27 protein-coding genes and 9 pseudogenes are annotated in these 40545 nt (G+C 68.8%); 17 read left to right on the top strand and 19 right to left on the bottom strand.

The annotated features are described in order from the left end of the window. A partial coding sequence (locus E1182_RS08395; protein WP_243706104.1) for a transposase occupies positions 1–410 on the top strand: 410 nt, incomplete at its 5' end. Positions 411–618: 208 nt separating this feature from the next. Here the strand turns inward: E1182_RS08395 and E1182_RS31615 are convergent. From E1182_RS31615 to E1182_RS08365, 6 genes and pseudogenes are all read right to left on the bottom strand, one after another. After that, positions 619–1078, bottom strand: a pseudogene (locus tag E1182_RS31615) (IS5 family transposase); the annotation flags it as partial. A gap of 229 nt (positions 1079–1307) precedes the next feature. Beyond that, entirely contained in the window at positions 1308–3578 is a 2271-nt protein-coding gene (locus E1182_RS08380; RefSeq protein ID WP_132262696.1) for a carbohydrate-binding protein, read from the bottom strand. 14 nt (positions 3579–3592) lie between these two features. Then, positions 3593–3727 (bottom strand): hypothetical protein, encoded by a 135-nt coding sequence (locus tag E1182_RS32700; RefSeq protein WP_256370822.1) that lies wholly within the window; start codon positions 3725–3727, stop codon positions 3593–3595. 416 nt (positions 3728–4143) lie between these two features. Next, positions 4144–4950 (bottom strand): carbohydrate ABC transporter permease, encoded by an 807-nt coding sequence (locus tag E1182_RS08375; RefSeq protein ID WP_207921316.1) that lies wholly within the window; start codon positions 4948–4950, stop codon positions 4144–4146. An 83-nt stretch (positions 4951–5033) separates the two neighbouring features. After that, entirely contained in the window at positions 5034–5978 is a 945-nt protein-coding gene (locus tag E1182_RS08370; RefSeq protein ID WP_132262692.1) for a carbohydrate ABC transporter permease, read from the bottom strand. An 8-nt stretch (positions 5979–5986) separates the two neighbouring features. Further along, positions 5987–7342 (bottom strand): sugar ABC transporter substrate-binding protein, encoded by a 1356-nt coding sequence (locus E1182_RS08365; protein WP_132262690.1) that lies wholly within the window; start codon positions 7340–7342, stop codon positions 5987–5989. Between the two features lie 118 nt (positions 7343–7460). On the opposite strand from E1182_RS08365, the gene E1182_RS32060 reads away from it, so the two are divergent. The 3 genes and pseudogenes from E1182_RS32060 (at position 7461) to E1182_RS32045 (ending at position 8929) form a co-directional block, all read left to right on the top strand. Next, a complete protein-coding gene (locus E1182_RS32060) occupies positions 7461–7913 on the top strand; it encodes a beta-galactosidase (protein WP_243706103.1) in 453 nt (150 codons plus the stop codon). Positions 7914–7982: 69 nt separating this feature from the next. Continuing rightward, positions 7983–8482 (top strand): annotated as a pseudogene (locus E1182_RS32055) (beta-galactosidase); the annotation flags it as partial. A gap of 48 nt (positions 8483–8530) precedes the next feature. Continuing rightward, complete coding sequence (locus E1182_RS32045) at positions 8531–8929, top strand: Beta-galactosidase C-terminal domain (RefSeq protein ID WP_165942551.1); 399 nt, start codon at positions 8531–8533, stop codon at positions 8927–8929. Between the two features lie 137 nt (positions 8930–9066). On the opposite strand, the gene E1182_RS08345 is transcribed toward E1182_RS32045, so the two are convergent. Next, the gene (locus E1182_RS08345) at positions 9067–11220 is read right to left on the bottom strand and encodes a carbohydrate-binding protein (protein WP_207921315.1); all 2154 of its coding nucleotides are present in this window, start codon (positions 11218–11220) and stop codon (positions 9067–9069) included. Between the two features lie 306 nt (positions 11221–11526). On the opposite strand from E1182_RS08345, the gene E1182_RS08340 reads away from it, so the two are divergent. Next, on the top strand, positions 11527–13446 hold the full coding sequence (locus tag E1182_RS08340) for a glycosyl hydrolase 53 family protein (RefSeq protein ID WP_132262684.1): 1920 nt from the start codon (positions 11527–11529) through the stop codon (positions 13444–13446). 132 nt (positions 13447–13578) lie between these two features. Here the strand turns inward: E1182_RS08340 and E1182_RS08335 are convergent, their stop codons facing one another. After that, a complete protein-coding gene (locus E1182_RS08335; protein WP_132262682.1) occupies positions 13579–14544 on the bottom strand; it encodes a PaaX family transcriptional regulator C-terminal domain-containing protein in 966 nt (321 codons plus the stop codon). Positions 14545–14882: 338 nt separating this feature from the next. Here E1182_RS08335 and E1182_RS08330 point away from each other — a divergent pair, with 338 nt between their 5' ends. Next, a complete protein-coding gene (locus tag E1182_RS08330; protein WP_207921314.1) occupies positions 14883–16484 on the top strand; it encodes a BNR repeat-containing protein in 1602 nt (533 codons plus the stop codon). Between the two features lie 100 nt (positions 16485–16584). Then, positions 16585–18141, top strand: a complete 1557-nt coding sequence (locus E1182_RS08325) for an RICIN domain-containing protein (RefSeq protein ID WP_132262678.1) — start codon at positions 16585–16587, stop codon at positions 18139–18141. A 688-nt stretch (positions 18142–18829) separates the two neighbouring features. Here E1182_RS08325 and E1182_RS08320 read toward each other — a convergent pair. Beyond that, positions 18830–19099, bottom strand: a pseudogene (locus E1182_RS08320) (MarR family winged helix-turn-helix transcriptional regulator); the annotation flags it as partial. 205 nt (positions 19100–19304) lie between these two features. On the opposite strand from E1182_RS08320, the gene E1182_RS08315 reads away from it, so the two are divergent. Both E1182_RS08315 and E1182_RS32930 read left to right on the top strand, forming a co-directional pair. After that, positions 19305–19685 carry a DoxX family protein gene (locus E1182_RS08315; protein WP_132262674.1) on the top strand — a complete coding sequence of 127 codons (381 nt, stop codon included), beginning with the start codon at positions 19305–19307 and terminating at the stop codon, positions 19683–19685. A gap of 251 nt (positions 19686–19936) precedes the next feature. Next, positions 19937–20167 carry a transposase gene (locus E1182_RS32930; RefSeq protein ID WP_371687525.1) on the top strand — a complete coding sequence of 77 codons (231 nt, stop codon included), beginning with the start codon at positions 19937–19939 and terminating at the stop codon, positions 20165–20167. A gap of 73 nt (positions 20168–20240) precedes the next feature. Here the strand turns inward: E1182_RS32930 and E1182_RS08310 are convergent, their stop codons facing one another. Then, positions 20241–21542, bottom strand: coding sequence for a cellulase-like family protein (locus tag E1182_RS08310; RefSeq protein ID WP_132262672.1), 1302 nt, complete (start codon positions 21540–21542; stop codon positions 20241–20243). Beyond that, the gene (locus tag E1182_RS08305) at positions 21539–24925 is read right to left on the bottom strand and encodes a DUF5107 domain-containing protein (protein WP_132262670.1); all 3387 of its coding nucleotides are present in this window, start codon (positions 24923–24925) and stop codon (positions 21539–21541) included. Before E1182_RS08305 ends, E1182_RS08310 begins: the two co-directional genes overlap by 4 nt. An 89-nt stretch (positions 24926–25014) precedes the next feature. Here E1182_RS08305 and E1182_RS08300 point away from each other — a divergent pair, with 89 nt between their 5' ends. Next, positions 25015–25905 carry an AraC family transcriptional regulator gene (locus E1182_RS08300; RefSeq protein ID WP_132262668.1) on the top strand — a complete coding sequence of 297 codons (891 nt, stop codon included), beginning with the start codon at positions 25015–25017 and terminating at the stop codon, positions 25903–25905. 590 nt (positions 25906–26495) lie between these two features. On the opposite strand, the pseudogene E1182_RS32040 reads toward E1182_RS08300, so the two are convergent. The 6 genes and pseudogenes from E1182_RS32040 to E1182_RS08265 form a co-directional block, all read right to left on the bottom strand. Further along, positions 26496–27309, bottom strand: a pseudogene (locus E1182_RS32040) (cytochrome c biogenesis CcdA family protein). Between the two features lies 1 nt (position 27310). Next, entirely contained in the window at positions 27311–27535 is a 225-nt protein-coding gene (locus tag E1182_RS08290) for a hypothetical protein (RefSeq protein WP_132262664.1), read from the bottom strand. Positions 27536–28639: 1104 nt separating this feature from the next. Then, positions 28640–29104, bottom strand: a pseudogene (locus E1182_RS08280) (RNA polymerase sigma factor); the annotation flags it as partial. Positions 29105–29373: 269 nt separating this feature from the next. After that, complete coding sequence (locus tag E1182_RS08275; RefSeq protein WP_132262662.1) at positions 29374–29937, bottom strand: GerMN domain-containing protein; 564 nt, start codon at positions 29935–29937, stop codon at positions 29374–29376. Further along, positions 29934–31289: a cell wall metabolism sensor histidine kinase WalK gene (locus tag E1182_RS08270; protein ID WP_132262660.1), complete on the bottom strand. Its 1356-nt coding sequence runs from the start codon at positions 31287–31289 to the stop codon at positions 29934–29936. Before E1182_RS08270 ends, E1182_RS08275 begins: the two co-directional genes overlap by 4 nt. Further along, entirely contained in the window at positions 31286–31975 is a 690-nt protein-coding gene (locus tag E1182_RS08265; protein ID WP_132262658.1) for a response regulator transcription factor, read from the bottom strand. Before E1182_RS08265 ends, E1182_RS08270 begins: the two co-directional genes overlap by 4 nt. Positions 31976–32128: 153 nt before the next feature. Here E1182_RS08265 and E1182_RS08260 point away from each other — a divergent pair, with 153 nt between their 5' ends. From E1182_RS08260 to E1182_RS32030, 5 genes and pseudogenes are all read left to right on the top strand, one after another. Beyond that, the gene (locus tag E1182_RS08260; RefSeq protein ID WP_132262656.1) at positions 32129–32545 is read left to right on the top strand and encodes an STAS domain-containing protein; all 417 of its coding nucleotides are present in this window, start codon (positions 32129–32131) and stop codon (positions 32543–32545) included. Positions 32546–32592: 47 nt separating this feature from the next. Next, positions 32593–33219 (top strand): STAS domain-containing protein, encoded by a 627-nt coding sequence (locus tag E1182_RS08255; RefSeq protein WP_132262654.1) that lies wholly within the window; start codon positions 32593–32595, stop codon positions 33217–33219. A 625-nt stretch (positions 33220–33844) separates the two neighbouring features. Further along, a pseudogene (locus E1182_RS08250) lies at positions 33845–34967 on the top strand (MFS transporter); the annotation flags it as partial. A gap of 174 nt (positions 34968–35141) precedes the next feature. Then, positions 35142–35726: a hypothetical protein gene (locus E1182_RS32035; protein ID WP_371687524.1), complete on the top strand. Its 585-nt coding sequence runs from the start codon at positions 35142–35144 to the stop codon at positions 35724–35726. Positions 35727–35739: 13 nt separating this feature from the next. After that, a pseudogene (locus E1182_RS32030) lies at positions 35740–36006 on the top strand (GNAT family N-acetyltransferase); the annotation flags it as partial. A gap of 82 nt (positions 36007–36088) precedes the next feature. Here E1182_RS32030 and E1182_RS32025 read toward each other — a convergent pair. Next, complete coding sequence (locus tag E1182_RS32025) at positions 36089–37588, bottom strand: choice-of-anchor Q domain-containing protein (protein WP_243706102.1); 1500 nt, start codon at positions 37586–37588, stop codon at positions 36089–36091. A 447-nt stretch (positions 37589–38035) separates the two neighbouring features. Between E1182_RS32025 and E1182_RS08235 the strand changes: the two are divergent. Both E1182_RS08235 and E1182_RS08230 read left to right on the top strand, forming a co-directional pair. Then, positions 38036–39243: pseudogene (locus E1182_RS08235) on the top strand (IS110 family transposase). Next, positions 39243–39555: pseudogene (locus tag E1182_RS08230) on the top strand (hypothetical protein). The pseudogenes E1182_RS08235 and E1182_RS08230 overlap by 1 nt, the downstream one beginning before the upstream one ends. Positions 39556–39691: 136 nt before the next feature. Here E1182_RS08230 and E1182_RS08225 read toward each other — a convergent pair. Next, complete coding sequence (locus tag E1182_RS08225; protein ID WP_132262652.1) at positions 39692–40309, bottom strand: GNAT family N-acetyltransferase; 618 nt, start codon at positions 40307–40309, stop codon at positions 39692–39694. Between the last annotated feature and the right edge of the window lie 236 nt (positions 40310–40545).

Genomic DNA, 40545 nt, shown 5'->3' with positions numbered 1-40545 from the left:
CACCCGACCCCACCCCCAGCCGGCCCGCCGGTGAACTGTCCGGGCACTTCTTCGCCCTGCGGGTGCGTCCCGCCGGCCGGGTGATCCAACGCGGACCGCACCGCCGTGAGGACGGTGTCCTGCCCGAATGCTGGCTGCTCGTGCAATGGCCTCCCGGCCAGGACGAACCCAGCGACTACTGGCTGTCCGACCTACCCGCCGACACACCCCTTGCCGAGCTGGTCCGCCTGGCCAAGAGCCGCTGGCGCGTCGAACACGACTACCGCGAACTCAAAACCGCCCTCGGCCTCGACCACTTCGAAGGCCGCTCCTGGATCGGCTGGCACCGCCACGTCACCCTCACCGCAGCCGCCCAACTGTTCCTCACCCAACTGAGGCTGACACACCCAAAAGCAGCAGGGCAGACCTGAGCCTCTACGCCGTCCTCCGCGACCTGCAGTACTTACTCGCGACCTGGCTCGGGTTCTGCCCCCTCTGCCGCCAACTCGTCCCAACCTAACAAAGCGCTACTAGTCGCACACCGGGGTCAGCGCAGCAGCCAGTCATCCAATCCGGGTCGACGTCTATCGATTGGCAGTTGGCCGTTCGACCGGAACACATCTGATGCAGCGCGCGACACTGCGGGCTGTCGCCGCGCTGCCCGGCCGTCACCAGCACGGCCATCAGCTTGCGGCCCTGCTCGCACGCCAGGTGCGTCTTGGTGGTCCAGCCTCCCTCACCGGCCGAGCCCATGATCTGCCGGCTCGGCCTGCACACCACCGGGCGGCTCCTGCACCTCGCCGTCACGGCGGGCTCCGGCGGCGCGCTGATCGGCACGGCTGATGGTCGAGCCCACGCTCAGCGTCCACCCGATCAACCCGACCGCGTCCGACCGGGCCTGCAGCAAGGCCAGGATCCGGGCCCAGACGCCGTCACGCTGCCATCGGCGAAACCATCGATACAAGGTTTGCCACGGCGGATACACCGACGGCACATCACGCCACGGTCAGCCGGTCCGCACCCGCCACCGGATCCCGTCGATGAGGGCTCTCAGTGTCCATCTGCGCGGCCGATCACGACCCGTTCCGGCCGGCAGCAACGACTCAAGGACCGCCCACCGCCCATCGGTGAGGCCGTGTCGCCTCGCGGCCCGCGACGCTCGGCACGAGGTCTCCGGTGTGAAGTTCTAGCTTGGTCGCTGAACCAACTACCGGAGACCTCTTCAGTTATCCATCGCCGCCACGCCGCGACATCGACGCGCTACGAAACACGGTCTAGGGGTGCCCGTTGGGGCGCGCCGGCCCAGCGGCCGGCGCGCCCGAACCGAGTCAGCGGACGTGGATGTTCGGTTGCGGCGGGGTGGTCATGCCGTTGCCGAGGAAGAAGCTCGGGTGCGGCGGCTGGTTGTAGGTGGTGTTCTGCCAGGCGATCGCGACGCGGTACTGGGCGTCGTGCAAGAGTGTGTAGATGCGCCGGTCGGTCTGGATGGGGGTGGAGTAGATGCGCAGGGCGTTGTTGTCGTCACGCGGCAGGATGATCTCTTCGCGCCAGTCGCCGAACAGGTCACCCGACAGCGACGGAGTGGATTTGCTGCCGTTGACGGAGTGGGCGCCGGAGCCGGTCATGAGGCGGGTGTCGCCGCCGGTGCCGTACTTGTCGACGTAGTTGCCGTTGAGCAGTTCCCGGATCGGGTCGCCGTCCCACCAGGCAAGGAAGTTGTAGCTGCTCGGGTTGCGACCGACGTTGGTACCCGAGGCGCTGAGCAGGTTGCCCAGTCCGGTGCCGGTGCCCCAGAATTCGGCGCCGGCGTTACCGGCGTAGATGTCACCGGCCACACCACGGGCCGGGCCCTCGCAGCCGCAGGAGTTGTTCCTCTGCAAGATGACCGAGCCGTTGTTGGCATCCCGTAACGTCGCCGCCGGGCTGGAGCTCGACTCGTGGATCATCCAGATCTCTTGGCCAGGCCGGCTGGGGACGAGGTCGCCGACGTGCAGCGCGTCGCCGTGACCGTAGAAGCTGGTGGTGTAGCGGCCGGTGCCGTTGGCGTTGATGGTCATACCGCCGAAGATGATCTCGTCGGTACCGTTACCGTCGACGTCGGCGATGGACAGCGAGTGCGCCCCCCGGCCGGTCCACTGACTACCGGCCGTGCGGGAGTCGAACTTCCACCGCAGTGACAGTTGACCGCTGCGGAAGTCGTAGGCCGCGATCGCGGTCTTTTCGTAGTAGCCGCGGCTCATGATGAGAGTGGGACGCTGACCGTCGAGGTAGGCGGTCCCGGCCAGGAACCGGTTACCGCGGTTGCCCTTGGTGTCGCCCCAGTCGGCGATGTTGCCCCGGGCCGGTTCGTAGTTCACCGTCGAGCGCACCGCACCGGTAAGCCCGTCGAACATCGTCAAGAACTCCGGTCCGGCGTTAACGTGCCCGGTTGAGTTGCGGTGCAGGGCGTTGGCGTCGCCGATCACCTGTCCGGTGCCGGAGCGGGTCCCGTCGGCGGTCTTGACCGCCATCTCAGCCCGGCCGTCACCGTCGTAGTCATAGACCTGGAACTGGGTGTAGTGGGCGCCGGCCCGGATGTTACGGCCCATGTCGATGCGCCACAGCCGGGTGCCGTTGAGCCGGTAGGCGTCGATGTAGACGTTGCTGGTGACCCCGTCCTGGGCAGGGTCCTTCTGATCGGAGGGGTCCCACTTGAGGAAGATCTCGTACTGGCCGTCGCCGTCCGCGTCACCGACGCTGGCGTCGCCGGCGGTGTAGTTGCTGCCCGGCCGGGAGATCGGCACGTCCAGGTAGTTGCCGCCGGCGAACCGCAGCGAGGCCTCCGACGCCGCCTGCTCGACCCCGTTGACGACCGCGCGGACCGTGTACGACGCGTCGGCCGCGGCGCCGGAGTCCAAGTAGTTGGTGGAGTTGGTGATCGGCGACGAGTTCACCTTCGTCGCACCGCGGTACACGTTGAAGCCCGTGTTCGCGGCCTCGGTGCCCAGCAGCCGCCAGGAGACCAGGTTGCCGCTGCCCGACCGCACGCTGATCAGGCCGCGGTTCAGGTCCTCCATCTGCTTGCCCGATCCGGGCGGCGGCGAACTGGGCGGTGGCGACGTGGGTGGCGGGCCACCGACCTCGAAGTCGACGTAGTCGATGTTGGCAAGGCCATTGGCCGTGGTCGGGCTGAGCCGGATCGTGTTGCTGCCGGCGTTCACCGATACGGTCAGCGTCGTGGTGGCCCAGGTCGTCCACGCGCCGGTGCCGTTGAACGCGGCACCCGACTGCGCGACCGCGCCGTTGACCAGTACGTCCGCCGGACGGTTGCTGGTCGCGCCGTTGGCGTACCGCACCGCTACGGTGGCCTCCCCGGCGACGGACGCGGTCACCGTGAACTGCGCCACCGCCCCGACCGCGTTGTTGGCGTTGCAGAATCCAATGCCGGAGTAGCCGGTGTGGTTGGACTCGATGACACCGTCACATGTGGAGGGCGCGGTTTCGGCCTCGTAGCGGGTCGCCGCCGCGGAAGCCGCCGCGGCGGTGAGCACCCCTGCGCCCGCCACCGCTATCACCGCGCCGGCGGACAGCAACGCGACGCGTTGTCTGCGTGAAAACATGATGATCTCCAGAGTCAGATGATGGCGAAGCCCATCACGGGCTGTGCGGGTGGGTATTGGGGGTGGCCGGCGTTCCGCCGCCGACGAAACCGAACGTCGTCGATCTTGACGTCCGCGTCCTTGACGAAGGCCGCGCGTTGCATCGACACGATGACTCCTTCGTGGGATCCATTGGGTACCTCAACCGGCCCCGCCCCACCGGCTACCGCTCGCAGCGGATCAGGACATGCCAGCACCGGCACGGAAACGGCCCAAGCGTTCGGCGGGCAGCTGCGTCCGTGGTCGGCCGCTCAGGGCAGCGTGGCCCTCGTTCTGGTGCCCTACTCAGCACGCGCCGTGAGCGCTCCCATTCACATGTATCAAATAGTGTCACCGTCGGAGAGCTACTTGTCAATCGACGGATGTCAAAGCCCGTGCCGAGTGCCGGAATGTCGATCACGGCGCCCACCTGCCCGAACGACGTCAACGGGCCGCTTGACGTCACCACGAAGCGGCGTCCTTGGACGCGGCTGGGGCGTGGTCGATCCGGGCGACGAAGACGTCAGCGGTGTCGGTGCGTCGTGAGTTATCCCTTCACACCGGAGCTGAGGACGCCGCGGATGAAGTAGCGCTGCGCGAACAGGAAGATGACCAGAACGGGTACCACGTAGAGCGTGGCGGCGGCCGCTTGCAGCATGGTGTCGGGGTTGCCGTGCGGGTCGCGGTAGAACGCCGAGATGGCCACGGACAGCGTGGTGTGGTCGGGGTCGAGGAAGAGGGCGGGGGCGATGTAGTCGCCCCAGATCCAGGTGAACGAAAGCAGGAACGAGGTCACCAGCACGGGCCGGGACAGTGGCAGGAAAATCTGCAGGAAAATCCGGCCGTATCCGCAGCCGTCGATGATCGCCGCGTCCTCCAGCTCCGCGGGGATGGCGGCGAAGAACTGGCGGAACAGGAACACGAGGTACGGCGAAGCGGCGAGGCCCCACAGCACCCACGGCCAGTACGTGTTGACCAGCCCGACCCGCGCGAACAGCACATAGGTGGGAATCAGCGTGAGGATCTGCGGCAACATCATGGTGGAGAGCAGCACCATGAACAGAGGACGCTTGCCCCGCCCGCGTAGCCGTGCGAAACCGAAGCCGACGGCCGCGCTGGAGAACGTCACCAGCACCGCGTACAGAAACGACAGGAAGAGTGAGTTCCCGAGGTACGCCGCAAAGTTTATTTCGGTGAGCGCCTGTGCGAAGTTTCCCCATTGCGGATTCTCCGGCAGGATCTTCGCCGGGATCGCGACCCACTCCGTCTTGGTCTTCAACGCGGCGAGCACCAGCCAGGCGAACGGTCCGGCGAACAGCACCGCCAGCGTCATCAGCAGAAGGTAGGTACCCACCGCGTTGGCCGTGCGCCGGGGTCGCCGCGCCGGTGCCGGCGAGGCCCGTTTGATCGCCGGGCGTGCGGGGTCACGGACAATCGTCATCGTTCGCCCTCGCTGTCGACCTGGTAGTGCACCCACAGCCGGCTGGACCGCAGCACCACGAGGGTGATGGCCAGGATGACCACGAAGAACACCCAAAGCATGGCGGAGCCGTAGCCGTACCGGTTGTTGTTAAAGAACTCCTCGTAGACCTGCACCATGTACAGGTGGGTGCTCTGCGGCACCAGGGCCACCGAGCCGACCTGGTTGGACTCGGCGAGCAGCAGCGGCTGGATGACGATCTGGAAGGACGCGATGATGCCGGTGACCACCTGGAAGAAGATGACCGGCGAGATCATCGGCACGGTTACGTGGCGAAACACGTGCCAGCGGCTGGCGCCGTCGACGACCGCCGCCTCCTCCAGCTCGGCCGGCACACCCTGGAGAGCGGCGAGCATGATGACCATGCCACCGCCCAGTCCCCACAGGGTGAGGATGATCAGCGCGTAGAACGCGTTCGGGTCGACCAACCAGGCGGTCGGTCCCACGCTGACCTTCTCGAGTATCGCGTTGAGGATGCCGGCGTCCCGGTTGAAGATCAGCTTCCACATGATCGCCATGGCCACCACCGGCACCACCGAGGGCAGGAAGAAGATCGTCCGGAACAGACCGACGGCCTTCAGCCGTCGGTTGAGCAGCACGGCCAGGCCCAGCCCGCCGGCCACCATCAACGGCACCGTGATCGCCGTGTACGCCAGCGTGCGGACCAGGCTGGCGATGACGTCCGCGTCGCGTACCAGCTCGGTGTAGTTGCGCAGGCCGACCCAACGCCACCGGCTGTTGCGGCCGTTGAAGTTGGTGAAGCTGACCAGCAGCGCGTACCCGAGCGGCAACGCGGTGAGCAACGCGAAACCGAGGACCCAGGGCGAGACGAACAGGTAGAAGGTCCGGCTGGGATACCGCGACCAGCGCCGCCGCCCGCGTCCCGCCCTTTCCGCTTCCATGGCGACCACTATCCGATCTGATCCTTGCCCTGCTTGAGCAGTTTGTTGATCTCGTCGGTGATCGCCTTGCCGGCGGCGTCGACGGTGATCTCCTTCTTGATCGCGCGGGTGATGTGCTTGTCGAGCACGGGCGACCAGCCGCCCCCCGTTATGTATGGCGAGTCCGGCAGTTGCGCGACGTGCGACAGTTCGGCCTGCGTGGTCTGGTAGGCCTGCTTCTGATACGGCAGATCCTGCGGCAACAGCGACAGTTGCGACTTCAGGCCCGGCAAGCCCCACCCACTCTTGGCCCGCTCCTCCGACGGTGGCCCGGCCATGAAGTACTCCATGAACTTCCAGGCCTCGTCCTTGTGCCTGGCCTTGGCCGGGATCATGGCCCCCCAACCGACGTACGTAGGGCTGATCCGCTTGTCGCCCATCACCGGCGCCGGCGCCATCGCCACGCTGTTCTTGATTTCCTCGGACTCCTTGACGAAGTTGCCGCCGTACCAGTAGCCGTCCTGGGTGATCGCCATCCGCTTGGCCAAGAACAGCGACAGGTCGGCGCCGTCCGGGGCCGGGTCGAGGGTGGTCGGCCCGACGCCCGCCTGCCCGAAGTCGACGTACCACTGGATGGCCCGCCTGGCCTCCGGCGTGGTCATGTCGGTCTCGGTCAGGTCGGCGTTGTAGACCTGCCCACCTTGCTGAAGGATCATCATGAAGATCGGTGAGGACAGTCCCCACGCCCACTCCACGCCGAGGCCGTACACCTGGGTCTTGCCGCCGCTCTTCTTGGTCAGCTTCTTCGCGATCTCCAGCAGCTCGTCGTACGAGATGGGCTCGGTAGCGCTCAGCGGCGGGATCTTGGCCTGCTCGAACAGCGCCCGGTTGTACCAGAGCGTCGCGTCCTGGCTCCAGTCCTTGGTGATGCCGTAGTACGGACCCTGGCCGGTGCGCGTGCCGTCCCAGCGGAAGCTCTCGTTGACCGCCATCAGGTTGTCCTTCTTCAGCACCGTGCTCTTGTCCAGGTACGGGTCGAGAGCGGTGGTCAAGCCCTGGGCGTTGCTGGCGGCGCTGCCCACCGCCGGCGCGCGGACGAAGTCCGGCGGCTCGTTGGAAGCCAGCATCGCGTTGAGCCGCGTCTCGTCGTACTCAATGAAGCTGATCTTGATGCCAGGGTGCTTCGCCTCGAAATCGGCGATGTGCTCCTTGGTCAGCTCGTTGTTCTTGTACATGACGGTGAGCGTCACGGTCTTGCCGTCACCGGACGAATCGCCACCCGAGCTCGCGTCACACGCGCCGAGCAGCGGCACACCGAAGGCGCCGCCCGCGACGAGCGCCGAACCGGTGAGGAAGCGGCGCCGGCTGATGTCTCTATCGAGCATGGAGCTCTCCTCCGTTAACCCGGCCGAAATATTCCGTGAGCGTTCACAATGTTCGCCTCACCTCGCATGTGTGTCAATACACGCACCTGCCGCTCTCGTAAGCGTTGAGTGTTGTGTCATGATGACGGGCATCTCTGTGGGCGCGCACAACCTGGAGGCCTATGAACGGCGGCACGCGCGCGCTGCCCCGCCTCGGGAAGATCGGGTATGGCGGGACCACAACCCCGAGCAGTGGCCCGAGCCGGTGTGGCGCGAGGACGTGCGGCTCATGCGCGAGGCGGGCGTCAATCAGGTGAGCGTAGGGATCTTCGCGTGGGCGCTGCTGGAGCCCTCCCCTGGCGAGTACGACTTCGGCTGGCTGGACCGGATCATCGCGCTGCTGCACGGCGTCGGCATCGCAGTCAACCTCGCCACCCCCACGGCCGGACCGCCCGCGTGGTTCCTCCGGCGCCACCCGCAGGCCCGCCAGGTAACCCGGGAAGGGCACATACTCGGCGGCGGCGCCCGGCACGGGTTCTGCCCCAGCTCACCGGCTTACCGGGCCGCGGACCGGGATCGCCCGTGCGACTAGGCACGGACCTGTCCAGTCTGGACGAGCTGGTCGGCACCAGGGTCGTGCCGGACATCGCCATCGTCTGGGATTGGGGAGGCGTGGTGGGCGCTCGAGCTCGAGTGGCGCCCCTCGGTCGACCTCGGCTACCTCGACCGGCTGTCCGCCTACGAGGTCGCCTGGCGGGCGCACCGCACCGTCGACTTCGTTCGCCCGGACAGCCGGCTTTCCGGGTATCCGATGGTGCTGGTGCCGAGCCTGTACCCGACGTCGTCGGCCGCCACGGCCAATCTGTCCGCCTACGTCCGGGACGGCGGGACGCTGGTCGTTTCCTACTTCTCCGGCATCATCGACGAGACCGACGCCGTGCACCCCAGCGGCTATCCGGGCGCCCTGCGCGATCTGCTCGGCCTGGCCGTGGAGGAGTTCCTGCCGTTGCGGACCGGTTCGGCCGTGCGGCTGGATGGTGACTTGACCGCGGATGTCTGGACCGAACGGTTCGCCCTCGCCGGGCCGAGCCGGTGCGACGATATCTGGACGGCCCGGCCGCCGGCGGCGCCGCCGTCACCCGGCACCGCTTCGGCGCAAGCACCGCCTGGTATGTATCCACCCGTCTGAACCGCCGCGACCTCGACGCCGTGCTGGCCGAGGCCGGGCTGGTCCCCCGTGACGGCGTGCCGGACGGCGTGGAGCTGGCCCACCGGGCAGGCGACTCCGCCAGTTACATCATCGCCATCAACCACATCGACCGCGACGTGGAACTGGCCGCGACCGGTAAGGAATTGATCACCGGCACCCCGTGCCACGGGACACTACCGGTACCGCCGGAGACGTCCGCGTCCTGCGCACTGCTTCGTGAGCTCGGGCCCGCGCGCAGAACGCGCGGGGCCCGGGCGCGACCGAACCGGCACGACGACCAGGGCACCCGCCGTGGTGAGGACGATGGCCCTGGCTCCCGCGCGGCGGGTGAGCGTTCGTCGAGAAGGGTGCACCTCATCGCCTCCTGCGATACGGGGGCGGCAGGGCGGATCCCGTGATACGGCTGTCAGACTCGCCAGCGCGTCCGCGGCACCGCTTGCCCGGATCCAGCGGTGCCGCGGACGCTCCGGCCTTACCAGTGGTTAGGTCGGATTTCGTTGGCGGTGGTCAGGTCACCGTGCCTGCGGACAGCAGGTCAGGCGGCGCCGACGGTGAGGTGGTCGATGTTGGGCAGTCCGTCGGCAACGGTTGGACTCAGCTGGATGGTGTTGCTGCCGGCGTTGAGCGAGGCGGTCAGCGTCTTGGTAGCCCATGTCGTCCACCCTCCGGTGGTCTCGAACGAGACCGTCGCTACGGTCGAACCGTTGACGATCAGGTTCGCCGTCCGCAGCCCGCTGGCGCCGTTGGCGAACCGGACCCCGAGCGTCGCGGTGCCGGCCGCAGCCGCAGTGGCCGTGAACTGCGCGTACGCGCCGATCGCGGCGCTGGCGTTGCAGAATCCGGTGCCGGTGAAGCCGGCGTGGTTGGAGTCGATCGTGCCCTGGCACACCGCCGGCGCCGTCTCCGCCTCGTACCGCTGCCCCGGCGTCGGATCAACGCCGGACGTCCTGACCAGTGCGAGGTCGTCGACGGTGAGGGTTCCGCTGCTGGTTCGGATGGTGACGGTGGCGGCGCCAGCGGCCAGCTGGAATTCCGCAGAGTCGCGCCGGGTCCAGCCGCTGGATGACGGGATGCTCAGCGTACGCGTGGCGCCGCTGGCGTCGGTGACCGACAGCTGCGCGCCGCTCACCGAGCCGGAGGTCTTGGCGTACGTGGACAGTCGGTAGGTGCCGGCCGGCACGGTGATTTGTTGCCGGACACCGGCCGATCCGGAGCCGAGCTGCAGCGCGAAGCGGCTGCCGTTCGCGCCAGGGCTGACGTTGGTCACGCCCCCGCCGGTGTTGGTCCACCCCCGCACCTGCGACACAACGACCCGGTCAGCCTGGACGTTCGGGTTCAGAATGTAGTTGTTGGCCGGACCGACCCGCCACTCCCCGGTCGTGGCGTTGAACTGCCACTGGCTCACCGAGTGGAACTGCGGCCGCGAGCCGGTCCTGGTGATCGGCACCCACTGGTTGTAGCCGATCCCGTTCCACGCGAAGTCCGCCCACCGGTCACCGGCGTAGATCACCGTCGTCTGCTTGGTGCCCTTGACCGTCACGAAGAACCCGGTCTGGGTCACGTGGCTGTAGTCCATCTCGGTGCCGGCGAGAACGTACTCACCCGAGTAACCGCTCTGGACGCTGCTCGACTCCATCACGTAGTTGACTGAAGTGTTCCAGCCGTGCAGGTCCGACGCCGCGTGGTAGTACTTGCCGTCGAGCTTGAACATGGCGTTGCCCTCGCGTCCGGAGGAGTTGCGACCGATCTCCGCTCCCGGCTCGATCCGCAGCGAGTCGGACTCCCTGAACTTGCTGACAAAGGCGCGAGAACGTCCTTCTCGGTTGGAGAAGATCAGGTAGTCCTTGCCGTCCTCGTCGGTGAACACGGTCTGGTCCCCGGTGCCCGTCGTCGGCGAGTTGACGACCTGGGTCTGGAAGTAGGCGTAGTCGAAGGTGTCGGTGGGCGAGTCGCCCTGCAGGAACAGGACCCCGTGCCCGCCTCCGACATAGGCCTGGGTGGCCAGCACGTACTTGCCGGTGTTCTCGTTGTACGAGACCCCAAGCCGCCCGACCCATCCTGCCTGACCAAGGGTGGCCCCGTTGTTGATCGGGGTCGAGCGCGTCGCGACCCGGTTCTCGAACTTCCAGTTCACCAAGTCCCTTGAGGAGTACACGGGGATCGAGACGAACGAGACCTGGTTGTCGTACTTCCTGGTCGGGTTGGCTCGGTAGCTCTCAGCGCCCAGGTAGTGCACGCCGTACCAGTAGTAGGTGTCGCCGAACTTGAAGACGCCCCCGCCTTGCGAATAGATGGGGTTGCCGCTGGTGTCGTTCCAGAAGGTGTTGTTCGTGATGGTCTGGAAGGTGCCCTCGTCGGCCGCCTCCAGCGCGCCGGCGGCGCTCATGAGCGCCGTCTTCGCGGCGGCGATTTCCGGCGCGGTCGCCGATGCGTCGGCGGCGACATCGGTTGCGGTTTTCAACGCCTTGGCGAAGGGCGCCCAGGAGTCGCTGGTGTACCTGCTCGCGGAGCGGGTCTTGTAGTCCGCGACCAGACTCCCCAGGCCCCCCACCTGTTCTGCTGAGACGGCATCGCCGCTGGGCGTGCTCTCCGCCGCGGCGTCGCCAGCTGCCACCGCCACCGACATGAACAGCATCGCGGCGGCGGCCAGTGCCCCGCGTTTCAATGTCTTGCGCGTGGTACGGATCATGACGCTGCCTTTCACTTGTCGTCGTCTGTGCTGGTCGCCGCGCGCAGGGCGCTGCGGCGTAGCCACGGCCAGCGAGGGCGAACGGTGTCGTCGGCGCGTGTCGTAGGGCACCGTCCGCGGCGGCGTTCGCCTGCCGGGTAGCGAGCAGGACCACACCTTCGCCTCGATGTGCCCGCTGTGTGCCCTGTGAGCGCTCCCACATAAATGTATCGATGAGTGTTACCGTCGGACGCACACTTGTCAATCGATAGACATCGACGTGCAACGTGGTTCTGACAGCAGAGCCCGCACGGGTTAGGAGAAGGTATGGGGGTCAGGAACCCCGCTCGCACAGCCGTGGCGGCGACCGCGTTCGCTGCCCTGGCGAGCGCGGGGATGCTTGCGGCGCCCACCCCGGCGCACGCCGTCTTCGGCACCGTGGACATCAAACCCATCGAAAGCAACATCGCCGCCAAGTCCTGGGCCTCGGCGACGGCCAGCAGCGGCGCGTCCACCGCCCGCCTGGCCACCGATGGCGACCCAATGACGTCCTGGTATGCGGACAGCCCCGGCGCCCACCAGCGGCTGACTGTCGACCTTGGCGGCGCCTACGACAACCTACGCAAGGTCAGGGTGGTCTTCCCGGACCGTGGCGCGGTATACCGGTACGTCGTCGAGGCCTCGTCCGACGCTCGCCGGTGGAAGACGATCGCCGACCGATCCCGCAACCGAACCGCCTCGCGGGGGGCGGTGCACCTGTTCACCCGGCCGGATACGCGCTTCGTTCGGCTCACCATCACCGGCGCGTCCCGGCACGCCAAGGTCGGCGTCAGCGAGATACAGGTCTTCAACTACCTGCGCGACGACCTCACCCTCGGCGCCGACATGTCCTGGGTGGACGACTTCCAGACCCGGCAGTACTGGGTCAACCCTCTGGCCGCCGACCGGGGCGCCGGGCCCCACCTACTCGACGTGGCCAAAGACCGCGGCATGGAGTACGCCCGGCTGCGGATCTTCAACGAGCCGCGAGACGAGACCACCGGCCAACTAACGCCGATCCCCCGCCAGGGCCCGGAGCGGTCCCTGCAGTCAGCCCAATGGATCAAGGAACGAGACATGGGCCTCGGCATCGACTTCCACTACGCGGACTCCTGGGCGGACCCGAGCAAGCAACCCAAACCCCGCGCCTGGGCCGAACTGGACTTCGACGACCTCACCGAGTCCGTGTACGACTTCACCGCCGACTACCTGCGCCGGCTGATCCGGCAGGGCACCAGACCGGACAAGGTCGCTGTCGGAAACGAGATCATCAACGGCTTCATGTACGGCAGCGAGGCGGCTCTCATCGGCACCACCAACCCGCCGTACTTCACCAACGAGGCCGACGTCTACCAGTCCAAGCCCGGCGGTGGCCTGCTGTGGCGGTACTGGGGATCGACCGACCCGGCCGAGCAGCAGCTGTACGACCAAGCATGGGACCGGTTCACCACCCTGGCCGCGTCCGGGATCGAGGCCGTCCGCGACGCGTCCCCGAAATCCAAGGTCGAGATCCACGTGATCGTCGACAGGAACCGCCTCGCCAAGACCATGGAGTTCTGGCACCAATTCCTCACCCGGGTCAAGGCAAAAGGCCAAAACCCCGACGTGCTGGCCATCTCCTACTACCCGGAGTGGCACGGCACACCCGAGGCACTGGACTTCAACCTACACACGATGGCGACCACCTACCCCGACTACGAGATCGACGTCGCCGAGACCTCCTACCCCGCCTCCGGCGGCGACGGCTCACCGCTGCCCAACTCGCCCTACCCGCGCACCATCCAGGGCCAGGCGGACGCGATCCAGCGGGTCTTCCAGGCCGCCAATGACGTGGTCAACAACCAGGGCAGCGCAGTGCTGGTCTGGGAACCGGCGGGATGGCAGACAATGTTCCGGGCCGTGCCCGAGCTACCCAACACCTGGGAGCCGCACGCGTCCATCAACGTGTTCAACGCCAGCCGAGCCAAGCACATCCTGGAAGACACCGTCTACACCGCCACCAGGATCGGCGCGATTCCGGCGCTACCCACCGCAATCCGCGTACTCACCACCGCGCGGGATACCCTCACCACCGTCCCCGTCCGATGGCAGGCGCTGCCGGCCAGAGCGACCGACGCGCCTGGTGAGGTGCTCGTCACCGGCATGACCAGGTTCGGTGCCGTAACGGCGGTCATCGACGTTGTCGAGCGTCCCGGGGCGCTTCCCTGACACCGGCCCTGTGACCGACTGTAAACGAGCGGGTCGCCGCGTCCTCTGGGCGCGGCGGCCCGCATGCTGACCCGGTAGTACGGCGTCCGCGTAAGGGCATCTGAGCCCGCCCGCCGTCTAGGTGTGGACCGCTCAGTCCGGGCCGTGGCGAACCCCGGCGGCCATGTGCGCGACCGTGTGTGCCTGGATGTCGGGCCAGGGCCCGTCCGCGACACGAGCAACCACCGAGCGGATGTGATCCTGCGCCGGTTCGAGCAGTCCGTCGTAGATCGCGACGAACACTGCCCGGGCACGTCTGCGTGGCCAGTCAGGCGGCATAAGGGCAACCGGCAGCATCGGGTCGAGCACCGGAAAGCGTCGGTAGACGTCCATCACCTCGGTACGGGTCCGGACCGCGGCCGCACCGGTCACCTCGCCGGCGGCTATCCGCGGCAGCAGCGGCCACCATCGATCGATGAACGTCTCATACGCTTTCGCGATGCCCGGCAGGTCCCAGGCCTCAACCGGACTGCGGTCAGCCTCCGCCTGCAGCTCCTGATGCTGCGCGCGGAACACCGTCACCGAGCCGCGCGCCGCAGCCGCCAGCTCTGCCCGCCCTGCCGGCGGCAACGGATCTGGCGAGATCCACACCCCGTCATACAACGGGGCATAACCATTCCAACGCAAGTGATCCCGTAGCGCACGCCGTCGCGTGCTCTCCTGCTCCGGCATGGAGAAGACCACGACCGTCCATGACCCGTCCCAGGATTCGGACTCTGCGCCAACAGCGCCGATGGCGGTGCCGCCTTTCGTCAGATCACTGGCGGCGCCCTCGGTCAGGCGGTACGAGCTGTGACGCCCCTGCCGACTGCCCTCCAGGATCCCCCGGCGGGCCAGCCTGCTGATGGCCGTGCGGGCGGCGCCACTGGTCACCCCGAACTCACCCAGCAGCGCCACGATCGCCGCTGAAGGCAGCCAGGCCCGGGTACGTACGGTGTAGTCGGCGATAAGGGTGACCGCCACGCCCTGGGCCGAGCTGCCCGACTGTCGGCGCCGCCGACGCTGCGATCCAGCGGCGACCTCGGGGAAGACCTCCTCGATATCAAACGGGCGTACCACTACGCGCTCCCGACGCCGGTGGGTGCAAGGGTCGTACCGACTGTAACGGGTGCCGCAGTCCACGCTGGTCATCGCGGGCGGCGAGGCCCCGGCCGTGACGGGTACCGGACTCTGCTCGGGTCAGCCAGCACCATCCATCCGGTCAATTTGACGCTTATCGATTGACAGTTAGAGGTTCGGCCGGAAGACTGTCTGACACATCATCGGCTGGGAGCGCTCACAGGGACCGTGGCCGAGCGGCCGCGCGCCGGCCATCGGCTCGATAGTGGCCCCGGGCTGTTGGGCTCCACCACACCCCTTGTCCGAGGTTCAGTCATGAAGAAAAATCACGGCACGCGGTGAACCGACGCCGCATCTCGGGAGCCAGGGGCAACAACTTCATCATGCGCGGGGTCAGTCACGCGCATGTCTGGTTCGCCATCGCCTGGAGCTTCTCCGGCGGCCAGACCCGTCACCCAGGCATGAAGGAGTCCGCAATGATCGGATCTCGAACGAGTGCTCCCCGAAGAGCCCTGACCGCGTCCATCCTCGTGGCGGGGCTTGCTATTCCAGTCACCGTCGCAACGGCAAGCAGCGCCCAGACGGCTGCGGCGCCGGCGGTCAACGCGGCAGTGGGGCCGACGGTGACGCGGTTGGCGGACACCGAGCTCGATCCACGGGCGCTGTACTTCGTGTCGTACGACGGCCTCGTGAACAACGCCTCCTACCAGCAGGACGGCATCCTCACCTTCGGCGGCTACCAGTACGCGGCGTGGTACACGTCCAGCCGCCGAGTGGTCGTCGCGCGCCGGCAGCTCCCGAGCGGGGCGTGGCAAACACTGCAGCTGGCCCACTCGTTGACGACGAACGACTCGCACAACTCCATCTCGCTCGGGGTGTCGCCGTCGGACGGGCGGTTACACGTGGCGATGGATACCCACGACAGCCGGGTCTTCTACGTCAAGTCCGAGGCCGGCCTCCTGACCGACGCCGGCTCCCGCAGCTGGACGGCGACCGCGTGGGGAGCAGTACAGCGCACGCTCGACGGCTTGGAACTGGGCGCCATCACATACCCACAGTTCGCCATCACCCCGGAACGCCGGCTGCAGCTCAGCTACCGCACCGGCGGCTCGGGCAACGGCACAAACGAACTGGTCGAGTACGACGGCTCCACCTGGCGCCGCCTTGGCCGGTGGTCGTCGGCCACGGGCAACTGGACCCAGCACGGCGCCACCAGCACGCGCCGCAACATGTACCTGCACGGCCTCACATATGGCTTAAACGGCCGGCTGCACGCCGCTTTCACCTGGCGGGAGCAGAACGCGGCGGTCATGTGCAACCGCGGCGGGCTCAGCAACCACGACACAGGCTATGTCTACAGCGACGACCGTGGCCGTACCTGGCGCAACAATGCCGGCCAGCAGGTCGGCACCACCAACGGCACCCTCGTGTCCGTCACCTCCCCCGGGCACGTCGTCGACGCGCTGAACGCCGACCACGCGCTGATCAACCAGGAGAGCCAGACCGTCGACTCCACCGGCCAGCCGCACGTGATCATCAGCTACGTGCCCGGCCGATTCACCCAGTGCGTCACCAACTTCACCAGCCAGCGCCGCTCGTACGCGCGCGCGTTCCACCTCGTCCGCAACGCGCAGGGTGCCTGGCGCAAAGTCGAAATCCCGGTGGCGTTGAACGCCTTTGGCCGTTCCCAGATCGTCCTCGACCGCGCCGACAACGCCTACGTGGTCCTGCCCTACGGACGCATCGTCACCGCCAGCAAAGCCAGCGGCTGGACCGATTGGACGCTCCGGTTCGACGGGTCCGGCCTGAACGCCTTCGGGGAGGTCGTCGTCGACCGCTCCCGGATGGCCACCGACGGGATCCTGTCCATCCTGTACCAGCGACGGTCGAGCGGCACCACACCCTCGTCAATTCGAGTCGTCGACTTCAGCCTTGGCTGACGCCGACAGCACTGGCTAACAAGAATTCGCAACTCCTCGGCGCGGGCGCTCGGGATCCGCGCGGGTCGCAAGACAACGACGGATCGATGGACGGCAAACGATGAAAGCTTCTCCCCTCCCGGCCCATAACCGCCGCCAACGCCGCCGCCCGGCTGCGCTGGCGCTGATCGGCGTGGCGATCGTCGCCGGCGCGGCTGTGCTGCTCGCGCCGCACGGGGCAAACGCGGCGACCATCGACACGTCGGCACACTACGAGATCGTGTCGCGGCACAGCGGCAAGCTGATCAATATCGCCGGCCAGTCCACCGCGGACGGCGCCGCGGTCGAGCAGTGGACCCGCACACAGCAGACCAACCAGCAGTTCCAGTTCGTCGACGCGGGCGGCGGCTACTACAAGATCCGGGCCCGCCACAGCGGCAAAGTGGTCGACGTGGCGAGCGCGTCCACGGCGAACGGTGCGAACGTCGTGCAGTGGGCCGACCACGGCGGGACCAACCAACATTTCAGGGTCGTCGACACCGACAGCGGCTACGTCAAGCTGATCAACCGCAACAGCGGCAAGGCGTTGGACGTGTGGGAGCGGTCCACCGCCGACGGCGCGCGGATCTCCCAGTACACCGACAACGGTACGACGAACCAGCAGTGGCAACTCGTCCGTGTCGGCACCGGCCCCAGTCCGAGCGTGACTCCAACCTCGAGCCCGGGTCCCGGTCAGAAGTACGCCGGCTATCTGTTCACCTACTTCACCGGCGAAAACACCTCCGCCGGTGAGCAGGTCTACTTCGCGCTCAGTCAGGGCAACGACTCGACCCGGTGGCGCCAACTCAACGGTGGACGCCCCGTGTTGACCTCAAGCATCGGGACCCGCGGGGTACGGGATCCGTTCATCATCCGCTCCCCGCAGGGCGACAAGTTCTACCAGATCGCCACCGACCTGCGGATCTACGGCAACGGCAACTGGGACGCCGCGCAGCGGACCGGCAGCAAGTCCATCGTGGTCTGGGAATCTACCGACCTGGTGAATTGGAGCACCCCACGGCTGCAGCGGGTCTCCCCCGACACGGCCGGCAACACCTGGGCGCCCGAGGCGTACTACGACGAGGGCCTCGGCCAGTACGTCGTCTTCTGGGCCTCGAAGCTCTACTCCGCCAGCGACCCGAACCACACCGGCACCACCTACAACCGGATGATGTACGCCACGACGAGCGACTTCAGGACCTTCAGCACGGCCCAGGTGTGGGTGGACAAGGGCTACTCGACCATCGATTCGACGCTCACCAAACACAACGGCACGTACTACCGGCTCACCAAAGACGAGCGGAGCAGCTCCCAGTCGGCGTGCGGCAAATTCATCCTCGAGGAGAAGTCCACCACCATCCTCAACCGCGGCTACTCGTTCGTCGCCGAATGCATCGGCCGAGGCACGATCAGCCAGGGCGAGGGCCCCACGGTATTCAAATCGAACATCGAAGAGCGGTGGTACATGTTCATCGACGAGTACGGCGGCCGCGGATACATTCCCTTCACCACCACCGACCTGAACTCCGGACAGTGGACCGCGATCTCCAGCTACACGATGCCCGGCCGGCCACGGCATGGCACGGTGCTGCCCATCACCCAGGCGGAGTACGACCGACTGCTCCAACGATGGGGCTGAGGGGCCGGCGCGGCGCGCCTCGCCCACCCGTCGAGATCGGCTGGACTGGTGACCGACAGCCCGCTACGAGACGGAACATCCCCCGCGGAGTACACCAGCACCATGACTCCAAAGGGGGTCGGGCCACTCAGGTGCCGGATTCTGCAACGGCAACAACGCGGTGGGTGCCTAACGGCCTCGTGCACGGTTGCGGATCCTTAAATGTCGATGGTCGTCGTTCCTGTCATGGTTGGTGCTGTGATCATGATGAATCGTCGGATGACGGGGCTGTCCCAGCTGGTGATCGAGGGCCGGGTCGGCGGTGCGCAGATGCCAGGGACACCGCCACGCCGGTGATCTTGCCGGGTGCGGTGCCACGCCGGACGATCGGCGCGATCTGGGGCGGCTGCGGGATGGCCTCTGGATCAGTCCACGAGCACGGCCCGGCTCGGCCAGGAAGCAGGGAGACCGTCCGCGTCGCCCCATCGGCGCCGCGATGCCGTCCACCAGCGGCTGCCGGCCATCGGGCAGGCACCGGTGCAGGAGGACCCCGCATGTACGCGTTGGCGTCGCCCAGTTCGGCGTGCAGGGTCTCCGCCGTGCCCTTCTCGGCCGCGTCCGGCAGCCGGTACCCCGCCTGCCCGGCGCGGTCGGCGCGCCGGGCGGGGTAGAGGACTGCCCTTCGGCGAGGTCGACGCCGGCGGTGTCATCAGTGCGAGGATCGCGGTGGCGCGTTGTCCAGTTGTTCGAGGATGCGGTTGGAGAGCCGTGCGAGGGTGGCGAGGTCATCCCGGCCGAGGGCGTCGATGACCAGGTGGCGGACCGTGGCTACATGGTGGGGTGCCGCGGCCTCGATGGTTTTGCGGCCGGCCGGTGTGATGGCGACGAAGGCACCGCGTCCGTCCTCCGAGCATTCTTCCCGGGCCACCAGGCCGCGTTTGATCATCCTGGCGCACGCCCTCGCCAGCGCCTGACGGGCGACCCGGCGGACCTCATTCCACCCATCTACCCCCCCTGGGCCCCGGCGTTCCCGCGAAAGGCCGCTTCCGTCCCGTCGTGACGGCTGCGGCTAACCCGACCTTGTCGCTGGTCACGGCTGTTGGAGCCGAGGTCGCGCCACCGGAGCGCATCGGGACGCATCACGACAACGTCGGGGCCCTGTCTTACCCCTGATTGGTCAACTCATGAACATCCCTTTATGGATTCTGGCCGGCCTGCTCGCCGCGCTCTTCCTGGCCACTGGCGGCGCGAAACTGGCCCAGCCGAAGGACAAGCTCGTCACCTCGCCGAACATGACGTGGGCCCAGGACTTCTCTCCCGGCACGATCAAGCTGATCGGCGCCCTGGAGGTGCTGGCCGCGGTCGGGCTGATCCTGCCCGCCGCGCTGGACATCATCCCCGTCCTGGTGCCGCTGGCCGCCGTCGGCCTCGTGCTGCTGATGGTCGGGGCAGCGATAACCCACGCCAGACGCAAGGAGCCCAGCGCGATCGTGACGAACCTTGTGTTGGCCTTGCTAGCCGGTGCGGTGGCGTGGGGCCGCTTCGGCCCGTACCCCTTCGCCTGATCGACAGCAGCATCTGTCAGGTGAGGATTCACCCACTGCGATCATGTCGGCGAAGTGGTCCTGGCCCGATGAGCCTGGCTTGATTTCCAGCTGCTGAGCGACGGCATCGACCCCGGCTGAGCACCGCCGCGGTCACGGCCCGCAGTACGCGGCGTTGAACCGCGGCCGGATCAACATCGACCGGCCGCGAGCTGCGGTGGTGGCGGTGCCGCTACCGCGGGCCGTGAAAGGGCGGATCGTGCTGGCGGTGGATGTGTGGTGCTGGTTGCGGCCGGAGCACACCTGCCCGCAGTGGGGTGCTGTGCCACACCTACGGGCGCGGCACGGACACCCACATCGGGGTTCCGGCCTGGCCATACTCGTTCGTGACCGCTCTGGAGGCCGGGCACACCTCGTGGACCGCGCCATGGGACGCCCGCCCGCTGGAACCCGGCGACGACGACGCCACGGTCACCGCCGGCCAGTTGCGGGACGTGGTGTAGGCAGAAAGGACAATCGATCAAGGGCTGTACCCTGATCAGCCGGGGTCGATGCCGTCGCCCAATAGTTTAAAGATCAAGTGAAGCGCGGTGGCCGAAGGCGGGTGCCGGTACGGAATGCCTCGTTGCACTGGCGCTGGAGGGCGACGTCGTCCCACATCGCGTGGTGCGGGGCGGCGTTGGAGCAGACGATCGTTCCCCAGGCACCGACCCGCAGCGACTCATCGGTCGCCAGCCGGCAGAACTCGGCTCCTATCGGGCCCTCCTCGAACCGTCCGTCGCGCGGGGTGTAACCGATCCAGCCCTCCCCGAATACGATCGGCACGCCGCGTTGGGTCGCCCAGTCGTGCGCGATGTCCAGCCAGAGCCGTAGCGTGGTCGCCATCCCCTGCTCCCATGCCGGGTAGTGCCGGTAGAGCCAGCGGTCGATTGCCTCGGCGTCGCCCCAGTCGTGCACGAAGATCTCCGGTCTGGACACGATGGTCGCGGTCTGCCGCCAGGCATGGTCCGGCGACCAGTCGGCCAGCCTGGGGGCTCCGGGTCGGAGGATGTCGTGTCCGGCGCGCGCCTGGTCGAAGGCCTGAGGGTCACCGCGCAGCCCGTAGGTCTCGATGAACGCGCCCAGCACCCCGTAGACGTAGGGGTTGCAGGCCAACACGTCGATCGTTTCCGGAATGGCGCGCATGGTGCCGGCCGGCACCCCTGCGTAGTTCACCGTCGCCGGCCGGCCGGGTTGACGGTTGTGGAAAACGGTCAGCGCCCGCTCCAGCCGCGGTCGCAGGGCCGTCAATCGTTCCTCCTCGTCACCGGTCAGGCCGTCAGCCAGGTAACCGGCCTGGACCTCATTGTGGATCTCAGTGAACGCAAGCCGGTCGTCGAGCTGGTGCTCGGTCAGGAAGTCGACGAGGTCGGCGAGGGCGACCGCTTGCGCTTCGGCCCGCCGCTGCGGCTCGATAGCCAGCAGGGCCTCGCACCAGCTGGGGTCGGCGGCGAAGGAGGAGCTCTGCTGGTACTCCCAGGAGGAGAGGATGACGAAGCAGCCGTGCCGCTTCGCGGCCCGGAACAGCTCCAGCATGTGCGCGCGCGCATCGATGACCGTCGGCTGCCGGACGTCGTACCAGCGCACCCGCTGCCCGTAGTCGCCGCCCAACGGCCCGAGCCGCAGCGCAGAGGTGTCCAGACCGCTGCCGAACAGCAGGTATGGCATGGCACAGATCCGCACCGTGTTGTAGCCGCGCTCGACGGCTGCGGCGAAAGCCCGGTCGAGATCCTCGAACGGCTCTCCCGGCCCGGTGCGCACGTACCATGAGAAGTCCCAGAGCGTAATGGCCAAGCGGTCTGGGACGTGCGCCGGCGGGGGAACGGGAACGTAGCTCATGGAAGGCTCCCGGTGCGGTCGAGGTGGAGGTTGAGGTCTCGGGCCAACTCGTGGCTGGGGTCGGCCGCGAGGACGGCGTCGAGGTGGTTCCGGGCGGTGGCCAGATCGTTCGCGAGGATGGCGAGTTGCGCGCGAAGCAGTTCGACGGTGAGGTCGACGCGCCGTTGCGGGTCGTCGTCGAAGAGCATCAGCGACGGCAGCGAGGTGGCGAAGTAGTCAATGACCGCCGGTGTCCGGGCAAGTCGCTCGGCGTGTTGCGCGAGGCCGGCTACCAACTCGTCGGCGTGGGCGGACTCGCCGAGCCGGCGGTCGGCCAGGATCGAGAAGAAGGTGTTCTCCGAGAAGCCGGACGGGTTCATCTCGGTGAAGTCGCCCCGCGACGCGGCGGCCTCCCGCCAGTACCGCTCGGCGCTGTCGTGTTCCCCCGTCGCCTCCAGGGCCTTGCCCAGGGTGAGGAGCAGCCGGGCCGGACTGGCCAGCGGATGGCGGGCCTCGCCCAGAGACGGCGGCGGCTGCAGTGCCAGTTCGGCGTGTGCGGCAGCTGCCGCGGCGTCCCCGCGGTCCAGAGCCTCGTCCGCCAAGGCGAGTCGCGTGCGTTCCCATGCCCGAAGCACCTGGCCCTCGCCGCCTTCCCACGGCTGGAACTGACGCTGTTCGAAGACCGCCAGGGCGTGCGCCGGCCGGCCGGCGGTGACCAGTAGATGGGCGTACTCCACAGCCAGGTCGTCCCGCTTGAGCAGGGCCGACGGCACGTCCTCGAGCCGACGGAGGCGGTCGCCCGCCGGTGCCCCGATGCGCCTGAGTAGTTGATCAATCTCGCTCAGCAGGCGGGGATCACCCGGCGCGAGCCGCAGTGCCCGCTCGTAAGCCGCGGTTGCGGCCTCGGGATCGTGCCGGTGGTTGTAGCTGGCGATCCCGAGGTTGCGCCACACCACGGGATCGGACCCGTCGTGTGCGGCTGACCGCCGCCAGCAGTCGATGGCGTCGTCGACCCGGTTGTGGGCGTAGTACCAGTGGCCCAACAGGGCGGCTGCGGTGGCATCGGCCGGGTCGGCTGCCAGTGCCGCCTCCAGTGCGGCGACATCGTCGAGGCGGCTGGCGAAGTTCCAGGTCCGCTCGCGGGCGCGGGCGCGGGCCCGGGCCGTTGCCGCAGCTACCGAATCACCGAGGCGGTCGGCAACGACCGCGGCGTGGTAGTCGGCGAGCACCGCACAGGCCGTCTGACCGAGTGGGCGGTGCGCGTCGGCGGATCGCGCGCCGGTGAACAGGGCCGTGGCCGTCTCGAGTTCACCGATCCGGGCGTGCTCGAGTGCGACGTCGAGCAGTGTCTGGGCTTCCCTGTGCCCCTGGGCTGCCTCGAGCCGGCCGGCCAGCTGCAGCGCCCAGATGTCCAGCGGATCCAGTGTGAGCGTCTCGGCGAGGACATGCTCGGCCTCCGCGGCGCGGCCCAGCCGGCGCAGCAGTACCACGATGAGATCGCGGACCTGCAGCTGTTCGGGTTGCGCGCGTAGGGCCGCGCTCGCCCTCTCTAGTGCCTGAGCATTTCGGCCGTGGCGGGCGTCGATCACCGCCAGCTGATGGTTCCCGGGGCCCGTCCAGGGGGCGAGCCAGGTCGCCTTGGCGAACGCGGCGTACGCCTCGTCGTCGCGTCCGCGCCGGGCCAGGGTGAGCCCGAGCAGGTAGTGGGCCTCCCCGCTGTCCGGGTTCAAGTTCAACGCCGTCAGTCGGTCCAGTGCGGCTCGCAGGTGTTCCTCAGCCTGCGCGAAGCGAGCCTCGGCGTACCGGCGGGCCGCGAAAGCGGTGTGCGTCGCGGTGTGTCCCGGATCGTGGACCAGCGCCTGCGCCCAGTACGGCTCCGGGGAGCGGGTCGCGTGCCGGTACTGCTCGAGGTGGCGGCCGGTGAGGTACAGCACCTCGGCGGAGGCTATCTCGGTAGGCGGGGCTGGCTCCTGAGCCGGCTGCATCCTCACCCGGGCCGCCTCATCGGTGCCTGCAGCCGCCGCGGGACGCTGCCAGCGCAGGAGGCACCGCCCGTCGCGGTGCAGCTCAACGGCGTGCGGTGCCGCCGCGACGACGACGGACGGCCGGGCGTCCGGCCCGAGCTCGAACCGCTCGCTGTGCAGCTGGTCGCCATGGTGGTCCTGCACCAGCAGTTCGACCGTGCCCAGGTCGCGCGTCGCGTCGAGGCGCAGCGCCGTCTGCGCCGTCCCGCGCTCGATCCCCAGGGCCGCGTCGAGGCTCGCCGCGACCACCGGGCCGGTGCCGGCCAGCGGATACCAGTACTGGGAGAAGGTCTTGGTTTCGCCGGGAGCGAGGTGTGAGAAGTCCGGCTGGTTGTCGGTGAACACGCCGGCCATCAGTTCGATGTAGGCGGCGTCGTCGTCGGCGAGATTGCGGTTCCAGGCGTGCCCGAAGGGTGCGTCGCCCCACGTCCACTGCTTCTTGCCCACCGCGTAATGGTGGTCGGCGAAGTGAACGAAGCCGGCCCCGGCGCGATGGTCGTAGCCGCCGAAGAAGTCACCCCGCGAGTCCACGCACATGTACGACGTCGGTACCGGGATGTTGCGCGGCCAGTCCAGCCGGTCGCCCGGGACGCGACGCGCGCTGTCCGGCCGGCGGTCCAGGTCGCGTCGGTTCGGATAGTCGATCCCGTAGTACGTGCTCGTCGCGGCCGGAAAGGTGCTGGTCGCCCGCTTCGCGTGATCGGCGACCACGGTCACGTCGGCGGGGAAGAACGACTGATAGTCGCTGTGGACCTGGGCCGCCGCGTTCGCCCACCAGAGGAAGGTCTGCGCCTGCTCGCTGCGGTTGAAGAGGCGGACCTTAAGTTCGATCACCGTCGAATCGGGCGCCAACCGTACGCCGTGCATGCCCTTCATCCGGGCGAACGGGTCGTGATCGGAGCACCAGACGGTGCCGGCGGCCTCGTCCACCTGCCACGTCGTGGGCAGGAAGGTCGCCGGACGGTGATGCTGCGGCCAGTTGAACTCCACCCCACCGGCCAGCCAGGGCCCGGTGAGCCCGACCAGCGCGGGCTTGATCACCGGATTGGCGTAGAACAGCGAGTAGCCGGTGCGCTTGTCGATTGCGAACTGGATCCGCCCGCCGAGTTCGGGCAGAACCAGCAGCCGCAGGTACGCGTTCTCCACATGCAGTCCCAGCCAACGGTGATCGGAGCGGGACTCCTGGATTCGGTCGTGAAACGGCAGGGGGAACACCCGGCCTGACGATCCCTGATAGACCCGGCGGTCGAGGTAGGCGGGGTACCGGCTCGGTGCCTCGGGCAGGTAGGTCGGAATGGTGACCGGTGCAGCCCACGCCGCCACCGGCGCGTTTGCCAAGCGATCCGGACGAGGCGGCAGATCGAAGAGGCTCAGGGACATGAACGAAACCTAGGCCGCGAGCGCGATTCTCGGAATGTACGGATCGACGGCCAACCTGGACGGTTCTCTGATTCGCATACGATCGGCAGATGTACCTTCGCGACGGCTTTCCCGATCAGCGACTGCACGTCCTGCCCCGACTTCTGGCGAAGCAGGCGCTGCAGCGCAAGCCGACCTCGAGGATGCTCGTGACCGACGCTGGCTACTTCCCGCATGCGGCCCGACACGGTCGATGGCGGCACGCAGGGGCTGCCGAGACCATCGTGATCATGTGCGCCGACGGAAGCGGCTGGTGTGAAGTCGCCGGGGCCCGGCATGACGTAGGCCCGAACGAAGTTCTCATCATTCCCGCAGCCGTGTCACATCAGTACTATGCCGCCGAGGCGGAGCCCTGGTCCATCTGGTGGTTGCACGTCACCGGCGACGACGTCCCCGACCTGCTCAGCGCCATCGGGCTCACCGTGGCCGCGCCGACCGCGCCGATGACCGACCCGTTTCGTGCCTTCGCGCTGGCCGAGAGCATCTGCGATGAGCTCGCGCGCGACGAGACGGCGGCGAGCCTCACCGCGGCCGCCGGCGCGGCCTGGAATCTGCTCGCCCAGCTGGCCGCCGAGCGCGACGGCCGGGGGGTCACCCGTGAACCGATCGCCCGCGTCCAGGACTATCTGCGCGCGCATCTGTCGGCGTCGCTCAACATCCGTCAGCTGGCCGAACTGGCGGGCTACAGCACGTCCCACTTCTCCGCAAGATTCCGTTCCCTGACCGGGTTCTCGGTGACCGAGTACACGAAGCGGCTGCGCATGGCGCGGGCCCGTCAGCTACTCGTCGCCAGTGCCCTCAGCATCGCCGAGATCGCCGCCGCCGTCGGCTACCACGATCCCTTCTACTTCTCGCGTCACTTCACCGCGGTCAACGGCATGAGTCCGCGCGAATACCGGGCCCGTGACAACGGGGAGAATCGGCCTCGTCAACCGGCGTGAGCGGGTTCCGCGCGGACGACCCGACCCACCCCCGAGACCGTACGCCCTTCTGAACTGGTCAAACGTGACTTTGCCGTGCCCGGCCGAACCAGTTGTGGATCGCGGACCTCACCTACCTGCGCACGGCTGGGAGGTGGGTGTACGGCGCGATCTCGCGCCGCGCCCGTCAGGGCGTCGACCTGGCCAGGTTGGTCCACCACTTCGACGAGTTGTATCCGCCCAGTTTCGGGCGATTCGCTAGACCGAGCGGCTCGCCGACGCCGGCGCGGTCGCTATGTGCGGACCGAATTTGGGCGGCGCCCCACCTGCCGGCACCCGCGCAGCGACTGGGAGTCGACCAGCACAGGCGGTCGGTTGGCGTACGGCTCTCGACGTGCTCACGGACCTGTCCTCGCAGGCTGTGGTACATGCCGGGCAACGTTTCGTCGTCGGTCCAGGTGTCGTCCCTAAAAGGATGTCTCGTAATTCGGTCGTCGGTCCATGGTGGTTCATGTCGGGGTGCAGATGAATCTCACCTTCGCATCTCGGGTCCCGTCCGGCGGATCCCTCGTCAGCCGAGGTATCGGCCCCGCACGCCGGGCGGACACCGTTCAGTCTGGTGGCTCTGCCATGCCGGTCGGGGTGGGCTGCCGGGCGGAATGGGTGTGGCGTCGTCGTTCGCGCCACCGGAGCAGGGCGGTGCCGGCCAAGAGAGCGGCCAGGATCACCGTGAGGGTCCCGGCGCCGGTGTCGTCGAGCAGGGTGGCCAGCCAGCGCTGGGCGATGGCGGCGGCTCCGACGAAGCGCGCCGCTGAGGCGGGACAGCAACGGTGCCGCGCGGCGGAGACGGCGGAGCAGGCCGTCGCGGGCGAGGGCTACGGCGAGGGTGGCGACCGCGACGGTCAGGCCCATGCCGGCCGCGTACGCGAGAAACAGCCCGACCCCGGCGACGGTCGAGCCGGCGCGGAAGCTGCTCACCACGATGGCCAGGAACGGGCCGATGGTGCACGACAGCGACGCCGCCGCGTAGGCGGTGCCGAACACCACCATGGACGGCAGTGGCCGGCGCACGGCCGGGGAACGCGAGGCCGCCAGCCGCAGGCCGGACAGCTGCCGGCCAGCCAGCAGCCAACCGCCCAACCCGACCAGCAACAGACCCAAGGTGACGGTGACCCAAGGCAGGTGTCTCTGCACCGTGCCGGCTACCGGGGCAAGGACCAAACCGAACAGGCCGAAGACGGCGACGAAACCGGCGGTCACTACGGCGGTGGCGGCCAAGGCCCGGGCGACGGCGGCACCACGACCGGCCGCAGCTTCGTCGGCCACCAGTAGCGACAGGTACGCCGGCAGCAGTGCGAACCCGTACGGGTTGACCGCGGCGAGCATCCCGGCGGCCACCGCCAGACCCGGTGGCGCGTCGCCCATCTCAGCCGGCCAGCTGCGGGTCGAGCACGTCTGGCAGCTTGTCGACGTCGGCGCGGCCGCGCGCCACGACCGTTCCTGAGCGGTCGAGCACCACGAAGGTGCTCTGCTCGGTCATTTTGAACCGCTTCCACACCACGCCCCGCTCATCGGACAGCTGCGGGAAGCCGGCCAGCTTGGCCATCCGCACGAAGTCGTGCATCGCCAGCACCTTGCCCAGCCCGGCCACCCCGACCACGGTGACTTTGCCCTGGTACTTGGCCGCCAGGTCGGTTACCGGCCGCGCCTAGGTCAGGCAGGTGGGGCACCACGGGGCCCAGAACCACAGCAGCGCCGGCTTGCCGGCCAGGCTGTGACCGTCGAAGCTGCCGCCGTCGAGGGCGGCGACGGTAAAGTCGTAACTGTCGGTCCCTGCGTCGGCGGTCCCGGTGGTCGAGCTCCCCGGCGAGGTTGCCTGCTGGCCGGTGTCCCTCCCCGCAGCCGGCCAGGGCCAGCGCGCCGACCACCATCACGGCGAGAGGTGCTTGCCGTACCTTTATCGGTGCTCCTTCGTCTGCTGACCGGCGGCGCAGCACCCCCCTGTCGTCGGTTCAGATCAGGTCGAGGGTGATGGCGGCCTGCCGGACGAGGTTCTCGTCCTCGCCGAGCACGAGCGCGGTGTGCGGGCGGCGGGAGCAGAGGACGACGCCGTCGAGGTGCATCATCGCGGCGCCGTCGGTCCCAATCGGATTCTCGCCTGTGGGGGTACGGGGAACGGTTTGTCGCTGACGTAGACGAGCAGTCGCCGCCCGGTGTCGTCCCGGTAGGCGTACCGGGTGACCGGTTGTCTGGCCAGGTCACCGGCGCTGGCGCCGGCTCCGATCAGGCGCAGCGCGGACAGGTCCCGGCACGGCCGGGCGGGAATGGCCGTGCCGGGCAGACGGCCGTCCTGGTAGCCGGCGACGGCGACGGTGACCTGCGGTGCCGGCGCGGTTGCGCCGTCCCGGCCGACGATCAACGCGCCGAGGACCACGACCAGGGCCAGCGCGGCGGCCAGCGTCCACGACCGCTGGACAGGTCCGTGCCGGAGCCCGCTGAGCGAGGACATCCATCCGCCGAACGCGCAGTGGTTGTGCCGTGGGGCGTGTCGCTCGACGACGACTCCCGCCAGTCGGGCGGCCAGGTGCGCCGGTACCGGTTCCCGGGCCAGGCGGGCCAGCGCCGGGCTGCGGCTTCCGGCGTCGACCTCGGTCCAGCAGCGGTCGCAGGTGAGCAGGTGAGCAGGTGAGCAGGTGAGCAGGTGAGCAGGTGAGCAGGTGAGCAGGTGAGTCTCGAGCGCCTCGCGCGGCCCGTCAAGCAGCTCCGCGAGCTTCCTGTGCCCGTGGTGCACCCGGGCCAGTATCGTGCCGCGCGGCGTGCCGGTCATCGCCGCGACCTCGGCGGGTAAACCCGCACAGGTCCATCAGCGTCCCTTGCGCGGCGGGCAGTTGCCACAACGCGCTCGCGGACAAGTCCGTTTATCGCCTCACCCGCAGTGTCGCTGCCGGATGTCAGCGTCGTCCCGGCATCGGCGTCGAGGATCTCGACCGGCCGGACGGACTCGTACCGCCACCCGGCTCGGGCGGCGTTCAGACAGATCGTCGCGAGCCAGGCTCGCACGTCGTCCGGCGGGCGTCGTCGCCAGCCCCGTAACGCGCGCAGGTACGTCTCCTGCACCAGGTCCTCGGCCTGCGGGCCGCGACCGGGTCAGCCGCCGGGCCAGGTTGTAGACCAGGTCCAGATGCCCGTGCATCGCCTGAAGAAACTCGTCGTCACTCATCCACCCATTCGACCGGGTAGGACCCGCCGCAGCTGGAACGCCGCCGACTGGCTGTCGGACCTGATACCCCACCTCGCCTACGGTGCAATCAGCGCCACAACCTACGAGCCCTACGGCCCTGACGCGCCGGCCGGAACCTGGGTTCGGTCATCGGCAACCGACGGTCGGGCACTGCGGGTTGTCGGAAACCAACGGCCCGGACATGAGACAGGGGACCGCCGACAGCCCCAGACACCCCGGCCGCCCTCCCCCTGAACCAACGGTCAGTGTCAGCGTAAGGCGATCAGTGAGGCGTAGTCGGCACGGGCGAGCGGTTGTTCGGTCAGGGAGCCGTCGGCGCGGGGTACGCCGAGTGGTTTGCCGTCGCGGAGGAATGCCACGGTGGTGATGTCGTCGCGGCTGGTGAGGGTGCAGACGATCTGCCCGAAGGCGAGGACCTCGTCGCTGCGGCCGGTGTCGTCGTCGGGTGCCTCGACCGCGACCTGGGCCTGCCGGCTGTGCACGGTCGCACTGGCGGTGGTGACCGCTCCGGCCAGCGCGCTGGTCAGACCGCTGTCGCGTTCGGTCCAGATCGGGCCGGCAAGCAGGTCCCGGAGTTGGTCGTCGACGGTCGGTGGACGGTTGACGCGCCGGATCACCGGGACGATGCGATCGTCGCGGACCAGGCAGAGGGTCTCGACCGCAGGGCCGGCGACCGCCGGGGTGTCGGCGGGAGCAGGATTCTGGAACGGCCCCGGCGGTGGCTGCACCGTTCGGGGTGCGGCATCGGTGGGGATGCCGCAGCCGGCCAGCAATACGGCAAGCACCAGCGGGACGAGACGGCGGTGGTTCATGGCAGGGACTCCGGCAAGGTGACCCGGAATCGAGCCCCTCCCCCCGGGCGGTCGGTGACACTGGCGTGCCCGTCGTGCGCGGCGGCGTGCTGGGCAACCAGCGCAAGGCCGAGCCCGGTGCCGTCACCGCCACCGCGGGTATGGGCGGCTCGCCCGCGGACGAAACGGTCGAAGATCACCTCGCGGTCCTCGACGGGCACGCCCGGTCCGTCGTCGTCGACCTCGATGATTCCGGTGTCACCGTCGCGGCCTAGCCGAAGAGCCGTCGGACCGCCTCCGTAGGTCACGGCGTTGTGCAGAACATTCGCCAGGATCTGCGCGACACGTCGCCGCTCGACCTGCCAGATCGCTGGCATGCCCGGGGCGAGGTGGACGAGCGAGGCGGACAGGTCGAGGGTGCGGCAGGCGTCCCGGGCCAGCGCGACCACGTCCACCGCGGTCCTATCGGCGGGCTGGTCGCTGCGGGCCAGGTCGATCAGGTCGTTGACGAGCCGCTGAAAGCGGTCGATCTCGTCGGCGACGAGCCCAGCGGCGATGGCGGTCCGCTCGTCCTGTTGCTCCCGGCGCCGGGCCAGGACGCTGGCCGCTGCGGCGAGGGTCTGCAGTGGCGAGCGGAGTTCGTGACTGACGTCGGCGGCGAAGCGGCGGTCGCGCTCGATGCGGTGGGCGAGCCGGTCGACCATCTGGTTGAACGAGGAGGACAGCCGGGTCAGGTCCGGATCGGTGGCCGGGTCGAGCCGGGCGGTGAAGTCACCGGAGGCGATCTTCTGTGCCGCGTCGGCAACCGCCGTCAGCGGGCGCAGCCCGTGCCGGGTGGCGTACCAGCCGAGCGCCGCGCCGGATCCGGCGACGATGATCGCGACGATGGTCAGCGCGAGCGCCAGCACCTGCAACGTCTGCTCCAGCTCCCGCAAAGAGTTGACCTCGAAGTACGTCGCCGTCACGGACAGCGGTACGCCGACCACCAGAGCGGTCTGACCATCGAGGCGTACACGCTGCACCGCCGGCTCCCCGGCGGCGACGACGCGCAGCAGGTCGGCGGGGATGGCGGTGGTGGTGCCGGGATCGGCGGTGCGGGCGTACCACTCGCCGTTGAGGTGCAGCACCGGGCGGCGCACACCGCCGGTGTCCAGCGACCGGAGCACCTGCACGACGTCGGGGGTGTCAGTGTCGAGCCCGGCACGCACGACGGCAGCGTCGAAGTAGGCGGCGCGCAGGGCGGTACGTTCCCGCTCGGCGATCAGTGAGCGGCGGGTCAGCTCGTAGGAGACCAGGGCCATCGAGGCGGCGAGCAGGAGCGCGCCGACGGCGAACGCGGTGGTGACCCGGGTGCGCAGTCCGAGGCGTCTCATCGCTGTAGTTTGTAGCCCAGACCCCGCAGGGTGACCAGGTGTCGGGGGGTTGCCGGGTCCGGCTCGATCTTCTGCCGCAACCGGCCGACGTGCACGTCGACCAGCCGCTCGTCCCCGCTGTCGTACCCCCAGACCCGTTGCAGCAGCTGCTGGCGCGACAGCACCCGGCCCACGTGTTCGGCCAGCTCGCAGAGCAACCGGAATTCGGTGCGGGTCACCGCGACGGGCTGGCCGGCACGCCGTACCTCTCCCGCGTCGGGGCTGATCTCCAACTCCCCGAAGGCCAGCACGCGCACCGGATCCGGCGCCGGTCCCACGACGCCGATCCGACCGCGGCGGCGCAGGGCGCGCAACCGAGCGGTCAGTTCCTTGATCGCCACCGGTTTGACGAGGTAGTCGTCGGCGCCGGCTTCGAGGGCGGCGACGATGTCGTGGGTGTCGTCGCGGGCGCTGACGACCACGATCGGCACATCGTCGTCACGGCGGATCTGCCGGATGCACTCGAAGCCGTCGAGGCCGGGCAGCATCAGGTCAACCAGTATGTAGTCGGCCCGGTCGCGGCGCTGGACCCGCAGACCCTCCTCCGCAGTGGCCGCGCCCAGAGCGTCGTAGCCCTCATCCTCGAGCGCGAGTAACAGCGCCAGACGGATCCGGTCGTCGTCCTCGATCACCAGTACGGCCGTCATACCCGGCATCATCCACAGGCCACCGATCCCATCGCCAATCGTGTCCACCGCCGTGCGGATTTGTCACTCAACTGTCACAGATCCGCGCGGTGACCGCCAAGCCCGCCCGGCACGGTGGCGGGGCGACCTGGTCGAGAGGAAAGGGGTACGACCGTGACAGGGCCACTGAAACAGACGCCGTGCGCGCTGCCGCGGGTCGAGGTGTGCATCACCCAGCTCGACCTGGCCTGTCTGCCGGAGGCCGGAGCCGTGTTCGACCGGCTCCTGGCCCTGCAGCCCGAGCAGGTCGTGGTCGACCTGTCGGGATGCCGGCACATCGACGCCGCCGCCATCGGCCTGCTGCTCGACGTGCACCGACGGCTGGCCCGTACCGACGGGGTCCTCTTCGTGCGCGACCCGAACCCCCGCATCCGGCGCATCCTGCACATCGCCCACCTGGACCAGGTTCTACCGATCGTCACCGAACCTCCGCCGCCACCGTCAGGCGTCCCGCTGACAGGAGACGAACCCCGATCAGCTCGGCCAGCACCAATCGCTCACGGGCGAGCGTCCGTAACCACCCGCCGCTGACGGACACCATGGCCGGCCAGACACCGGACACAGGAAGGACCAGCACAATGACCGTCGTCCCGGACGACCACCTGATGACACTGATCTGCGACACCTGCGGCGACACGGTCACGGCCACCGCGTGCGTGCTTCCCGACGCCGAGGTCGTCTGGACCCTCGTGTCGGAACACGGCTGGAGCGGCTCCCCATTCGCCACCGGCCCCCACCGCTGCCCGAGCTGCAGCATGCTGCCCCCCTCCTCTCGCGATCAAGCGTCGTGCGACAGCCACGGGACCGGCGGGATCCTCGGCATCGACCACCTCGACGACGCAACCGTCGTCACCGTCGTCGGTGACATCGACCTCGACACCGGCGACACGCTGCGCACCGCGCTGCGTCACGCGGCCGAGATGGGCGGACACATCGTGGTCGACCTGAGCCGCGCACACCTCATCGATTCCAGCGGCCTCGGCCTGCTCGTGCGCGCCCACCGCGACGCCCGCGAGCGGGGGGTCACGCTGTGCCTCGCCGCACCGTCGCGGTTCATCCGCACCGTCCTGCACACCATGCGCCTGGACGGGACCTTCCCAATTGCCGACAGCCGTGACGACGCGCTCGCCCAGATATCCCAGCGGGTGCTGTGCACGTCCACAGCCGCCGACACCGCGACGGCCGGATCACTCCCCCGGCGCTGATCACCGCCCTCCGATTCGCCACCACTGCGAGCAGTACCACCACCGGACGGATCACCGCACGGTAGGCGCGAAGCTGGCACCGCAGTGCCACCACCATCAGCGACACCGCCAGCAGCAGTCTGCTCGCCTTCAGCAGCAGCACCGACGCCTGCGGTCGAACAGCCGCAGCATCCCAAGGACCGGTCCCGCCACAGCAGCCAGCAGCAGCGCGAGCAGGACTCGCTCACCGGCGCCCGGCGGATGGCACCCGGACCAGAAGGCGAGCCGCACCGCGAGGACACCGACCAGCGTCAGATCGAGTGGCAGATCCCCGCGAACCGCGCATAGCAGGAACCCGGCATAGAGGATTTTCCTCCTATATCGTCCTTGAGGGCTGCCGGGTGTCGCTCAGCTGCATGCGAGCTGGGCCCTTTCGTGCAGGGAAACGTGCGCCGGCGTCGAGGGAATCGAGGGGTTTAGCTGCATACCGCGCTGACGGATCTGGAGACGCAGCTGGCCAAAGGCAACCCGGGCGAGGTACGGCTCACCGACGACGGCGAGCTGGTCATCCCGCCGAGGACCACCGAGGACGTTCCCGCCGAGGCCGACGCGCTGCGTACCGAGCTCGCTCAGATGCTGCCGCCGCTACACCCTCTTCCTCGGTGGCGAGACGGTAAAGATGCTCGCGCTCTCAGTGACCGTCTACTCGGCCACCGGCTCACCGCTGCTGGCCGCGATGGCCTATGTCGCCGGCTTCCTGCCCTACGCCCTCGGCGGCACGCTGCTGCTGGCGTACGCCGACCGGTGGCCGCCGCGAGCCGTGCTGGTGGCTACGACCTGGTTCGCGCCGCGGTCGCCGCCGTGCTCGCCGCCGGGCTGCTCTCACCCACCGCGATGCTAGTGCTGGTATTCGTCACCGGCATCCCCAGCGCGGTCGCCTCCGCAGCGCGCAGCGCGCTGCTGCCTGAACTGCTCGACGGCGACCGGTACGTCCTCGGCCGCGCACTGTTCTCCATGGCCGCCGGCGGCACGCAGGCGCTGGGTTTTGCCACAGGCGGGATGCTGATCGCGGCGCTCGGCCCCTCCGGCGCGCTCTGGATCACCGTGGCGAGCTGCCTGTTGTCCGCCGCGCTGCTGCGCCTGCGGCTCAACGAGCAGCCGCGTCGCGGCCCGACCGCAGGATACGCGTACGCCAGACCTGGCGCCTCAATCGCGAACTGCTGCGCCAGCCGACGATCCGTTCGCTGCTGCTGGCCCAGTGGCTGCCGCCCGCGCTCGTGGTCGGCGCCGAGGGTGTACTCGTCCCGTACGCCGTCCAGATCGGCCTGCCGGACTCGGCCGGGCTGCTGTTTACTGCTGTGGCGCTCGGCATGCTCACCGGCGACCTCGCGATCGGCCGGCTGGTCACCCCGCCAGCAAGGGAACGGCTGGCCAGGCCGCTGGCCTTGCTGCTCGGCACGCCGCTGCTGGGGTTCCTGTTCTCGCCCGGGCCGATCACCGCGGCGCTGCTACTCGCCGGGTCCGGGTTCGGCGTTGCCTACCAGCTGGGGCTGGCCCGGCGCTTCCTGGAAGCAGTGCCGCAGGCGAACCGAGGCCAGGCCTTTGGACTGGCGCTGACCGTGACCATGACGCTGCAAGGATTGTTCGCGGCCGGAGGCGGGGCGCTGGGCGAGGTGACACCACCCGGCCTGGTCGTCGCCGCGGCGGGCGCGGCGTCCCTGCTGGCCGTATCGGGTCTCTGGCGCGTGCTTGCGTCACCGATGACGTAGCAGGACGAGGATCGGCTGACATGGGAGGCGGGCTCAGTCAAGTCGCCCCGGTACGCCTGGGGACTGCGAAGAAAGCGCCGGTCGGCCCCCTGGCCGCGTGCCAGCCGAGGATGCCAAGCGCGTGAACCCGGATCCCTGAGGTGAGACGCCCTTCGATCATGTCAGATCACCGCGGTGATGGGGCCTGCTCCGGCAAGGGCAGATAAGCGCTTCTTCGTTCACGTCGGCTGGGACCAGTACGTCTATGTCGGCAGCAGCGTTGGCTGCCCGAGGGCGGTCGCCTTCGCGCACGAGCATGGTCTGTTCGCGGAGCCGATCTCCGCTTCGCCGTACGTCTTCGGGTTGGACGACGACCACATCGACGTTCGCTCCGCCGACGCGGCATTCTGGGCCGACCTGGCCGGGGTGGTTGACGAACTCGGCACCGGACGCGCTGACCGGCGAGCACGAGCCACCGCACCCGGCCCGCCGCTACGACCAGCACCGCCAGGAGATGGTCGCCGCCGCCGCGACGTCGTCGACCAGGCCGCCACGGCGGCCGCCGAGCTGGCCACCGCACGAGCCGAGTGGAACGACCGCGACGCCGCGGCCCAGGCCGAGTGCGCCGGCAGCGGTGCCGCCCGCCGGGCCGCCCTCGCGGCCGCCCGCGCCGCGGCCCGCGGCGACCACGCCACCACCCGCGCCATCTCCGCGGCGGCCGAGTGCGAGTGGCCCGAGGTCGCGCAGCCCGGCGCAGGTCTGCCAGGGCGGACCTCGTGACCGATGGCAGGAGATCGCGCGGGCCACGCTGCGCGAGCGGTTGGCGGACGCGGACGCTGCGTTCGCGGCCTTCGTCGCGGATGACCCCGCTCGGCCGGGGGCGCTGGCCTCGTGCGCCATCGGCTCCATCGACCGCCGGCTGGGCGGGCCGGACAATCCGAGCGGCGAGATCGGGTACGTGTTCAGCGTGGCCACCGACCCCGGCCACCGACGGCGGGGCTACGCGCGGGCGTGCCTGGAGGCGCTGCTCGGTTGGTACCGCGAGCGCGGGGTCACGAAGATCGACCTGCGCGACCGCGCCGAAGCGGTCCGCCGCAGCCCTCACGGGCTGCGGCGAACCGGCGTGCGTGGTGTTCCGCCACTCAACCGATCTCGACCGAGCCGGAGTCGCAGATGGCCGTGCCGTTGGAGTCACCGTCGCGGGGGCGGGAGACGCCCCGCTGGTCGATCCCGGGGCAGTCGAAAACCGTGCCGGACCACCCTGCCGGCTCGGCGAAATCCACCGCCGGGCTGCCGCCGAGCGGCAACCGGGTCGTGGTCGATCCACCGTTGTGCGCCACATCGCCCACCCGCGGTTTGAGCGGTGCGGCGGGATCCCGGCCGACCCGGTCGAAGATCAGGCGGTCGCCCCAGAAATAGTCGTGGACGACACACGATCCCGCGACGAGCCCTATCACGTTGTTGCGGTACGAGCTGAACCGGCCGGCGTCGGGGCTGTGGCAGTCCGGGGTGAAGGAGGCATGGTAGGAGTCGCGGTTGTCGGTGTTCCCCGCCAGAATCGTTCCGCCCATGAAGATCTGACCGCCGGAGTTGAAGATGCCACCGCCGAGCTTCTCCTCGTCGACACCGGACACGTTGGCCTGGTTACCGACGATCGTGGAGAACCCGATGTTAAAGGTGGCCGCTTCGCCGTAGTTGGCGATTCCCCCGCCGCTGTTGCGCGCGATATTGTCGCTGATGGTGCTGTTGGTGATCGTCACCCGGCCGGAAGCATTGCCGATGCCGCCGCCGCGGAGCGAGAAATTGTTGCTGATCGTACTGCGATCGATCTTGATCGATCCGCCGGTGAAGTTGAAGATGCCGCCGCCGACCGAACGTACGCCCCCACCGCCGATGAGTGACGCGCTGCGGTTGTTGTCGACGGTACTCTCGACCAGGGTCAGCGATCCCGCATTGCCGATGCCGCCGCCCTGCTGTGTCGTGGCGTTGTCCCGCACCGTCACCTGATACAGGTACACCGATCCGCCTCGGATCCTCAGGCCGCCGCCCCAGCTGAGGCCGCCACCCTCGTCGTCCTCGCCGCCGTTCGTGATCGTCAGGTTGCGCATGTTGACAACGGTCGACGAGTTGTGGACCTCGAATATGCTACTGAACCGACCACCGTCGATGACGGTGTAGCTCCCGTTCGTCGCGATCGTCACGCTGTCGGTGATGTCCAGGTCCCGAGAGTTGTCCGCGGGGTCGACGGTCGCGGCCGACTGCCGCACTCCGCCGGCGAAGCCCAGCCGATAGGTGCCCTCCGGTAGCCGGATGGTGTCCGCGCCTGCGGTCGCGTTGGCCTGCTGGATGGCCGCTCGCAGCGAACAGTCTCCGGCTGAGGTCCGGCAGACGTTGTCAGTGAGGTCGGTGTCCCGGCGGTCGTCGAAGCTGTTGACGTTGAAGGTGACCGCGGCGCGGGCGGGGGCCGCGAGGACGGTCGCCCCGAGCGTGGCCGCCATGACCGCGACGACAGGCGCCATCAGTGCGCCGCGCCGTGGGGAACCTATGGTGACTGTGCCCTTCATTGCCTTCCTCCCGTGGCGAGAACGCGCCATCCTTGTAGCGCAGGGATGCTGGGGCGCGGAACTCTCGTTGTTGTCCACTCAGGATGGCTGCCGGACAGCGTCCGCAGCGGACCACTTGGCCACCACAAGATGAGGCCAGTTGAACGCGAACGGGGCCACGCCCTGGCTGCCGCCGAGAACGCGCGCGCCGCGCAGGCCGAGCAGACCGAGCGCCGTCAGGCCGCGGACGCGCGGGCTGCCGCCATCGAGGCCCCACCTGGGCGAGGTATGCGGCCAGCTCGACGCCCGTTACCTTTTGATCGTCCCCAGCCGGGGACTGCTCGGTCGCCCGGCCCGGTATGACTTACTGCCCCTGTCGTGTGGATGATCCGGGGGTGTTGTCGCCGGGTCGGGTGGCGTCGGCGGACCGCTGATAGGGACACGGCCACCTGCAGTGTTGGGGTAGGTCTCTTCGTAACGTGGCTGCCGGCAGTCGACGCCAGATCGGCGACCGGGCCGGGCGACGATGTCGCGGGGAGCGATGGGGTGCACGGCGGTTACCAGGTGTTTCTCGGTCTGGATGTCGGTAAGGACGGGCACCACGCCGTTGCCCTGAACCGCGAGGGCAAGCGGCTGCACGACGCGGCGCTGGTCAACACCGAGGCCAAGCTGCGGCTGGTGTTCGACAAGCTTGCCCGGTACGGGCGGGTCCTGGTCGTGGTTGACCAGCCCGCTTCGATCGGGGCGCTGCCGGTCGCGGTCGCTCGTGCCTGCTGGCCACCAGGTGGCCTACCTGCCTGGGTTGGCGATGCGCCGCATCGCCGACCTGCACCCGGGCGCCGCGAAGACCGACGCCCGCGATGCCTACGTCATCGCTGATGCCGCCCGCAGCCTGCCGCACACGCTGCGCCGCGTCGAACGTTGGCGACGACGCCCTGGCAGAGCTTGAGGTCCTGGTCGGCTTCGACGACGACCTGGCCGGCGAGGCCACCCGCCTGGCGAACCGCATCCGAGGGCTGCTCACTCAGATCCATCCCGCTCTGGAACGTGTGCTCGGCCCGAAGGTGCAGCACAAGGCCGTGCTGGAGCTGCTGTCGCGCTGCGGCGGACCGGCCGGCCTGCGCAAGGCCGGACGCCGCAAACTGGTCGCGATCGCGGGCAAGAACGCCCCACGCATGGGCGAACGCCTCATCGAGCAGGTGCTGGCCGCCCTGGACGAGCAGACCGTCACGGTTCCCGGCACCGCTGCGGCCGAGACGATCCTGCCGAGGCTGGCCGACAGTCTGCGTGACGTGCTCCAGCAGCGTGACCGGGTTGCCGCCGAGGTGGAGGGGATGCTTGATGCGCACCCTCTTGCCGAGGTCCTGACCTCGATGCCCGGCATCGGCGTCAGGACCGCAGCCCGGATCCTGCTCGAGGTCGGCGACGGCAGCTCGTTCGCCACCCCCGGCCACCTCGCCGCCTACGCCGGCCTGGCCCCGGTCACCCGCCGCTGCGGCAGCAGCATCCGCGGCGAACATCCGCCACGCGGCGGCAACAAGCAGCTCAAACGAGCGTTCTTCCTGGCCGCGTTCGCCGCCCTGGCCGACCCTGTCAGCCGCGCCTACTACGACCGCAAACGCGCCGAAGGCAAACGCCACAATGCCGCCCTGATCTGCCTGGCCCGCCGCCGCTGCGACGTCCTGTTCGCCATGCTCCGCGACAAGATCCCTTACCAGCCCCGGCCGCTGTCGGCTCTAGCATCAGCGGCGTGATGGACCTGAACCTCGACGACTTCGCCGATGCCGTCACCGCCCACGCCCGCGAATGGAACAACGCAGGCGTGCGATGGGAACTGCATCGCGGATCCACCCGCGACAAGTCAGCGGCCTGGATCGTCTGCACCACCACCGACCACGAGGCCCAACTGACCGTCTGGACCAGCGGCGAAGCCGAACTCGGCCTCGCCCACATCTCCACCGGCACCGTCACCAGCACCCACTACGAAATGTCCACCACCGCCGCCGACCTCCACCTGCCTCGACGACCTCACCCACCGGTTAACGTCGGCACCCTCCGGGGCTTGACCAAAACCATAGGGACACCCCCCGCGGCCCCGTCTTCCGAATCAGGTGACGACGACGCATCGATGACGCGTACCGTCTGCGCCGAATGCCTCCGCCCCTGGACGGCAAGCCTGGCGAGGTGACGTGGGGTCGTCCCTCAGGAGCGGACCGGCACCCGGTACATCGGGATAAGCTCGGGGCCATCGTCGGGCAACTGGAGACGCGTCCCGAACTCCTCGAAGCCACAGCGCTTGTACAGTCGCGCCGAGTCCTCCGTGCTCGCCTCCAGATACGTCGCGAGCCCGGCGGTGTCGGCCTCCCTCAGCCCCTGGCGCAGCATCGCCCCACCCGTCCCGGATCCGCGTGACTGGGGCATCACGGCGATCAGGTACAGGTACAGGTACGGGAACCGGCCTGGCTGGGCCGCGATCGTCGCTCGCCTCGCCGTCTCGGCACGCCCCAGCACTGCCAGCCCGGTGGCCTCTGCCATCGCCGCAAGCTCCTCAGCCTCGGCGTGGAGGCGTTCGCGCGAATCGATCCACCTCCACACCGAGAAGCCTTCGATGCGCCCGTCGCGGTCGGCGACCAACACCTCGTCATTGGTGAGGTGCCGACGCACGCTCTCGGTGAGAAACGCCAGCTGCGTCTCCTCCGGCACCGGCCCGGCCATTGTGATCCAGGCCCGGCTCGCCTCGTCGGCGGTCGCGGCGGTGTAGGCCAACACCAAGGCCTCCAGGTCACCTTCCACGGCCCTACGCACAATCATCCCGCTCATGCCACCCTCCTCGGTGTACGTCGTATCGCCGAAACCGAAGTTAGCTTTCCCCAGCGGACTGTTCTAGGATTTCGTCACACATCTTCGGTGTGACGAAAAGGGTAGGAGCCGTGGCCCGCTGCACCCAATGCCGCACGGAGGTCGACCAGTCCGAGCGCGGCCGGCCCCGCCGCTACTGCTCACGCTCATGCCAAGCCCGCGCCTACCGCGCCCGCCGCGCCGCCCCACCGCCGGGC

It is taken from the genome of Micromonospora sp. KC721 (assembly GCF_004348355.1).
Taxonomy (GTDB): domain Bacteria; phylum Actinomycetota; class Actinomycetes; order Mycobacteriales; family Micromonosporaceae; genus Micromonospora.
The sequence above is the reverse complement of the archived record's forward strand: the minus strand, read 5'-3'. Positions and strand labels throughout refer to the sequence as shown.

Coding starts and splice junctions, on each gene's coding strand:
- E1182_RS08380 (WP_132262696.1), bottom strand. CDS start 3,578: ATGTTTTCACGCAGACAACGCGTCGCGTTGCTGTCCGCCGGCGCGGTG.
- E1182_RS08370 (WP_132262692.1), bottom strand. CDS start 5,978: ATGGAAGCGGAAAGGGCGGGACGCGGGCGGCGGCGCTGGTCGCGGTAT.
- E1182_RS08365 (WP_132262690.1), bottom strand. CDS start 7,342: ATGCTCGATAGAGACATCAGCCGGCGCCGCTTCCTCACCGGTTCGGCG.
- E1182_RS32060 (WP_243706103.1), top strand. CDS start 7,461: ATGATGACGGGCATCTCTGTGGGCGCGCACAACCTGGAGGCCTATGAA.
- E1182_RS08345 (WP_207921315.1), bottom strand. CDS start 11,220: ATGATCCGTACCACGCGCAAGACATTGAAACGCGGGGCACTGGCCGCC.
- E1182_RS08340 (WP_132262684.1), top strand. CDS start 11,527: ATGGGGGTCAGGAACCCCGCTCGCACAGCCGTGGCGGCGACCGCGTTC.
- E1182_RS08325 (WP_132262678.1), top strand. CDS start 16,585: ATGAAAGCTTCTCCCCTCCCGGCCCATAACCGCCGCCAACGCCGCCGC.
- E1182_RS08315 (WP_132262674.1), top strand. CDS start 19,305: ATGAACATCCCTTTATGGATTCTGGCCGGCCTGCTCGCCGCGCTCTTC.
- E1182_RS32930 (WP_371687525.1), top strand. CDS start 19,937: ATGTGTGGTGCTGGTTGCGGCCGGAGCACACCTGCCCGCAGTGGGGTG.
- E1182_RS08310 (WP_132262672.1), bottom strand. CDS start 21,542: ATGAGCTACGTTCCCGTTCCCCCGCCGGCGCACGTCCCAGACCGCTTG.
- E1182_RS08305 (WP_132262670.1), bottom strand. CDS start 24,925: ATGTCCCTGAGCCTCTTCGATCTGCCGCCTCGTCCGGATCGCTTGGCA.
- E1182_RS08300 (WP_132262668.1), top strand. CDS start 25,015: ATGTACCTTCGCGACGGCTTTCCCGATCAGCGACTGCACGTCCTGCCC.
- E1182_RS08275 (WP_132262662.1), bottom strand. CDS start 29,937: ATGAACCACCGCCGTCTCGTCCCGCTGGTGCTTGCCGTATTGCTGGCC.
- E1182_RS08270 (WP_132262660.1), bottom strand. CDS start 31,289: ATGAGACGCCTCGGACTGCGCACCCGGGTCACCACCGCGTTCGCCGTC.
- E1182_RS08265 (WP_132262658.1), bottom strand. CDS start 31,975: ATGACGGCCGTACTGGTGATCGAGGACGACGACCGGATCCGTCTGGCG.
- E1182_RS08255 (WP_132262654.1), top strand. CDS start 32,593: ATGACCGTCGTCCCGGACGACCACCTGATGACACTGATCTGCGACACC.
- E1182_RS08225 (WP_132262652.1), bottom strand. CDS start 40,309: ATGAGCGGGATGATTGTGCGTAGGGCCGTGGAAGGTGACCTGGAGGCC.